The organism is Gemmatimonadaceae bacterium (assembly GCA_019637445.1).
GTDB lineage: Bacteria > Gemmatimonadota > Gemmatimonadetes > Gemmatimonadales > Gemmatimonadaceae > Pseudogemmatithrix.
Genome location: JAHBVS010000001.1, coordinates 1901735 through 1959405, shown reverse-complemented (window position 1 = coordinate 1959405; position 57671 = coordinate 1901735). Strand labels below are relative to the sequence as shown.

Below are 57671 nucleotides of genomic sequence, written 5' to 3'. Positions count from 1 at the left end.
TCGCCACGAGCAGCGCAATTGAAGTCCTGCTCAACCCACCCTCCAGTGAACGACACACCCTAGAATGCGTGAGGCGAGTCTGCAACTATAGAACTATCTTGCCACCGTGCTTCCCCGCGACCCACGATCCTGTTGAGCCCACCCGCACTCAGGCGCCCGGCGCGCGCTTCCGCGAGAACAGGACCCGGATGAGGGAATACATTGGCATGTCGTCCGGCCCTAAGGCACGCTTCCGAGCTGGCCACTGCATGCGCAGTCGCCACCGCTCTCGCCGCAGAGCTCACGCTGCGTCTCACTCGGGCACGCCGGGGGAAGGCGACCTGCCCGCCCACGGTGCGGTGCGTGCAAGGTTGCCGCTCGAACGCGTTGTGCGCTGCTACGCCAACTCTCTTGGCGCAACTCCTATACAGGTGCACTAGTTCGCGGTCGACCACAGCCATCCGGCACGTGGGAAACCCCGCGGGCCAGGAACGCAGCGAGGCGACGTCCGCGTGGCCTAGGTGCGTGTCTTCGAGTCAGCGGGGCGTGCGGCCGAGCGTGGGGAGCGCACGGTCCAGAAACTCCTCGACCGGCTGGCGTCCGCCGGCGGGCGCCACACGAGTCGTGTCCAGAAGGTTTATTGCTCGCGCGTGCTTGAGCGCGACCTCGACGGGAATGCCACGCTCACGGATGAGGTAGGCGGCCCACAAGTGACTGGCACGCCAGGCGATGGTGCAGTGGAGGAGCACCTTTCCGTTCGATGTGTGCAGCGCTTCGGTGAACCGAGCCAGCGTCGCCGGCGAGTACGGGTTCTCCGTCCCGGCACGCACCGGGATGTGCACGTACCTCATCCCCAACTGCTCCACGAGCGCCGCTTCATCGAACGGCACCTGATTCCGCATCTCGTCAGGCATGCGCAGATTGACCACCGTCATCACGCCTTGATCGCGCAGTTCCCTCAACGCCCGTTCCGTGGGCTGTCCCGCGATAAAGACATCGTCGCCGACGCGAGAGAATGCAGCGAGAAACAAGCCGACGGTTTGTAGAGCGACCGGTGATTCCAGACTGTCAATCCGGCCAGGCCTTGTGAACTGCTGTGCTAGCGCTGGCTCCGCGGTGCCAACGCAGGTGCAGAGCAACACTGCTGCTCGGAGGAATCGCGGTATCATTGGTTGGTCTTCAGCAAGAGTGGCCATGAATTCGCATCGACGAAGATGGTCGACAACACTTTGCCGGTCAGAGTGCCTCGTCGATATGAGAATCTTGCTGCTCCACGTGGTCGCGATGTACAGCCCAACTGCGCTGACAGCTGGGCGACAGCCAGCACCGGCATCTTCCAGTGCGTGCGCTGGGGAGCGTGCTTCACGGAGATTCGCCGGTGCCGTCGTGCGAGTTGAACGATGTACTCTCGGCACCCGCGGAGCGTACATGCGACCCGTGTGCCGCTGAGCAGCCGCAACGGCGAACGGTCTGGAACGCTGCTTGTACAAGCGGAGACGATCACACTTGCAGCTTCGCGTAGTTGATGTACGTTGCCGGAGCTCGGCGGCTGACATCAATCCTTGCAGGGTCGAGGACGCGGTCCTAGCTGCCGTCTCGCCCTAGGGCGAGTTTGCGCCGGAAGCCGGTGGCCCAACGGAATACTCACCTCGCACCGCGCGCGCTAGCCGACCGTGAGTGCCTGGTTTTTCCACGAGAGAGCAATGAGCGTATGCGTCCAGTTTGACGACTCGGATCTCACCATCTGCCGGCTACCGCCGGATCACGACGTTCCGCCATGGGCCGCGAGCGGCGCATTCTTCAGCGTGACGCGATCACCGGATGAGTTGTCAGTCGTATGTTCGACGGAGTCAGTGCCAGTTGGTGTCAGAAGCGATGCGGGCTGGGTTGCGCTCCGGGTTCGCGGCACCCTGCCTCTCGACGAAGTGGGTATGATGGCCGCCCTTGCGGTTCCGCTTGCCAGAGCGCGCATACCTCTCTTCCCCATCGCGACCTACGACACGGATTACTTGCTGATACGGCGTACTGCCATGGCCTCGGCACGTGATGCCCTGCGACTGTCAGGCTTTTCAACTGAAGAGGTACCGCGGCCAGAGCGCGAGAGCGTTCGAGACCACCGGACGTCTGGAACATGACGCGCCCCAGCTTCGTTCGACCCGAGCCAATCCTGAGCGCGTCGTCGTGAGTCTGCGCGAACACCTAAGGCTCCGGTTTGATGTGCGCCGCGCAGCACGGCTCACCGGTCCGCGACGTCGCGGCATGCGTTGATGTCCGATGAGAGTCGGCAGCACCGAGTCGAGGATGCCGCGGTCAACACAGGATTCGACACCGTTCTCATGATGCCTGAACACCCTCACGCCAGCGCAGGGCCACGCGAGGCGCCCGCTCATTATTTGGCGGGCATGCGTGTCGAGATCCAGCCACTGCTCCAGACGCCGCGTCGACAGCGCGATAGGCTGTCAACCTCTCGCGACTCGGCACAGCCACACCTTCAGGCGACGCAGCAGCCTGATCGCCGTCACCTCGCTACGGTGACGCCCGCTCATCCCTCGTGCCCGCTTCTTACGAGTGGCGGTGGGCGCAGCGGTGTGCCCACAATTGACAGCGCAGATTAGTTCAAGATTTGGGCGCCGCTGGGAGCGAACCTTCAGAATGCGCATCGCCTCGCTCTCAACCGCCCTGTTGCTATCCGCCGCATCAGCCCAGTCGCAAACCGAGATGTTTCGCGGTGGACCGGGCCATCTCGGTGTCTACGAGTCGCCCGCCCCCTCACTCACATCGGTGGCATGGAAGTATCGCACGGGGGGACGAGTGATCTCCTCGCCGGCCGTCGACGGCAGTATGGTGTTTGTTGGAAGCACTGACGGCAGCCTGTATGCCCTTGGCCAGGCGGACGGCGTCCTTCGGTGGAAGTTTGACACAGGCGGGCCGATCCACTCGTCGCCTGCCGTGCACCGCGGGCTGGTGTTCTTCGGAAGTCTCGACGGATTCATCTACGCCGTGGACGCTCGGACGGGAAAGGAGGCCTGGAAGTTCGCGACGCGAGGTGAGCGCCGCTTTACAGCACCTGGCATCCACGGAGCGATTCCGCGCACCGAACGCATGCCAGACCCGTTTGACGTGTTCACCTCCTCCCCTGCAGTCGCGAGCGGAGTTGTGTACATCGGGAGCGGCGATCAAAACGTGTACGCGCTGGATGCCGCGACTGGAGCGGTCAAGTGGACCTTTTCTACTGGAGATGTGGTCCACGCCTCTCCCGCCGTCGCCGGGGGACTGGTCATCGTTGGCAGTTGGGACAGAAACCTCTACGGCATTGACGCTGCCACGGGGCGCGAGCGATGGCGCTACACGACTGGCAACGACACGACAATTTACAACCAGATCGGCATCGCCAGCTCGGCAGCGGTGGCCAACGGACTGGTATTCGTCGGTGGCCGCGACGGGCGATTCCACACGGTGGATGCCAGCACCGGAGCTCCACGCTGGACGCATGACAATCATGGAGGCTGGACAATCGCATCACCCGCCGTGCACCAGGGTGTTGTCTACTTCCCGACGTCTGACGGAACGCGTTTCAAGGCGCTCGACGCCGCCACCGGCGCGGTCCGCTTCGACGTCCAGAGTCTGGCCGTCTCGTTCTCTTCGCCCGCAATCGCTGGTGGTGTGGCGTACTACGGCTCATCGGACGGATGGCTCAACGCGGTCGGGATCGCAGATGGTCGGCTGCGAGGACGCTTCCAGACGGATGGTTCGAGGGCAAATGCTGCTCAGTACACGGATTCGACCGGTCGCATGCAGGCCGCGCGCATGTATCCCGATCGTACGCTAGACGGAATGATGGTCGGGATGCGGACGATGATGACACTTGGCTCCGTATTGTCCTCGCCCGTGGTGGCCGGCGGCGTAGTCTTCTTCGGAAGCACGGACGGCAACGTGTACGCCCTGCGATAGCCCCCCTCCCTCGAACAAATCAGCGCGGACGGTCGCTCGGCGGCGTAGAGCGGGACCATCGGCGGGGCATGCAGGAGGACGCGCAACGCGCACAGGCCATGCACCGCGCGCGGGCTGTTTCGAGCCGATGGGCGCTCACCGATTCACTGTTCAGAATACCATCCTGAGGTTTCCCGACGCGATGGCCACATCTGGGGGCAGCATGTCGTACGTCACGTGCGTGACGTAGTGGTCCGTGTATGTTGGCGGCGTGGACGCTACGCTGGAGCGACACGGGCTGGCACCGCGTGCGCGATAGAATGTCAGAGGAGTGAGCGTGTGACCGGACAGTCCGCCTGGCTCACCCCCGGAGGACCCCACTTCAGCAGTGATACCCCATCACGCAAGGGGCGAATTGGCTTGCAAGGTTCCGCACCCAATCCCTCCAGAAAGGTTCGAGGACCGGCCGGCCGGCCGGCACCCAAAACTTGTGACGCAGGCTCATCAGATTCACTGAATCTGCTGCCTCCGCCATCGTGTAGCCGAGTCGCAGTAGTGAGTCCAGCTGATGGCGCGTCATCTCAAAGGCCTCACGCACATTGCGCGTGAACCGGTGATCCGACATCACGGGACCGTGTCCAGGCACGAGAGCCGCTACCCGATACGTCTCGAGTTCCTTCAGGATACGAAGCCACGAATCTGGAAATACCTCTGTGGTATAGGGCACGGGATAGACGAGCAGATCCCCCGCGAAGAGGACGCGTGCGCTCGGAACGTAAATGACGAGATCGGCTGGGCTATTGCCTGGACCCATGTCGCGAATCTCGACTCGTCGACGCCCAAGGTCTACGACGAGGGAGCCGTCGAAAAGGTGCGTTGGAGGTGCGACCTGCACCGCCTGCATCTCGGCCAGTTCTTGCCGCCGCTCCGAGACCGCCCGCATGAGGTCGGCGCGCTCCTCGGACGAGAGGACGCGGCCGGTGCTGTCGCGGCCTCGGCTCAGCAGGCCCTCGTCGCGCGCGATGCTCTGCCGCGCATGCGAGCCCGGTTTCAGGATGCGCCGCGGCAGTCGCGCCTGGTTGAGCTCGAAGAATGTGGCGGTCCGCTCCGCGCCTAGGATTGCGAGTCCAGGAAAGGAGTCCCGATAGACGCCGTTGCCGTGGGTATGGTCCCCGTGCCAGTGGGTGTTTACGAGATAGCGGATGGGCACATCGGTGACCTGGCGGATGAGCGCGATGTCCGCAGCAGCGCGCGAGGGGAAATAGTCCGAGTCGACCACGAGGACTGCGTCCTCGCCAACGATGACCCCTGTGTTGCCGTGCGGCCAGTCCGGCGTGGCCCGTTCGTGAATGATCGCATAGACCCCTTCGGCGAGCCGCTCCATTGTCGCCCCGATGTCCCGTGCGACAATCGTCCCGGGGGAGGGCGGCAGCATTTGACCGGTCGCAGTCCGGACACGGCCTGCGAGCACGAGCAGGGCTGCTGTGACGATGACGGCGAGGCGCATGGACATGAGGTTGGCGAAAGGAGCGGCCCAGAGTGGCGATTCGAACACCTCACTCTCGTCGCAACACGGACTGCGCGCTTGGACCATCTTGCGGGGCCTCGCTTCGAGCACGACCTCGGAGAGTGCGCACCTACGTCGCGTCCCGGCCACACGGCGATGGAGGTCCGCGCGCCCCGCGGGGACCATTGCGTACGCATCGGCGCGTCCGGCGTGCCTCCAGGTTCACTCTAGGTGCAGGACTCCCCTCGATCCCCTGTTGCGGCGTTCACTTCCCGCCTATGAGCCGGGGGCCGAAGAGCCTGTCTCACCGCGCCCTCTTCCGCGACAGCCGGCTGCTTCCTCGCCGGCCTTGCGTCGCGACCAGGCTCGGCGGGTACGGGGGTCGCCGATTTGGCCACGACGCCGGCTACGGCTTTCGCGGCGGTACCTCCACCTCGGTGATCCGCTGGACGCGGCCGTCTGGCAGCGGCAGCTCACCGTAGACCATATACGGCGACTCCAACAGTAAGTACCAGGTCGCGTAGAGCGTTCCGTTCGTGCGTCGCCACTCCTCGACCTGCGTTGACCGCACCAACCGACCCTCCACCATGACTGCCGTGTCGCCACGCACCGTGAAGACCCGGTCCTCCGTCATTCCGGCGTTCAGTGGATTCCAGACGGGCGCGACCATCACACTGCCATGGCGCAGCCCTGCGGCAATCGGCACGAGGTCTGAGGCGCCAGCGAAGAATCCAAGGCGGGGGATCGGGTCTCGGACACGTATCGTCGTGGTATCGACTGCGGTGCGCCGCGTGCCGGTGACGAATCGGCCATCGATCGCGACGCGCACGAAGGCACCGTTGCTTGCAGTGGTCGAGTAGCCCAGTGGCGCGAGAGTGCGTGCATTGTAGGTCTGCCGAAGCACGCTCAGCACTCGGCCGGGGAATCCCGGCACGGGTTCGCTGGTTGTCACCCACCGCATGATTGGCTGTCCGGCGCTGTCGCCGATCGTGAGTTCGTTCAGCCACTGTGAGGTAAGCGTATCGCCGCGGTAGACACGGACGCGCGCGGCGTGCGGCTTCATCAAGCGACCGTCGATGGCCGAATGGCCGACCTCCGCGAAAATCGTGTCAATCGACTGAGCCGCAACCTCGGCGGTGAATGCGGTCGCGATGAGGACGGCGAGAGCGGGCAGTTTCATTGGACGACTCTATGCGTCCTAGGTGTGGTTCTGTGCGCATCGGCCTGGGATTCGCGCCCTGCTTGCATCGACTTCGCGAACGGCACACAGGGCGCCTTGGCTTCGCGGCGATGTGCCCGTGGCGCGAGTGCGCTTCCCAGCGACGCCTGCACCCGGAGCGCCATGACGCGCGTCGCGAGTCCACCGCGCGCTGCACCGAAGGCCAGCGCCAGCGCGTCCGCGTTACGCTCGGGTTTGGAGACACTGGACGCGGCAGATGCAGCGCTCGCAACGCCCGTCTGATGCGGGATTGGATCGTGAGGACGCACCCGACTACCCCCTGTTGACATGGAATCACGCTGCACCTTCACGGTGGGATTCTCTAGGAGATTCTTGCGTGCACACAGTGCGCGTTGCCAGCGCAGCGACTGCGCCAACCTTGTTTGTCCTGCACGATTCCGGGCCTTTGCCCCGGCCTCCTGTCGCTCCGCGTGACCGGAGTCTCCGTCGCACCACATCGGTCGCATCGCCGGCTGGCGCGCGTGACGGGTGTCGGTCAGGCCGCAGGAGGCTCGCACGAACGTCACCGCACCGCTCCGCCAGCGGAAACGGAAGGTGGACCCGGCGGGGGCCGCGTGCCGCACGGCGTGGCTCGTTCCGGTAGCGGCCCACACCGCGTTCCGCGCATCACTCGCACCACGCACGGCAGCGCATTGCGGTCGGGTAGCGGGTGGCGCGTGAGACGCCCCGTACTTGGATCCAATGGGACTACCTCACGGGCGGCGTCGAGAGGAATCGGGACGACGCCGTCGCCCGCTACGTCGAGGCGGCGTCGCTCGCAATGTGAGATCGGCATCTCGAAGGTACTGCGCGGGCCAGCGCGCGGGTCCTACGTCACGACGCGGCCGCCATGCAGCTCGCTCATCCAAATCGACCACCGGGACCGGTACGGACCTCGTGCGGTATGGGGCTGACACCCGCTGGCGTCGCGGCGGGCAGCTCAGCGCGTGTTGTCGCGCCCGGCGTGGCGTTCACGTGCATCAGGACTCTGGGATGTCCGGTAAAGCGGCCGTTGTCCCACACGCCTGAGGCGTCCCGGGCAACGCAGTGGGCATACAGTGCCTCGTCGTGCGTGACCCAGTCGCCGGCAGGCGAGCGCCTGGCCACCAGACCCGGGCCTCCGAGCGCCACCCACCAGGTGCCATCGGCATCCATGTGGAGCGCGCGCCGGTTCGCGGCCGGGACTGGAATGGGCTCGCTGTCGATGGCACCCGTGGCAGGGTCGAGCACGTAGACTCGCGCTGATGGCATCCCGGTGACGACGACAGACCGATGGGGTGCGACGATCAGATCGTGCGGCAGCTCAGCCGCGACAGGAGTTGCGGACTCTGTGACCAGCGCATCGCGGGCGCGAGTCGCCGAAGGGGCCGGTGGCCGCGCCAGGTACGCACCGCTGGAGTGTGGACCGTCCGGCTCTTAGAGCGCTCTGAGGGTGGCTAGGGTGGCTAGGGTGGCTAGGGTGGCTAGACTGGCTAGGCTTGCAGCTCAAGAATGGGCGGCGGTCAGGAATATCCGGGGCAAGAATGCCGCCCGACGGCAAGCTGCCTTGCATCGCCTTGCGGAATCGAGCCCACGCGAGGACTGTGGCGCGCGCGGCCGGATGGCAATTTGGCAGCACGGGTGAGGCGGCTCGCAACAAAGCAACGCGTTCCCCCGTAGTTAGTGTCGGAACAACGTACCGCTACGCTTGGAGCCGTCCGTGAGACACCCGCGACAGTATCGAATTCTGCCGAAGGCCGGGGTCGAGCTGTTGACCGCGTCCTACCGCGCGCAGCGCTTCGTGCCGCACACGCATGACTACGCCGTACTCGCCACGACGGAGTCAGGCGAGGCGATTGGCAGTGGTCCATCTGGCATTGATCACTTTCTTGCTGGGTGTGTGCTACTGATTCCCCCCAACGTGGTGCACGCCGCGCAGGTACTTGGCAGTTCCCCTTGGGAGTACCGCGCACTCTACCTTTCACGTCAGCAGTACGAGACCATCGCCGCGCCAGCGCTGCGGCCAGGCGTCGCGGCCACCTCGGTGGTGCATCGCGACCCGCTGCTCGCCAAGCGGGTTCGCGAGATGCACCACGATCTCGAGGCCGCAGGCGACTGCGACGGCGCGCTGTCGGCTCTTGCGGGCCTGATGACCGAGCTTGCTCCAGTGGTCGAGCGCGCGCATGCACCACGTCGGATTGCCCGGCACGCCACGACCGACGCCGTCGCCCGCGCCAAGGCGATGATTGACGCCGAGCCTGAACGGCGTTGGTCGTTGCCAGAGCTCGCCACCGCCTGCGCGGTGAGTCCATTCCATCTCTGCCGTGCCTTCACCGGACAGCTCGGGGCGTCGCCGTATGCCTATGCGCTGCAGCGCCGTGTGGACAGCGCGCGGGCGATGCTGAGGACGAATCGTACGATCAGCTCAGTGGCGCATGACCTTTGCTTCGCCGACCATAGCCACTTCACGCGGGCGTTTGTGCAGGTGTTCGGAATGTCGCCAAATGAGTATCGCGCCGCCGTTCGACGGAACGCCGGCTAGGACGGCCAGGCACCACCCAGGCGCGGGGCGAAGCGCCGCGCGCCGGCCCATGCCTATCCGCCGACGTCGCCGTAGCCCCCGCGCCGGAAGCCTCTGCGAGATGAATCGCCGCCACTGCTTCGGGAACAACGATCGAACCGGAAATCAGCCTCGCGACGAGCGCATCGTATGCGGCATCCGCGTGGGACTCACGTCACGCGCGAGCCTGTTGCTCCAACCCCGGACGTGTTGTTGCAGACCAGATGTATCAGCCCGCGCTCGGCAGCGTGTCGAGGCGCATCCTCGCCATCGTGCTCGCCGGGTCGCGCTCATGTAGCCACGGATTCCAACGCGACTTCTCGTTCACCAACGGATCGGCGACGTCGAGCCTCTCGCCAAACCTGAATCCGGTCCGCAGCTGATCCGACATTGCAGGAGCGATTGCCGTACCAAGGAGCACAAGAATCGGGACCACGGACCACGTCGGACGCCGACGCGTCATGCGGACGCGTCATGGCCTTCAGAAAGTTCTAGACCGCGGCCAGGATGCCGCCGTTCAGGTGACGCGGTGCGTCGACGACCTGCGCGCGATTGCCGCTGATGCGATTGAGCCACGAGTCATCGACGGAAGCCTGGGGAGCCGCTGCGTCTCCATCGTCGACGATACAGTCGCCGAGTCTATGCTCCGCCGCCATCGACGATCGGTCCGAGCGACGCATCCCACGTCCAGTCGTAGTGAGCGCGAATGCACCACGTGCCAGGAGGACGCGTCGATTTGACGGCACTCGCCGCCGGAGTCGAAGAATGAGTCGATGTACCGCACTCGGCGATCGCACGCTTGAAGAGTCTTGCGCTCCATGACCCGGCGGGTCTAGCGCAACACTCTCCTAGCGGGAGCCGACCGCCCGACTCACTATCAGGCCATGCCACCCCCGCCCACCTCTTCGTGCGCACTCGTACTTCCTGCCATCGGCCAGGAACTGTCGCTCGTCGACATGCCGCTACGGGCACCTGGCAGAGACGAGGTGCTCATTGCCGTCCGTGCTGCTGGCATCTGCCACTCCGACGAGCACTATCGCACCGGCCACTCCCCGGTCGCTCATTGGCCGCTCATTCTCGGTCATGAGATCGCCGGTGTCATCGTCGCCGTGGGCAACGGTGTTCCCGAAGAGCGCCTTGGGCAACGCGTCTGTGTGCACTATGTGCTGAGCTGCGGCGATTGCGCCTCCTGCCGGCGCGGACGCGAACAGTTCTGCGATGCATACGGGATGATCGGGCTCACGCACGACGGCGGCTTCGCGGAGCATATCGTGGTACCGGCGGTGAATGCGATTCGGCTCCCTGAGGCGGTGAGCTTTGCGCAGGGGGCAATCCTAATGTGCGCCGGAGCCACGGCATTCCATGCCATCAGCCGCTCGCGCTTCAGCTCCGGAGAGACGGTCGCAGTCGTCGGAGTCGGTGGCGTCGGGATGCTCGCCCTCCAGATCGCATTCGCGCTCGGGGCACGCTCCGTAATTGCACTCGACACCGACGAGACCAAGTTGCACCTCGCGGCGCAGCTCGGCGCGTGGCCGGTAGATGCGCGCAACGCAAATGCGGCGGCAGAGGTCCGCAGCGCCACAGCTGGCGAGGGCGTGGATGTTGCGCTCGACTGCACAGGGTTGCCGTCAACCACGCGGCTTGCCATCGACGTTCTCGGCGTTCACGGGCGCGCCGTGGCGATTGGGCTCGCTGGCGAGCCGGTGCAGGTGCATACCTACACTGATTTCCTAGCGCGCGAGACCGAGTTGCTCGGGTCCAATGATCATCTCGTTGCCGAGCTCCCGCTGCTACTGGACTTGGCCGCTCGAGGGCTGCTTCCCCTTGACGTGCTCGCGCTGCGCACGGTTCCGCTGGAAGCTCGCGCCGTCAACAGTGTGCTAGCGGAGCTGCGCGCCTATCACGCCCCGGTGCGGACCGTAATCACGCCGTAGGTCGCACGCTTCACCTCCCGGGTTCGGACCACGCTCCGCATTCCACTCAACGTTTTGCTTCACGTGCCGTCATGACCCCACTCCTGCTCTCACTCGCCGTCGCAATCTCTCCCGCGTTCACCGCATCGGCCACCATGGCCCCCACCGGCCCCAGCGACGACCTACGCGTCGCTGCGGACAGTTTCGTCGCCCTCACGCAAGGGAACGGTCGCACCCGGGCGTGGCCTGACCTAAGCGATAGCGCGCGCATCGCCAACCGTCTTCGCTCCAACCGTGTGGGGTCGATGCTCGCCAGCATTCCTCGCGCGGCACTCGCCGACGACGACGAGCGGTTGCTCTTGGACAACCTAACCGAGGTCATCGCCGGCCGAGCGGGAACCCACGTCTGCAGGACGCATCTGTGGTATGCACCGAGTCAGTTCAACGGGTGGCACATCAGTGCCTCGAACTGGGCGCGCAACGTGCGTGTTGGTGACGCGGCCAGCCGAGACCGTGCACTTGCCGCGCTACGAGAGCTCCCGGCCTTCATCGCAGACGAACGCACGCTTGTTGCTCGCGGACTTGACTCAGGTTACGTCTCGTCCCAGCAGGTGATTGCCACGGCCATACGCCAGTTCCGAGACCTGACCACCGACGATGTCGCGGCATCACCGCTTGCCGCGCCGATCACCCGCGACACGTCCGCTGCCTTCCGCGACGAGTTCCTCCGCATCCTTCGCGAGCAGATCTTTCCCGCAGCGCGCGACTACTCGCGTTGGCTTGAGACGAGCTACTTGCCCCAGGCGCGCCGCGACGGCTCGCTCTCGCAGCAGCCTGAAGGCATCGCGTGCTATCGCGCCCTGCTCCGCCAGAGCACCTCGGTCGACAGCGATCCTGAGTCATTGATGGCCGACGCGCGGACGGAGATTGACCGCGTTCGCCGGGCGCTGGAGCCAAGCGTGCGCGCACTCACCGGAGCCGCAGTGTCGGACGGCATCCGTCTGCTCAAGTCCGACCCGCGATTCGTCTTTCCCTCGCGCGACTCCACGCTGGCGGCGTACCGAGCGATGACCGCGCAGGCGGCAAGACTGGCGCCTCGCGTTGTGGCGGGTTTCGAGCCGGAGTCGATCGCGGTGATTCCCTACCCGGAGTTCCAGGAGCGGGCAGGAGTGCCGCCGAGCTACCAGCGGGCTCCTGACGACCATAGCCGCCCCGCGTGGTTTCTCGTGAATCTTGGACGTCCGGAGCGCATGGCCGTCGGCAACGCAGTCGCACACGAGGCCTATCCGGGCCACCACCTGCAACGAATCGCCGCTTCCCGGGCGACGTCGATTCACCCTGTGATGCGCACGATCGGCATCTCAGCCTTCAGCGAGGGATGGGGCATCTACGCCGAGGGACTTGGCGCCGAGATGGCGCTCTATGCCACGCCGCTGGACAGCATTGGACAGCTCGTACACCTGCTGGATGTCGCCGTGGCCTACTACCTCGACGCGGGCGCGCACCTGCGTGGTTGGACGCGCACGCAGCTCGTCGACTCGATGTTCGTCCTCGGTGGCCGTACGCGGGTGCAAGCCGGCGACTATGCCGATCGACATGCGGCGTTGCCGGGCCAGCTTGCGACGTACTTTGTTGGATATCGCGTGATCCTGGCCGCGCGCGCGGGTGCCGCACGACGACTCGGGAAACGCTTCGACCTGGCTCGCTTCAATCGCGAGGTGATCCGTGATGGAACGATCACGCTTGCGTCCCTGCAAGAGAAGCTCGACCGCTGGGTTGAGAGGGAGCTGTCGACGGCGCCGCGACCATAGCGCGCCACCGTGTCTCGGAGGGAAGCAGGGATGATGAACAGACCTCGGGGCCGCGCCGGCTTCCGGCGCCGGCACTGGCAGCCCGCTTCTCTCCGTCGGCCCGCTCCCCTGTCGAGACTCCGGTACGTGCGTCCCCGCGGGTGTGTCTCATGCAGCGATGCAACCATCGCGGATGACGAAGGTTCCTGCGCGGTGTTCGGCCGCGGTGTCCAGCGCACAGGCGGTGATGCGTGCCTGTGCAGCATCGTCCTGACAGCGGGAGGACCGTGACGCTGCGCACCGGGAGAAGTCGCGCCGCCAGAATCCGTGGTGGTATTGAGGCAGTGCGTCGCACGACGGGACCGGTCGTCCATCATCTCGTTGCGCCGTCGGGGCGCAACGATCCGCGCGCTCTCGCCATTGCCGTATCCCGCACAGCTGACCGCCGCCGCGTGGCCATAGCGCGCTCAACCTCTTCGACTTCGCGCGGCGCGCCTGCGCTGATGCGCTCCACACCCGCATCCGTGATGAGATAGTCATCCTCAATGCGCACGCCGATATTCGCGTAGCGGCGCACCGCCGGCGCGATCCGTGCCCGGAACGCGGCATTCTCGCGAGTCGCAGGGATGATCTCGACGGTGCCAGCGCGCACGTAGATGCCGGGTTCGATAGTGAACGCGCTACCGGGCGTCATCATGCCCGTCTGCGCGGAGACGTCCGGGTCGTGGACATCGAGGCCGATCCCGTGGCTCAAGCTGTGCATGTAGTAGAGCGCGACCTGTGGACAGCGCTGTGGTCGCTCCTCGCTGCCGCACCCGTAGGTGGCATTCGGAGCCTCGATCAATCCGAGACGCGCGAGCCCACGCTGGATCACGGCAGTGGCCGAGTCGGAGGGTTGCTTCCAGGGAGCACCCGCCCGCACCTGCCCTTCGGCGTGCACGAGGGCCTCAAGCACGATCTCATACACCGCCCGCTGATCCTCCGTGAAGCGTCCGTTCACTGGAACGGTCCGCGTGATGTCCGCCGTGTAGGCGCCGTACGATGCCGCCATGTCCATCAGCAGGAGCTCGCCGTCCTGCATGAAGCGGTCGTTGCGATTGTAGTGCAACGTCGTGGAGTTCGGCCCTGACCCGACGATGCTTGGGTAGGCCGGCCCATCCGCGCCCTGGCGCCGGAATGTGAATTCAGCCAGCGCCTCGACCTCATACTCGTTGCGCCCCGGTCCGATGGACCCCAGAACATCGCGGTGCGCAGCAGCGCTAATAGCGGCCGCCGTGCGCAGCAACTCCTGCTCAGCCGCGGACTTCACCGACCGCAGCCGGAGGACGCTCGCGGTCGCGTCCCTGACAGAGAGCGAGGGGTGCCGCGCACGAAGCTGCGCAAGAAGCTGATCGTCAGGCGTCTGTGGACCGGTTGCGTCGCCGAAGTCGCCCACCGCGTAGAGCGTCCCCCGACCGATTGACGAGAGAATCGAGTCGAGCGTGGTGTCCAGCGTCCGCGCATCGCGCCCCTCGAGTCCCGTGCGAGCGCTGGCGCCCTCGACCCCGAGGCGCGCGCCCGTCCACACTTCCATGGCTGGATCCCGTGGTGGTACGAACAGCAGTCCGCGCACCTCTCCTCCGCGCCGTATCATCACGAGTGCCGCATCCGGTTCATCGAATCCGGTGAGGTAGCGAAAGTCCTGCGACTGCCAGAACGCGAGATGGTTGTCACGTGGCTCGCGTGCGCCAAGGGCAAGCAACACGCCATCGGTGGGGAGCGAGGTCACCAAGGCAGTTCGTCGCGCGGCGTAATCGGACTGCGCGATCTGGGCGTGGGCTGACCTTGCCACAAGGGCGCAGCAAAGCGCGCAGAGGATACGGAGGGATCCACGGGCCTGCATTCACACCTCGAAGTTGGACGAGGTCCTGAGCGTCTCGCATGCTACGCTGCATGTCTTGCATGATCTTGCCGGCCCATACCGCGTGCGCAAAGCGAAGCCATCCGGTACTTGCCTGGGCCGGGCCATCGCGCGCTCGACAAGTCCAGCGACGATGGCGCGATGGCACGCGCCTGCGCAGCGAGGGGCGTCGCCAGTAATGCGAGACAGGACAGTCTAAATGGCAGTCGCCGATGCACTCCTCATGCTACATCGACCCTGACTCCTCGGCTGAAACCCGGCTGCGGCACAAACCCTACACCCGTCATTACTGGGTTGGAGCTTCGTTCCGATCCACAGACGCCCGCGCTCCAGGGACACGCTTGGGTCTGATGCGGCACGTGAGTCCGCTTGACACCGACCTAGGGATCCAGCGGATACTGCTATGCGACGGAGAGACGTTCTGGACCGGTGGTGGTGTCGCGCGCGCCGGTACCCCAGACCCACGTCGAGGCGCAAACACCACCAGTTCGACCCCTTGTCTCACCCTTTCGGGATTTGACCACCGTCGCCCGCTCCCCAGGCTCCGCGAACAAGCGCGCAATTCCCTCCAAGCGACTAGGACGTGTGCACCCCAGTATTGACGATCATGAGAATCCTTGCCCGGCTGGTCCTCATCCTATTCGCGAGTGCCTGTGGGGAGCCGCCGCCGGCCACTCTGCACGTTGTCGTCGGCGATGTCGTAGTGACCGAAGTGGCACCCGACGTCTACGCCGCCATCCGTCAAGAGCCGCTCGGTCTGGCGGTCAATGCCAACTCCCTGTTCATTGTTGGAGATGAAGGTGTGGTTGTCGTGGATGCGCAGTTCACGCGTCGTGCCACGCTGGAGAACCTCGCCGCTCTCCGCCAGGTGACCGGCAAGCCTGTGCGGTACGTGGTTCACACGCACTGGCACGACGATCATGTGGCGGGCGCGCAGGTGTACAGGGACAGCTTTCCCGGGGTGCGATTTCTTGCCCACGCAAACACGAAACGGGATATGGTGGCACTGGGACGCGAGAATCGGGAGCAGCAGGTGCGATACGCCCCGGCAGCAGCGGATCGATTCGAGCGCCTATTGGCCATGGGACTCGGCGGTGACAGTACTGCCGTCACTCGCGCGGAAGAGTTGGCACTGAGCAGCTCGGTGCGGATCATCCGAGAATATGTCGCCGAGACCGCGGATTTCGTGGAAATTCTTCCCGAGACGCTCGACTCTGGTCGGACGGTGCTTCCACTTGCAGGGCGATCGATCGAGCTGCGGTGGTTCGGCCGCGGGAACACCTCGGGTGACCTTGTCGTGTGGCTTCCCCGCGAGCGGATCCTCGCGACCGGCGACCTCGTCGTCTGGCCTGTACCGTTCGCCTTCAACTCGCATCCGACCGAGTGGACCGCAGTACTGGATTCCATCGGCGCGCTCGAGCCAGCAATCGTGGTACCTGGACATGGACCCCTTATGTCGGATCTAAAGTATGTGAGGATGGTGCAGTCCATGCTTCACATTGCGCGGGAAGAGGTGCGCTCCGCGCTGCGTTCCGGGATGAGTCCAGACTCAGTCGCCGCCGAACTGCAGCTCTCCGACCTGCGCAATGAAGTGGCCGGTGACGACAAATGGATGAGAACGATGTTCGGGATGTTCTTCCGGCGTCCGGTGGTCGGGCTGTTGATTGAAGAGCTCAGCTCGCGCGACGTCTCACCGTAGCACGATCAAGTCGCGTTCTCACGCGCAATGGTGCTGCGGTGTCGGCTGAGCTCGCGCGGGGGGCGGTTGCGGCACTTACTGAACTAGTGCCTGCGACACAACGAGAGATGCAGCAGGGTCCGTGCGGCGGCTGAGGCTGAGGCCGTTTGCCTAGGTGTGATGAGCTAGCACGATGTTGACAGCTAGCGGGCGAGGCGGGGCGCTGCGCTAGGATCCGACCGCCGAGCGCGCCGTGGCGGCACTCGGTGTTGTAGAGGGAGAGGTCGTGCGGGAGCGCGCGGGTGCGCCGCGATGGGCAGGGCATGAAATCGGCTCCCCTTGTCGGTGTGGATGCGCTCGACGACGCCGTCGAGCGCCGCGTACCGGGCGACCGCCCGCGCCAGGAAGTCGGCCGCGGTGGCCGCGGTGTCGTCCTCGAGCACCTCGGCGTACGCGAGCCGCGCCTGGTCGTCGATGCCGGGGTGCACTTGCTTCCCCACCCGCCGCGCGCGGCGCGTGAAGTCACCGCAGATGCAGTGGCCCACACGGCCGATGCGGCCGCTACTTCACGTCGAGGTACACCAGCTCGCCAGGCCGCGCCCGCTCGGAGCGCACGATCCGTCGCGGCGGCCCGACCCGCGCAGCCGCCGCCACTTGCAGATGGTCTACCGCGACACGCCGAAGGCGCGGGCGACTTGGCGACAAGTGTGCGAGCCCACCGTGTGCGGCGCGCCTCCCGTCCCGCACACGGGGTGGGTCGTGCAGTCTTGTGGCTGCTCCCAAGGCCTCTGGCCTTACCGGTTGAGAGTCTCGATAACCCCAGCTTGGCGAGGCTAGGCCCTGTGAACATCCTCCGAAGCTACTTCACCTCGGGTGCCCTAGCGGGCTGCGAAACCTACAATTCGCACGAACAGCCACTCACCGAATGGGGACTCGAGTACCATGCGCTCGGGACCGAACTCCAGGATCCGCTTGCTCGCCCGCTCGCTGCAAGGCGCGATGTCGCCCCAGCAGTCGCTGTGCACGAGGAGACGTAGCCCGCCGATTCCGGTGATCTGCACGTCCTGGCTGAGATCGCGCCCGAAGAGTGGTGTGTCGCTCCATCGCAGCTCCTTCTGCCTCCAGTACCCGGAGCCATTCGCCGCGACAGCAATCGTATCGACGCCGTAGCGGACCAGCAGCGGCGCGATGGCATCTGGAGGTCCGAATGCAAAGGTCGCGGGCACGGCGCTATCGCCAATCGCGCGCAGCTCGTAGTGCATGAGTATCGCCGTTTCGGTCGGTGCATCGCAGGCGCTGGCAAGCAGCACGGCCAACCCGAGGGCCACGCCACGCAGGACGCGCCGCCGCAATCCGGCATTGCGCACTCGTTCAGGCACGGTCGAAGAAGGCATCTTGCAAGCTGTACCCGTCAGCCCAAAGACCTGTCACAAGCGCCGACCCGTTTCGACCGCTAGGGGGTGGCTCCAGCTGCCCGGCACACGACCCCCCACTCCTTCGCCGTCACCGGCTGCACGCTCAGCCGCGACCCGCGCTGGAGCAAGACCATCTTCTCCAGCCCCTTGAGCTTCTTCAACTCGGCGAGCGTCAGGATCTGCTTGAACGACTCAACCGCCTTGAGGTCCACCATGAACCAAGTCGGCGCGTCCTTCTTCGACTTCGGGTCATAGTGCGTGTCCTTGGGATCAAAGGCCGTGTGGTCGGGATAGCCTTCCTTCACCACCTCGCAGATGCCCGTGATTCCCGTGGGATCCGCACTCGAGTGATAGAAGAACACCCGGTCGCCCTTCTTCATCAGGTCGCGCATTGTGTTCCGCGCCTGGTAGTTGCGCACGCCGTCCCAGAAGGTGGTTTTCTTCGGACTCTTGAGCAGCTCGTCCCACGAGAAGGCCTCGGGCTCCGACTTCACCAGCCAGTAGTTCACGGTCTGTTCAGTTGAGGTTTCTTGCCGCGCCGAAAGGTGAGGCTGGGATTGAGGCGCGAGCCCCTGACTCAGGCAATCCCGCGGCGCAGCGCCACCTTCACGGCGTCCACGAAGGTCCCGAGCTCGTCCATCGACGTGTAGATGTTGGGCGTGATGCGCAGCCCGTTGAACTCCTCGTGCACGATGGGCGTGTTCACGATGCGGTACTTGCTCATCAGCCAGCTGCCGAGCTTCGGTGTCTCTAGCCCCTCGATGTGCAGCAGCGCAATCGCGCCGCCCTTGTCCATGCCGAGCTCCGTGGGCACGGACACACGGTCGCTCGTTTGCTTGAGCGCCTCGGCCCAGTGATTGCGCAGGTAGCGCAGGCGCGCCGCCTTGCGCTCCACACCAATGCCGCGATGGAACGTGAGCGCCACGGACACGGCATTGAAGTTGGCCTGCGGGTGCGTGCCGATCTGCTCGTACTTGCGGATGTCCTCGTCCTGCTTGGCATCGGCGGCCATCATCGGCCAGAGGCTCTTGATGCGGTCCTTGCGCACGGAGAGGAAGCCGACGCCGATCGGCGCGTGCAGCCACTTGTGCAGCGAGGTGCCGTAGTAGTCGCACTCGAGCTCGTCACGTGTGAACGGGAAGTGCGCGAAGGCGTGCGCGCCGTCCACGATGACCTGGATGCCCTTGGGCTTGGCGATGCGCACGATGTCGCGGATCGGCAGCACCTGGCCCGTGAGGTTGGTTATGTGCGGGAGCTCGATGGCCTTGGTGCGCGGCGTGATCTGTTCCTCGATGCGGCGCACCAGCACACGCGGATCCGTCAGCGGCACCGGGAAGCTCACCGACTTGAGCACGATCCCATCGCGGCGCACGCGCTGGTCCCAGGTGGTGAGCATGCGCCCGTAGTTCTGGTTGGTGACGATCACCTCGTCACCACGGCGCAGGTCGAGCCCGAGGATGCAGATCTCCAGCGCCTCCGACGCGTTGCGCGTCACGGCCATCTCCTCGGTGTCGCAGCCGTATTCCTTGGCCAGTTCTCGGCGCGTGCTCTCCATCCGCGGCTCGAGGATGCGCCAGTTGTGCTCGACCGGTAGCTCGTTCACGAAGCGCAGGTCACGGAACAGCTGTTCCAGTACGTGCGAGGGCGTGGGCGAGATGCCGCCGTTGTTCAGGTTGATCATCGTGCGGTCGATGTCGAACGCACGCTGGATCTGCGACCAGTAGGTCTCGTCGTTGGCGATCTCGACGGCGCTGCGGTCGCCCGCAATGGCCTCGGCGGCGAACATCTGCGCGAAGGCGCGCTCGCTGATGGCGGGCAGGGCGAGACCGGCACCGGTGGTGGCGGCCGCGAGACCGGACAGGAACTGACGACGATTGGAGGCAGGCACGGCGGGCTCCGGTTCCAGGAGGAGAAGCCCTAAGGTACCACCACCAGCCCGGACTCGCCGCCGTAGTCGTCGCGCACACGCGCGAGGTTTCGCGGCGCGCGCCAGGGACCGAGGTTCACGCGCACGGCCACGCGGTACTTGCCGGGCCGCAGCGGGACGCGCGCAACCCAGAAGCTACCCTCGCGCTGCATCTGCACGGGTCGCCAGTCGCTGAAGTCGCCGGCTACGTCCACCAGCATCGTGTCGCTGGCGAACACGCGCACCACGAGCTCACCGCCGCCGCCGACTTGGCGGATCACCTCTGCACTTGCGATGGCCGAGCGTTGCATCACGGGCAGCGGCTTGGAGCCGAGCGAGAGACGCATCGAGACTGTCAGCAGGTCCGCCTGCGGCAGTCCGCGCAGCGGATCCGCGAGCTGACGTCCGCCCGAGGCAAGGATGGCCACGCGTTCAGTGAACTGCAGCGTTCCACTCGCGCTCAGCGCCTGGAAGCGCGCATTGGTCCCGCCGATGCCATCGCGCTGCGTGAAGGAAAGCGTGAAGTCGTGGGGGCCGTTGCGGGCCTGTAGGAGCACCTGGGCATCGAGCAGCTCGTAGCGCTCGTCGTCGGGATTCCGGAACACACCCGAGGCCAACAACAGCGGCCAGTCGGATGACGTCCTGCGCGTGACCGTCCCGCTCAAATAGAGATGCTCCCAGCGATACCAGGCGCCGAGGTCGGCAAGCCACGAGCGACTACTCACATCGTCGCGATTGGTGCCGGCCAGCGCAAAGCCGCCGAACGCCCCGCCGGTGAGACCGACGAAGTGCTGCCGAGCGAAGGCGTTCACGTTGCCGCCGCGGCCGGCCGAGCGCAGCGAAAACGAAGCGCCTGCGACACCGACCTCGGTGCGCAGGCGCTCGCTCACGTTCCAAGGAATGTCCAACGCGGCAACTCCCTGGGCCGCGGCGAGGGAATCCGCCGCGTAGGTGAGATTGGCGCTGGTCAGCAGGGTGAATGCCTCGCTCGGTCGTCGCCAGAGGGCCGCGAGCAGCACCGCGTTCTCGGCGTCGAATCCTCGCTGCTTGACGGAGGCAAAGCCGGCTTCGACGCGGAGGTCGGAAACGGCTTGGGCGCCCCCGGTGACGGGGGCGCCGAGAAGGACCAACCCGAGCGCCGCGCGGCGCGCTCGGATCACGCCGGCACTATGGCCTCCGGCCGCTGGGAGCGAGAGCGGCGGCGGCGGCAGGGGACGGGAGCAGCGACATCACGCCCCGAGCCCGAACCTCCAGCGCCGCATCGGGCGCCAGGCCTGCGGCGACGTCGGTCTGCACCGACGCCCCCAGCGAGGCAATCTGCGTGGGCGTTGCGCCCCGCAGCATCAGTTGGGTGATCTGCTCGAGCGCGTGCTTCGCGGGGACCCCGCGCGCGACCAACTCGGTGAGCACGTCGAGTGGCATCGCCACCGACTGCCCCACCGGGTACGCGGCGCGGATCTGCTTCAGCATCGGTCCCGGCACGCCCACGGCCAGCGCATCCGCGCCGGACACGAGCTCCGCCTCCGATGTCGAGGGTGCAAGGAGGTCCCGCGCCTGCTCGAGACGCCTGGCCTGCGAAGCCACCGCGACCCGGATCAGCTCCCCGGCCGCCTGCTTCGTGACCCCTTCCTGTGCCTTCGCGATGAGGGGCCGTACCGGCAGCCCCTTCGCCGCCGCCGACGCAATCTCGCGTTCGACGGCCGCGCGTGCCCTCGCGTCGGCGATGCCCGGCACCACCGTCCCCTGCGCAAGCGCGGGAGCGGCGGACGCGCTGGCGAGCACCAGCGCGGCGAGTAGGACTCGATACCGGATCATCGGGCGAAGACCATCACGACAGACCCCTCGTGGCCGTAGTCCGCGTCGCCCGCCTTGGGCGCGCGGGGATCGGCCACGAGCAATGTACCGTCAACCATGAAGGAGTACACGTGCCGCCCTGGCGGCAGGGGTACCGTGGTGGTCCACATCCCGTTCGGGAGCCGCACGAGCTCGTGCGTCCCGTCCTTCCAACCATTGAAATCACCCACCAGCGAGACGGACCGCGCCTCGCCGTGCTCGAACACGAACTCCGTGGGCACGCGCAACTCGGCGGCATCGTAGGCCACGTTCTGTACAATTGGGAACTCGCCCGTCGGCGCGCCGGAGGCCGCCACAGGCTCGGCGGGCGCGTTCGGCGTCACCGCGCCGCGCGTCACGAAACCGACCACCAGCGCGCCGGTTGCCAGCGCGCCAGCCCCAAGGCCCGAGAAGGAGGGAAAGCGCCAGGCATCAAGCATCCGGCGCCACGCTGAGGGGCGCGGTGCTTCCCAGGCCGCCGACAGCAACCGCGCGACGGCGCGCGGGTCGGCCTCGGCGCCGGGGGCGTTCTGCAACGATGCGCGCACTCGATCGATCACCAGGTCCTTCTGCTCCATTTCATCCATCCTTCATGACCTCCGTCAGGCGTGCCCGCAGTACGTCGCAGGCCCGTTTCACTCGCATACGCAGCGCACTCAGGCGGACGCCTGTGATGGCCGCGATATCCTCGTATGGCATGTCCTCCACGTGTCGCAGGAGGAACGCTTCGCGTTGTTCGGCCGGCATGGCGTCGAGGACGCGATAGATCTCCTCGACCCACTCCGAGCTTTCATCCTCCGTCGCGCCGAAGCGCTCCGGCACATCGCCGTACTGGATCACGCTCGAGTGCCGCTTGCGCTTCTCCAGCAGCGTGCGGCAGCGGTTGGCCAGGATCCGGAACAACCAGGGCTCGAAGCGCGCATCGGCGCGGAACCGATCCAGATTCTGGTAGACCCGCACGAACGTGTCCTGCACCGCCTCCTCGGCATCCTCGCGATTGCCGAGCATGTGCAGGGCGAAGCGCAAGGAGCGTTGGTACGTGACGTCCACCAGCTGGGCGAATGCCTGCCGGTCCCCCGCCTTGGCGCGGAGGGGGAGCGTTGGATCGATCGATGAATTGGGCGGGGTGTCGGACATCAGTGAGGTCTTGGGAGGATATCCCTTTCGCTCACCTGCCCGCCACGTCGCACCACCTCGAAGGAGATCGTCTATAGCGTGGTCCGTCATAGTGCGCAGTACCCGTAGGGACCCCGCGATGTCACATTTCAGGCCATGTCCCAGCTCGTGGACCAGCAGGTTGGCAGCCAACCGGCCCTCGACGCGGAAGCCCTTGTCGGCCAAGCCGTTGCGCGGGCGCGCGCTGCCCAGCCCTCGTGGGCGGCCACGCCCGTCGCCGAGCGGATGCGGGTCATTGCCCGGTTTCGCGAGGCGCTGGTGCGACGGCGGCACGAGGTCGCACAGGTCGTCAGCGACGAGATCGGTCGCTCCGCGGTCGGGGCGCTCATTATGGATGTGCTGGTCACGCTGGAGTTCGTGGCCTGGACCCAGGCAAAGACCCCGCGATTCCTGCGTGCCCGTTGGCGTCGGCTTCCGGGTGCGTTGTTCGCCCGCAAGCGCGTGCGCGAGGAGAAGCTTCCACTGGGTGTGGTCGGCATCATCACGCCGTGGAACTATCCGTTCTTCATGCCGGCGTCCTGCGCACTGCCGGCCCTCGCCACCGGCAACGCGGTGGTGCTCAAGCCCAGCGAGCTGACGCCGCGCGGTGGTGCAATCCTCGGCGAGCTGTTTCGAGAGGCGGGCCTACCCGACGGCGTGCTGCAGGTCGTACAAGGCGATGGGCGAGTGGGCGCAGCGCTGGCGCGCGCCGACATCGACAAGATGTTCTTCACCGGCAGCGTGACCTCGGGTCGCAAGGTCGCCGAGGCCTGCGCGGCGCGGCTGGTGCCCTGCTCGCTGGAGCTTGGCGGCAGCGACCCGGCGATCGTGCTCGCGGACGCCGACCTGCAGCACGCAGCGGATGGCATCTGCTGGTCGCGCTTCGCAAACGCGGGGCAGACCTGCGTGGCGGCCAAGCGCGTGTTCGTGGAAGCGTCCGTGTACGACGAGTTCCTGCGGCGGCTCAAGACCTCCGTGGAGTCCGTGCGTGTGGGCGCTCCGACGCGTGACGTCGGCATCGAGATTGGACCGCTGATCCACGACGCTGCGGCCGACCAGATTGGCGGGCAGCTTGGTGATGCGCTGGCGAAGGGCGCACAGGTCTACGCGCAGGCGGCAGCACCGCCGCGCGCGGACGGCGCCTTCTTCCCGCCAACCGTGATCACCGGAGTGGACGACTCGATGCGCGTGATGCGCGAGGAGACCTTTGGGCCCCTGCTCCCCGTGATCAAGGTGCGCGACGCCGACGAGGCAATCGCCCGCGCGAACGATTCGCTCTTTGGATTGTCGGCCAGCGTGTGGACGCGCGACCGCGCGCGCGCCGCGGCACTGGCGCGCCGGCTTCAGTGCGGCACGGTGATGGTCAACGACGCGTCGTCGGTGGTGGGCGCGCCGGACGTCGCCTACGGCGGCGTGAAACAAAGCGGTATCGGCCGTGCACACGGGATGGCCGGCCTCGAGGCCTGCGTGCGAAGCACCGCCGTGGCCGACGACCTGTTCACCGGCTGGCGTCAGCCCTGGTGGTACCACTACGGCGCCAAGCGGCTCGCCCAGCTCGACGACTACGTGGAGTTCGCGCACGGCAACTCTTTGTGGCGACGCCTGCGCGCGATTCCGGGCGTGCTGCGGATGGTGTTTTCCTCGAAGGAGGATGCGTAGGACATGGCCGAGCTGATTCGCGGGATCGATCGTCTCATCGAAGCGCTGCGCGGCGGCTTCACCCTCGTGCTGCTTGTCGGCGTGGCGCTGGCGACAGTGGCCTGGCTCGAGCGCTCGCGCCGCGTCAACGCATTCTCGGCGCTGGCGAAGTTCGCGCGTCGCGTCTGCGATCCGCTGATCGCACCCATCGAGAAGCGCACGGCACGCTTTGGCGGCACGCACGAGAACGCGCCGTGGATCGCGCTGCTCGTGCTGCTGCTCTTTGGCGCGCTCTTCGTCGGCGTGCTCGGATTCGTGCGCGACCTGCTCGTCACCACCTACTACGCGGGCTCCCGCGGGCCGGGTGGCCTGCTGCGGCTCGCGCTTTCGTCCGCCATTGCGATCGTGCAGATCGCCGTCATCGCACGCGTGGTGATGAGTTGGTTCGGCGGCACGTACTCGCGGCTCGGACGCCTCGCGTTCACGCTCTCCGAGTGGCTCCTCGCGCCGCTGCGGCGGGTGATCCCTCCGATCCGCATGATCGACATCACGCCACTGGTGGCGTACTTCGGGTTGTCGTTGCTGCGCGGCGTCGTGCTCGGGTCACTCTAGGCGCGAGCGCAGCGCTGGGATCAGCGCCGCAGCGCGGCCGTCTTTGGATCCCACCAGTTCTCGAAGACCTCGATGGGGCGGCTGCTCAGGTACTCGACCTGCGTCCCCGCACGAACCAGGATGAAGCGACCGTCCGCCATCACGTCGTACGGCGTGTACCAGCTGCGCAAGAGATTGCTGGTCGCCTGCGGGAGCACGAACAGGGACTCCGCTGCAGCCGTGCGGAACTCGGGGCCGGGCTGGACCCGCGCCGCCATCATTACGTTGTCACGCGCACGGACGAAGTAGAGCTCGCGTCCATCCCGGGACCACGCAGGCGTGATCGCGCCGTCCACCGAGACCTGCACCTTGTTCTCGCGCGTCTCCGGGAACGGCCGCACGAAGATTTCCTGGCGCCCGGTCTCGTCCGACTCGTAGGCAATCCAACGGCCGTCCGGCGAGATCATGAAGGCATTCTCGTCATACGGCGTCACGATAAGCGGCACCCGCGTGGTATCCCCATCGAGCCGTACGCCGTAGATGTCGCGACCGCCGGAGACGGCGCCAAGCGCCCCGCGTCGCAGCACCAGCCACTTGCCGTCGGGTGAGATGGCGCCTTCGTTGAGTCGCTCCGCGATCAGGAGCGAGTCGCCGCCGGTTCCGTCCGCGCGCCGCATATGAATGCCGTCATCCATCACATAGGTCACGTAGCGTCCGTCGGGCGACCAGCGCGGGCGTCGTTCCGCCTGCGTGCTGAACGTGATCCGCTGCGCCGGTCCGCGCGGCAGGGACTTCACCCAGACATCGTCGCCGGAGCCGGTGTTCAGGCCAATGGCCAAGCGGCGGCCGTCCGGCGAGAGGGACCAGCCGTGATCGCCGGCGAACTGCGTCACGCGGAAGGTGAAGCTCGTGTCCGGCCGCTCCTCCCTGCCACGGCGGTCAAAGAACGCAAGCTCCAACTCACTCATCTGGGAGTTGCTCCCGCGGCGCGTGACGAGGGTCCCGTTCCTGGACACGGCGAGGTACACCGTGGAACCGACGATCGCGATGCTATCCATCACCGCCACCTCGGGCCCGTTCACTGTGCGTGACCGCAGGTCGAGCGGCTGCACCGTGGCGACGGCGCTCCGATTGACGCTCAGCAGCGCGCCCCCCTCCAGATAGACGGCGATGCGCCGATCCTCGGCCAGCACCTGCGGGTTCTCGCCGTCGGCATCGAGGATCCAAACGTCAGAGCGGTCGCAGGGCGCCAGGCAGCCCATCATCAGGATGCCGCGTCGCCCAGGAAGGCTCGACACGCCCCAGAACTGCAGCGAGTCCGAACGCATCAGTGTGGCGGGCGTGCCGCCGGACTGGCCAACGCGCATCAGGCTCTGGCCGCTGCCGCCGATGTACACGAGCGTCGTATCGTCTTGCCACGAGACGCTGTACGGCACATTGGCTACGCCAGTGGCCACGATCGAACTCGTGCGGCCATCGACGGCCATTCGCCGAATAAAGTCCCCGGTCACATACGCGAGCTGCTTGCCGTCCGGCGAGATCGCAGCTGCGTTGGCGGCGTCCGTGTCGGTGATCGCGACGGGCGCCACGGCATCGCGCCGCTTCATCCACAGCTTCCGCTCGGCGCGCCCGTTCTCCGACGGCCCGAGGTAGATGATGCGCGACGCGTCTGGGGACAGGACGACAAACCCGTTCGGCGTCGGCTGAGCGTTGTTGGGCAGGGCCACCGCGTATGCACTTGGCTGCGGCGTCGCACCCGGACGCATCGCCCCCCAGATACCGAACGCCACCGCCAAGACCAGCGCCGCACCAAGCACCATCACGAGACGGTTGTCCGCACTCCTGGACGCCGTGGCAGTCCCGGCCGTGGTGCGCGTCGTGAAGTGCTCATCGGCCAGCGCATCCGCGAACGCCTTGGCCGTCGCAAAGCGATCGGCCGGCAGCTTCTCCAACGCCTTGGCGAGTGCCGCGGACACGTGGGCCGGCACCGTGCGTCGTAGTGCCGTCACCGGTTGCGCCGTCTCGGCGATGATCTTCATCACGATCTGCTGCGCCGAGCCGCCGAGGTGCGGCGGCTGGCCAGCGAGCATCTCGTAGCAGACGCTGGCCAGCGAGTAGATGTCGCTGCGCCCGGTGATCTCCTTCTCGGCCGTGGCCTGCTCGGGGCTCATGTAGTGCGGCGTGCCGAGCGATAGCCCCGTCTCCGTCATCCGGCCGCCGGCGGCGGCGCTCACCGCGAGTGCGATGCCGAAGTCCGCCACCATCGGGCGGCCGTCGTGCAGCAGGATGTTCTCCGGCTTGATGTCGCGATGGATCACACCTTGCCGATGCGCGTAGTCGAGGGCGTCGGCCACGTCGCGCGTGATGCGCAGCGCCTCGTCCACATCCAGCTGCGTCTCGCGATTCAGCCGGTCGCGCAGCGTTTCGCCCTGGATGAAGGGCATCACGTAGAACAGAAAGCCCGCGGCCTCGCCTGAATCGAAGAGCGGCAGGATGTGCGGATGCTGCAGCGCCGCCGTTGTCTTGATCTCGGTCACGAAGCGCTCGGCGCCGAGCACGGCGGCGAGTTCCGGCTTGAGCACCTTGATGGCGACCTTGCGCTCGTGCTTCAGGTCCTGCGCGAGGTACACGGTGGCCATCCCGCCCTGCCCAAGCTGCTTCTCGAGGCGGTAGCGGTCCGCCACGGCGGCAGCGAGACGGTCCATCGCGGACTCGGCCATCAGCGACCCGAGCGCGCGAGTGCCGGCGCCGTCGGCGCGGCACGCCGATGCTTCGACCGCTGCTCGTAGGCGAAGCCGAACGCGAGGAGTTGCTGTTCGCTGTACGGCCGACCCAGGAACTCGAGCCCTGCCGGCATGCCGTTCGGTGCGAAGCCAGCCGGCACCGTGAGTGCCGGATACGCAAGCGTCGGGCTCAACCCGCGATTGTCGCCAAGACCGTAGCCGTCGGTCGGCCGCGGATTCGTCATCACGTCCTCGGCGATGACCGTGGCCGGCGCGTCGAAGGTCAGGTAGATGATCGCGTCGAGCCGTTGGTCGGCCATCGCCTGCAGCACTCCGGTGCGCACGGCCTCGCGGCGCTTCATCACCGCCAGATAGCCAATGTCGTTCGTGCTCTGCCCAGCGGAACCGTAAAGGCTGCGGGCACGCCAGGGCACGACCTCACCGCTGGTGAGGATGTCCGCCAGCGTCTTCACCGGCGCGTTCGGATGCTCGGCGAGATACGCGTTCGTGGCCGCCTCGGTCTCGTAGTCGTTGCCACCACCACCGCGTTGACGCAGCACGGGGATGTCGAGCGAGTCCACGATCTCGGCGCCGAGGGCGCGGAGGTCGGCGACGGCTGCAGTGAAGAGGGAGTCGAACGCCGCGAATCCCTCCGGGTCCCGCGCACGCTGCGCGGAATCGCGCGGTGTGCGGAGGATGCCCAGTCGCACGCCGCGGAGTGCATCGGCCTTGAGCGCGGTGGAGTAGTTGGCTGGCACCCGTCCGTACGACTCTGCGGTGACCGGATCCTTGGCGTCGTAGCCGGCAATGACTTCAAGCACGCGTGCCGCATCGGCGACCGTGCGCGTCATCGGGCCCATCGTGTCCTGCGTGGGGCTCGCGGGCATCATCCCGAAGCGGCTGATCAGGGGCAGCGTGGGACGCAGGCCCACGAGGTTGCTCACCGCTGCGGGGCCGCGGATGGATCCGCCCGTGTCCTCGCCGATGCCGACGAGGCCGAAGTTGGCGGCGACCGCGCTGGCCGTGCCGCCCGAGGAGCCGCTGGGGTTCCGTGTGCGGTCGTAGGCGTTGCGGATGATGCCAGCCGACGAGCTCACGTAACGCTGTGCAAACTCGCCCATCGTCGCCTTGGCGATCACGATTGCGCCGGCGGCCTGCAGTCGCAGCACCGTGGTCGCATCACGCTCGGGCGTGAAGTCGGCGAAGAGCTTCGAGCCGTAGGTCGTCGGCATCGAGGAGGTCTCGATTTGGTCCTTCACGACGACGGGCACGCAGTGCAGCGGCCCCATCGGCTCGCGGGCGCGGCGTGAGGCGTCGAGCGAGTCGGCGATGGCCAGGGCCCGCGGATGCACGTTCTGGATGGCGTTGAGCGCAGGGCCTTCCTTGTCGTACGCCGCAATGCGATCGAGATACGCCTGCACGACCTCGCGGCAGCTCGTGCGATTGGCACGAAGCGCAGCGTGAAGCGAGGGGATGGTGGCTTCCATCACGTCGAATCGCTGCGCCTCGAGTGGGAGCGCGAGGAAACTCGCCAGAAGCAGCGGCGCGAGCGTGGCGGCAGTGACTAGTCGGGAGCGAGGCATCGGCGCGGGAGCGGGGGGCGGGCGTCGTGAACCGAGCCAAAATGCGCGCACGGACGTCGATGCGCGAGCGGCGCTATCGTTCAGCCTTCCCGTCCCTGCCCAGCGTGCCCCTCTCCATCTCCCCGATCGCCGACGGCGTCCGCGTCACCGTCCACGTCCAGCCGCGTGCCCGGCGGCCGGGCGTTCGCGGCCTACACGGAGACGCGCTCAAGGTGCACGTCGCAGCGCCGCCCGTGGACGGCGCGGCGAACGCCGCCGTGATCGAGACCCTCGCCGAACACTTCGGAATCGCGCCGCGCGCCGTGACCATCATTGCTGGTCACGGCGCGCGTCGAAAGCTCGTGGAACTGCTCGGCGTGACCGCCGAAGCGGTCAGCGCTGCGGCCGGAACGTGAAGCCGAAGAGCAGCGAGGTCTCGGACATCGTGTTCTTCACCGACGTGCCGGGGATCGCCATCGGGCGGTACATCGCGCCCTCGATGTTGTTCTCGAAGGCCTGGTAGGCGCCGATGTTCAGCTCGACGCCCGGGCGAATCGCGAAGCCGACGCCGCCCGTCACGTGCTGCTGCACGATGGCCGGCGCCGGGATGTTGAACATCGACTGCTCGTCCGGGATCGGGTTGCCCGTGTAGTGGTAGCCGCCGCGCAGCGTCACGCGGTCGCTCAGCTTGTACTCGAGACCGGCCGCGACGACGGCGATGTCCTCCCAGCCGAAGCCCTGCACCGAGAAGTCGGCGTTGTAGCCCTTGTCCTTGAAGCCTTCGGTGCTCGAGTACGTGATGTACTTGGCGTCGAGGCCAAGCTGCAGCTTCTCGTTCGGCGTCCAGGCGATGCCGGCGCCGTAGATGGCAGGCACGTCCATCCGGAAGCTGAAGCTGCGCGGCTCGCCGAAGTTCGGCAGGTTGGGATTCGCACGTTGCGACTCGAACTCGAAGTCGCTGAAGGTCTGCGGCGAGGTGTAGGCGAGACCGACGCTGAACGTGGGCGTCACGTCGTACTGCAGGCCGACTTGCACGCCGAAGCCGAACACGGCGTCCGAGGCGGCCGCCGACGGATAGTAGGCGCGGTCATCGGCGGTGCCGGGCGTGGCGTCCGGACCCGGATCCACGTCGGGCGCGGCAATCGGCATCGGCGTCACGGCCAGCGACGACCAGTTGATGTTCGCGGCGACGCCGAGGCGCAGGCGATCATTGACGGACCAGGCCACGGCCGGTGCGATCTTCATCAGCTGGAAGTTCGAATAGACCTGACCGAAGCCGTTCGGGGCCGGCATCAGGATGGGATTGGTCGGGTCCGCGGCGTAGTTCACGCCGAAGCCGCCGATGCCGAGTCCACTGAGTCCGATCACCACGCGATCATTGAGCTTGGTGGTGAAGCCGAAGGCCGGGATCGGCGTCCAGTCGCTGGTGCTGGTGGTCGAGCCGCTCATTGCGCCGAACGACGAGGCAACCGTGCGCTCCGGCTTGAGCAGCTCGAAGCCGAGTTCGATGTTCGTGCCGTCGAAGGCGGCGAGACCGGCGGGGTTCACATAGGCGGCGCCGAGGATCGAGCTGTTGGCGGCGATGCCAACGCCGCCCAGCGCGGAATTCACGGCACCGACGCCGTGGAGCAGATGCCCGTCCGTCGCGCGTGCGAGTTGCGGCACGACGGCAAGCGTGAGGGCCGCAAGGGCCAGACTGCGGAGCGATCGCATTCGTGCGTCCTTCGGTGCGCGTCGCACCGAGTGTGGGTGGGACGTCGCGTGCGGCGTCACGGGGCGTTCCGGACGCGACGGAGAGCGCGTTCCAGATGGGGCGCCAGTGCGGCGTCCTCGGGAAACGCACGGTGGAAGGCGCCGGCCACGTCGGCACCGGCGCTGCGTACGCCGGCCTGGCGCAGCCAGAAGGCGCGGTAGCGCTCCGCCCTGGCGGGCAGCCGCGCGTCGAGAAGCGATGCACCGCATCGAACGGCGGCGACGCCGCTGCGGCGCGCTACCGAAGCCGCAGGACCATCGATGCGCTCCGCTTGGACAGCGCGCGTCACGGCGGGATAGCAGACCTCGCGGACGAAGGCCAGCAGCGGCGCCTCGGCGTCGGGATCATCGGCAAAGAGACCGACCGCCACGATGTTGTCGCGACGGTCGGCGGTTCCGGCGAAGAGACGGCCCTCAGGACCGATGCCTGCGGCGATGATGAGCTGGCCTGCATCGAGCCGCTCCGCCGAGAGCCAGGCTGCGAGCGCCGGGAGGAATTCGTTGTCCAGCGACTGCTGCAACGTCGGGAGCAGACGTGGGTCCGCGGCCGGCAACGCGACGCGCTCGAGCGCGTTGGCGAGCGCCGGGAGCGCGCGCTGTCGAAGCGGCGCGGACATCGCGCGTCGCAGTGCAGCGACCACAAGCGTCGCGCGTGGCTCGGGCGCGCTGGCGTCCGCGGCGGCGATGCGCAACGCCGCGGCCATTGCGGCGCGATCCCCCGACGGGTGGTAGAGCGGAACGAAGTGCAGAACCTCGCTCTCCCGAGTGTCGGCGAGTGTGCGGGCGAGGCCGGGGTCGGCCGCTACGCCCGGCCGCGGGGACGCTGTCAACGGGAACGCAGCGGGACCGGACACACGGAGCGTGGCGAGCAGGTCGAACCACGCGTTCGCGGCATCGGGCGCCGCGACCTGCCACGCTGCGGCTGATCCGGCGCTGCGATCGGCGGGCGCCTGCCGAGTGGGCTGCGCCCCCTGCGCGGCCACCGCGAGGGGGCCGAGCAGCAGCAACAGTCGGAACAGCGTCGCTGGCCGAATAGATATATGACGATATCCGCTCATCGTGATATCGTATCATAGGAGCAACCTGGGCTTCCGGCAAGAAGGCGCGGCCCCACACGCTGTACGGATTCTCGGACACGAACACGACCCGAACCGCTATCTTTCGGCGCCCACCCGTCGTTCCTCTAGGGAGATTCTCAGCAGTGGCCACGATCCTCCAGCGCCTCCCCGTCGGGGAGCGCGTCGGCATCGCCTTCTCGGGCGGCCTCGATACCAGCGCCGCGCTCCACTGGATGCGCGCCAAGGGCGCCGTGCCCTACGCCTATACCGCCAACCTCGGCCAGCCGGACGAGACCGACTACGAGGAGATCCCGCGCAAGGCCAAGCAGTACGGCGCGGAACTGGCGCGGCTGGTGGAGTGCCGCCACGAGTTGGTGGCCGAGGGCATCGCCGCCATCCAGAGCGGTGCGTTCCACGTGAGCACCGGCGGACAGACCTACTTCAACACCACGCCGCTGGGCCGCGCCGTCACCGGCACCATGCTGGTCGCCGCGATGAAGGAAGACGACGTCAACATCTGGGGCGACGGCAGCACCTACAAGGGCAACGACATCGAGCGTTTCTATAGATACGGGCTGCTCACCAACCCGGCGCTCAAGGTCTACAAGCCCTGGCTGGATCAGGCGTTCATCGACGAGCTTGGCGGCCGCAAGGAGATGTCCGAGTATCTCGTGGCGCAGGGCTTCGCCTACAAGATGAGCAGTGAGAAGGCCTACTCCACCGATTCCAACATCCTCGGCGCCACGCACGAGGCCAAGGACCTGGAGTTCCTCGACAAGGGCATGCACATCGTGCAGCCCATCATGGGCGTGGCGTTCTGGAAGGACGACGTCGCGGTGAAGCGCGAGACGGTGAGCCTGCGCTTCGAGGATGGCACGCCGGTGGCGATCAACGGCAAGTCGTTCGGATCGCTGCTCGACCTGTTCTACGAGGCGAATGCGATCGGCGGGCGGCACGGGCTCGGGATGAGCGACCAGATCGAGAATCGCATCATCGAGGCGAAGAGCCGTGGGATCTACGAGGCGCCGGGAATGGCGCTGCTGTTCATCGCCTACGAGCGCCTCGTGACCGGCATCCACAACGAGGACACGATCGAGCAGTACCGCCTGCACGGCCGCAAGCTCGGCCGCCTGCTCTACCAGGGGCGCTGGCTGGACCCGCAGGCGCTGATGCTGCGTGAGAGCGCGCAGCGTTGGGTGGCGCGCGCGGTGACGGGCGAGGTCACGCTCGAGCTGCGGCGCGGCAACGACTACTCGATCATGGACACCTCGAGCCCGAACCTCACCTACAAGCCCGAGCGCCTCACGATGGAGCGCGGCGAGGAGTTCTTCACGCCAGCCGACCGCATCGGGCAGCTCACCATGCGCAACCTCGACATCGTGGACACGCGCGAGAAGCTTGAGGTCTACACCAAGGGCGGCCTGCTGCGCGGCGGCACGGGGCACAGTGTACCGCACCTCAAGGGCGCGGCGGAGGAGTCGAAGTAGCGCGAGGGTGTCGGCGCGCGGCCGCGCGCGGTAGGTTGCCCGTTCAACCGAACCAAAGGACCACCGTTTGAACTGGGATCTGCTCGTACCGATCCTGTATCTCGCGGGCGTCGCTTGGATCGGCCTCCGGGTCGGCCGCGGCACGCAGGATGCGGAGTCGCTCTTTCTTGCCGGACGCGGGTTGGGCTTCGGCGTCGTCGGCACCTCGCTGTTCGCGTCGAACGTCTCCAGCACCACGCTGATCGGTCTCGCCGGCGCTGCCTACGCGTCTGGCATCGCCGTGGCGAGCTACGAGTGGATGGCGGCCTTGGCGCTGCTCTTCGCCGCGGTGTTCCTCGTGCCGCTCTACCTCAAGTCGCGGGTCCTCACGATCCCCGACTACATCGAGCGACGCTTCGACCGCCGTGCGCGCATCTACGTCGCCGGCGTGATGATCTTCCTCTCGCTGGTCGTGGACACCGCTGGCTCACTCTACGCCGGCGCGCTGGTGCTCACGGTGTTCGTGCCCGAGCTGCCGTTGTGGCCCACGCTCATCGGCCTTGGATTGTTCGCCGGGCTCTACACGGCGGCCGGCGGCCTCAAGGCCGTGATGCTCACCGATGCCTTGCAGGCGATCATCCTGATCATCGGCTCCGTGGTGCTCACGCTGCTGACCTTCGCGGAGTTCGACTACAGTTGGGCGAACGTGTTGGCCGCCGTGCCGGACGACCACCTGCACATGATCCGCCCCGCCGGTGATCCCGACCTGCCCTGGCCAGGCCTCGTGCTCGGCTTGCCAATTCTCGGGCTCTACTACTGGACCACGAACCAGTACATCTCGCAGCGCTTCCTCGCGGCGAAAAACGTGGACCACGCGCGCTGGGGCGCCGTGTTCGCCGCCGGCCTCAAGCTGCTGCCGCTGTTCATCATGGTGCTCCCAGGCGCGATGGCGCTGGGCCTGATGCCCGACCTCGCGCGCCCTGACGAGGTCTTCCCGACGCTCGTGCGCGATCTGCTCCCCGTTGGTGTGCGGGGCCTGATCATCGCTGCCGTGATGGCCGCCATCATGTCCACCATCGACAGCACACTGAACGCGGCATCGGCGATTGCGGTCTACGACCTGGCGGGACTCGACAAGAAGGAAGTCGATGAACGCCGGCTGTTGCGTATCGCGCGGGGCACGACGCTGGGCTTCATGGTGCTGTCGATTGCCTGGGCGCCCTTGATCCAGCGATTCCCCGGCATCTTCGCCTACCTGCAGGAAGTCTTCTCGTACGTGGTGCCGCCGATTGCGGCGGTCTACCTCGGTGGCGTGTTCGCCAAGTCGCTAACGCGCGCCAGTGCCGTGTGGGCGCTGGGCCTCGGGCACCTCGCCGGGCTCGCGCTGTTCGTGGCGTCGCAGGGAGGAACCTGGCCGCTGCACTTCACGATCAACGCCTTCCTCCTGTTCCTGGTCAGCCTCGCGGTGTTGTTCGGCGCGTCCGCGCTGACGCGAGGCACGAATGAGCCAGCGCCGGCCGACGTACGCTGGAGCGCGAGCCTGTCGGCCGTGACACCGGGAACCGCGTGGTATGCGGACTACCGTCTGTGGGCGGCGCTGGTGGTGGCGGCGACGGCGGCGAGCGTGTGGGTGTTCGCGTAGGCCCGGCTACGCCGCCCCCTGCCCCGCCGCCAACGCCACGCCGAAGCGCTCGAGCATCTCGTTGGTCCACCAGGAGAGGTCGTGGTGCTCGGTCGCCTTCCACAGGCGCTTCATCCGCTCACGCGCCTCCGCGCTCGGCATGTCCAGCGCCTCGTCGATGGCACGGTCCATCGAGCGCGCCGAGTACGGATGCATCAGGATGGCCGCCTCGAGTTCGACCGCCGCGCCCGTGAACTCCGAGAGCACCAGGCGCGCGTCCTCGCCCTTGTTGGCCGCGATGAACTCCTTGGCCACGAGGTTCAGCCCGTCGCGCAGCGGCGTGACCCAGCAGATATCCGCCGCGTGGTACCAGGCCATCAGCTCATCGAAGCCCAGCGGCTGCGCGAAGAGCACGATCGGGATCCAGTTCAACGTGGAGTACTTGCCGTTGATGGCGCCGACACGCTGCTCGATCGTCGCCTGGATCTCATCGTAGATGCGCATGCCCGGTGCCGGCGGTACGCAGACCACGAAAAGCTTCACCTTGCCCACGAGCTCCGGTCGGCGCTGGAGCAAGCGCGCGTAGGCATCCAGCAGCTCGACCGTGCCCTTGGTGTAGTCCACGCGACTGACGGCAAAGAGAATGGTCTCCACGCCTGACTGCGCGCGAATCTCCGCCGCGCGTGCCTGCGCCACCGGACCGTTGACCGTCTCCTCGATCTTCGGCACGTCCACGCCCAACGGCACGACGTCGACCTTGATCGTGCGACCGTTCCACTGCAGCTCGCCGACCGCCGAGCTCTCCTGCAGCGCCCAACCCTCGGGCCGCAGCCGCTCGTGCACCGGCTGGCGCCCCGCCGTCACGGCACCGCCGAACGCGCGCGCCACCGACGCGAAGTTCTCGGCGTAGCGCGGGATGTGGAAACCGACACGGTCGCAGGCCAGCAGGCTCTCCGTGATCTCCGTGCGCCAGGGCAGCACGCCAAACACGTCGGAGCTCGGGAACGGGGTGTGATGGAAGAACGCGATGGTCAGGTCCGGCCGCTGCTCGCGGATGAGCTTGGGCACCAGCCAGAGGTTGTAGTCGTGCACCCAGACCGTGGCGCCTTCGCTGGCCACCTCGCAGGTGGCGTTGGCGAAGAGCTGGTTCACCTCGCGGAACGTCGTCCAGTCAGCGGCGTCGTAGTCGAACTTGTCCACGAAGGAGTGGAGGATCGGCCAGAGCGCCGCCTTGGAGGTCACTTTGTAGAACGAGGTGACCTGTTCCTTGGTGAGCCCGAGCTGCGCCACGTTGTAGCGCTCGCCGGCGAACTCCACGGCCTCGTTGGCGATGACCTTGCCGGCCTTCGCCTTGGGTACCTCCGTCCACGCCACCCAGGTGCCGCTGTCGAAGTACTGGAAGAACCCGCGCAGCGTCGGCACGATCCCGTTGGGGCTGCGGTGGCTGCGCAGCACTTCCTTGCCATCCACGATGGCGCGTTCGAAGGGCTGGCGATGGTAGACGACGACGAGTTCAGACATGGACCACCTCGGTCCCGAAGTGTTCGAGCGCCTCGAGGATGCCATCGCTGCCGTGCGCAGTGGCGCGCAGCAGTCGCGGATGGGCGGGCAAGCGCTCGAGCAGGCCCGGCTCGCTGTTGCCGACAGCCACGGCCGGCAGGCCGGTGCTAAGCATCGCGAGATCATTCAGCGTATCGCCGGCGACGAGGACCTCCTCCTCGCCGACCTTCCATTCCTGCAGCAGGCGCCGCAGCGTGCTGCCCTTGTTCACGCCCTGGGGCAACACATCGAAGTACAGGTTGTCGGAGACCAGGCCATCGCAACCCAACTGCGCGGCACGCGCCTGCGCCGCCGGCAGCACCGCCGGGTCGTCGAAGTAGTACGAGACCCGATACGGCCCGAAGCGCTCCTGCAATCGCAGGCCGGCCGTGTCTTCAAACGCCGCGCGCACAACATCGCTGCGGTTGCCCCAGGCATCGCGGATGCCGTGGAGCAACGGACCCTCCATCGGCAAGCCGTCTCCGTGGGCGACAAAGGCGCCGACATCGCAGATCATCGCGTCCGGCCGCGGCAGCCGTCCGGCCTCGACCAGGCGCGCCACGCTGTCGGTGGAACGCCCGGTCACATAGAGCAGCGTCCGGTCAGGGTGGTCGCGGAAGTGCGCGATGAGTCGCGCGCGGGCCGCGTCGGATCCGCCGAGGAAGGTGCCATCGAGGTCAGTGGCCAGTATGCGCATCAGAAAAGCATCAACACTTGATGGTGAGGCTGCGACCGGCGTTCGGGTCCACATAGGTGATGGTGGACTTCTTGAACAACAGGTCGGCGAAGAGCTCGCAGCGGTGGTCGCCGTTCTTCCAGGCGATCGACACGCTCTTCTCGTTGGAGTACTGCAGGTGGAAGGTCCCCTGGAACGCGGGATACGTGGAGCGAAACTCCATGAGTCGCGTGAGGCGCTTCACGAGCGGCGTCGCGGCCGCCTTGTCCACCTCGTCCTTCGTCAGATAGTGCCGGTTGATCTCCCGCGGGTCGCCCGTCTCCTCGGCGCGCTCCACATCGTTCTGCAGCGCCAGCCAGCCGGCGTAGTAGACCTGTGGGATGCCCGGCGCGAAGAGCTGCAGGGCACGCGCCGTCACGTAGGCATCGTCGTTCTGCTTCAGGGCGTCGAAGAAGGTGCAAGTGAGCTGATAGATGGCGCCCACGCTGTGCACGTTGGCCGCCGAACGCCGGAGGATGGGATCAGCCGAGCGCTGCGACACGTTGTCGATGAGGTCCTGGATCTTCTGTTGCGGCAGGATGCCCTCGACATCGGGAATGCAGATGCCGTCGTGCGTGTCGAGCACGGACACCTGGTTGCGCGGGCACATCCGCAGCCACTGCTTGAGGTAGCGGCTGTCGCCATCGAGCAGCGCGTGCAGGATGAGCGGCGGCAGCGCGAAGCCATACGGCCGCATCCCGTGCAGCGAGATGGCGAACTGATAGCTCGGATGGTCGTGCACCTCGGGCAGGGTGTCCGCCCCAAGACGCTCGGCGACGCGATGGATCCAGTTCAGGATCTCGTAGACCTCGGGCTCCACAAGGAAACAGCTGGTGCCGAGTCGTTTCGTGGTGTAACCGAAGGCATCGAGCCGGAAGAGCTTCACGCCTTTCGAATGGAGGAACGTGACATAGTCCTCCATCAGCGCATACGTGCGCGGCGAGTTGTAGTTCAGGTCGATCTGCTTCTCGGTGAAGGTCGTCCACACGCGGTCGGTGGTCCCGTCGCCGAGCCTCACCTCGCGGAAAGGCTCCTTCTCCTTGCGGATGTGGATCTTGGCGAGGTCGTCGGGCGTGATGTCGCCCATCTGGTCCACGTGCACGAAGAGATCGGCGTGCTCTGACTTCATCCCTTTCTCCAGGAAGTCCTTGAACTCGGCCGACTCGTCGGAGATGTGGTTGATCGTGAGGTCGGCGCAGAGATCGATGCGCCGGGAGATGCGTTCGATGTCGTCCCAGGTGCCGTAGGCGGGGTCCACTTCCTTGTGCGTGAGGGGCGAGAAGCCACTGTCCGCGTTGGATGGATAGAACGGCAGGATGTGCACGCCACCGACGGCCTTCGCGAGATGGGTCTCGAGGATGTCGGCGAGTCCGGCAAGGTTGCCGCCCATCCGGTGGGGATAGGCGATCAACTGCACCTGGTTGCGAAGCGGCATTCAGTCTCCGGGACGACCCGCGGCCGCCGTCGCGACGGCGACGGACGTGAGGGAGGTGGTCGATCGTGCATCACGCCGCAGCGGGCGCGAGTTGGGGTCGCAAGGCGACCAGCGGACGAGCTTGGCGCGGGCTCGAGGGGACCTCACACGGGGGCCATCACCGCGCCGACGAACGCAGTACCTCAATTCGGTACAGCGTTGCAATATAACGACTTGCGGCCTGTTTTTGAAGTGCGGCGTGCACTGCGTCGGCCGATGCCGCTCGCAGCAGCTTCAGGCCTGCAGCTGCCCCGTCGCCTGCCGAATGGCGTCGACCAGCGCGCGATATCCCACGGGCTTTTGCAGCGCCATCGCCGCGCCGGATAGCACCGCCGGATCCGGCACGTAGCCCGAGAGCACAATCACCGGCGCCCTCGGCGCCGTCGCGCGGAACATTGGCAACGCCTGAGCACCCGGGATCCCTGGCATCGAGAGATCCAGCAGGATGACCTTGAGGCCGGCATCGCGGATGCGTTCGGCCAGCGCGAGGCCTTCCTCGGCACTGGCAGCGGTCTCGACGTGATAGCCGGCTCGCTGGACCAACCGGGCGAGCGCAGCACGAACCATCGGCTCGTCATCGACAATGAGCGCGATGCCCTGCAGCGTGGTGGCCGCCGGCGACGGGCGCGAGCGGCGCTCCCGTGATGGTGCTTCGACCGTCGGCCAGTCGATGCGGAACGTGGTGCCGCGGTCCTCCTCGGACTCCACCTGCCACGACGCGCCCGACTCGACGACCGTCGCGACGACGGTCGCCACGCCCAGTCCCGTGCCCTTTCCGGGATCCTTCGTCGTAAAGAACGGCTCGCCAAGCCGGCGCAGCACGTCAGGCGACATCCCGCGACCACAGTCCTGCACCTCCAGCCGCACGCGATTGGAGCCTGCATCCGCAATGCGAACGCGGAGCGTCGGGTCGGGGCGGTCCAGCATGGCGTCGCGCGCGTTGAGGCAAAGGTTGAGCACCAACTGCTGCAGCTCCGCAGGCGTGCAGCGCACGACCGCGCGGTCGACGTCGATCACCTGCTCGATGCGCAGCGAGCGATCGAAGGTCTGCCGGCAGATGTGCAGGGCTTCGCGCACCGCGGCGACGAGATCTGCGGCGCTATCCGCATCGCCGGGCTCGGCGCGCACGATGTTCAGCATCCGACGCACAAGGTCGGCGGCGTTGGCCGCGGCACGCTCGGCTTCCCGCAGGTATGTCGCCGTCTCCTCACCGACGTCGGCGGCCGCCATCTCGATGTTTGGGATGATGACCGCCAGCATGTTGTTGAAGTTGTGCGCGATGCCGGCCGCCATCTCGCCCATCGCGTCGCGGCGCTGGCTGCGGCGCAGGGCGTCGGCGAGGCGATGGGACTCTGTGACGTCCAGAATGACGCCGGTGTAGAGCAGGCCTTCGCTGGAGATCGCCGGCTGGCCCTGCACCTTGAGCCATCGCAGGCCGCGTCCTGGCAGGCTGATCGGCAGCTCGTGTTCGAAGGCGGTACCCGTCGCCACCGCGGCATTGATCCGCGCATCGAGTTCGGCGCGCACTTCGGCCCCGAGTTGCGCGAACATCTGCTGCGGTGCGCGACGCAGCTCATCGGCCGAGAGCCCAAACAGCTCCCGTGTGCGGCCGCCGACGAACGGATAGCTGTCACTGCCGTCCGGATGCCGGAGGAACTGATAGACGACACCCGGTACGGCGTCGAGGACCTGCAGCAGCTGCGCGCGGCTGGACTCCAGGGCCACGGCGGTGGAGCGCTGCTCGGTGATGTCGGCGAAGGTGGCGACCACACCGCGCAGCCGTTCATCACCGGGTTCGCGCAGCGGATTCGCGCCAACCAGCAGCCAGGCCAGCGCGCCACTCGGCCGATGCACGCCGAGGAGACGCCCTCCCACCGGCTGGCCAGTGCGCAGCACCATCTCGGACGGAATCGCGTCGGGCTCGAGCGGCGTTCCATCTTGGTTGAGCAGGCGCCAACGCGGATCGGTGGCGGCACGACCGGTCATCTGGTCGAGCGTCAGTCCCAGGGCGCGCTGTGCCGCCTCATTGGCCGACTGAATGGCGCCGTCGACGGCGTGCACGACCACGCCCTCGGACATCGCGCCGAACACGGCTTGGTACGTGGTCTCGTGTTCGCGGAAACTGCGATACACGTCCGAGACGTCGGTGAAGCTGATCACGACCTGCACCACCTCTCCGCGCGCGTCGCGCAGGGGAGTCGCCGAGGCCAGCAACCAGACGCGTTCTCCGGGGTCCGGGCGCTTCAGGCCGAGCAGGACGTTGCGGACTGCCTCGCCGCTCGCGAGGGCACGCGGGCCTGGATGCGCATCGTCAGGTACTGGCGTGCCGTCGGAGAACACGATATCCCAACGCGCATCGTCCGTCGTGCGCGCCTGGATCTCCTCAACGGACAGACCCAGCAGGACCGTCGCCCGGGGATTCACGTAGAGAATCCGTCGGTCGGCAGCCTGGATGACGACGCCTACGTCGAGCGCGTCGAGCTGTTGGGTAGAGTTGGGCAGCATCCAGTGGTCGGCGGCAGACGGGGAATCTGCGCTGAAAACACGCTGCACGGAATGCACTCAGGTCCGCACCGGCGCCGGCGCCCCTATGCCGCCCGTGCCACCCAGTCCTCTGCGTTGACGCCCTTCACCAGCAGCCAGAGCGTGAATGCGAGCTCACCGGGCACGGCCATCACAACCACCAGTCCGTCGAGGAACGCCGCGCTTGACGGGACGAGCAGTACGCCGAGGCTCTGGGCGAGATAGCCGATCCCGGCCAGCAGCAAGAGCACACCCAGCCAGCGCGGCAGAAAGCCCGACCCGTAGACCAGCGACCCGAGCAGCACGACGTGCAGTCCGAAGAACAGCCCCCAGACGAGTACGATGCCGGCGTTGGCCTGCTGGAAGAGGTGGATCAGTGCATCCTGCTGTGCCGGACTGAAGGACTCGACCGCGGCGCCGCCGGCTGCGAGCGTGATCACGAGCAGGGCGGGCAGGACGTTTGCGCCTTGGACCACGGCCTCGCCGAATCGCGCGAGCGACGCCGCGAGGGCGATGCCGCGGTTCACCGGCCGGAAGACGACATAGAGGAGTCCCGAGAGCAGGACCTCGATCAGGAAGATCGCCGCCTCGATCCCGACGCCGCGTCGATAGCCCTCGCCCATCGCGCGCACGTTCGCAGCAGTGGCGGCCGGATCATCGGGAACCAGCACTGCGCCCTTGCCGAAGAGGAAGACCATCGGGCCGAGCACGAAGAGCACGACATAGAGCGCGCCGATGCTGCGCGCGTAGCGCTGGATGTTCGGTTGGGTCACTGTGTAGTCCGAGTCAGGGCGCAATCACGACGACGCCAAAGCCTTTGCCGCGGCCGACACTCTCGATGGCCTCGGCAGCTCGATCCAGCGGCACCGGCTCCTGCGCCGCAGGATGCAGCTTGCCGGCCGCCATATGCTCGGCGAGCAGGGCGAGGTCCTTTTGGTTCGGATTGGCAAGCAGCCCGACGATCCGGTGCTTTACGAAGGGATTGGTGAGCATTCCACCAACCGTGCGTCCGAATCCCATCGTGAGGCGTCCGCCGGTGCCGCCCACGATCACGAGGCTTCCGGTGGGCGTGAGCACACTGCGCAGCGAGGACACGCTGCGATTGCCGGCGATGTCGATGACGACGTCGAATGGCGTGCCACGCGAGGTGATGTCCTCGCGCGTGTAGTCGATGACCTCGTCCGCGCCGAGGGCACGGAGGCGGTCGAGGTTCCTGCTGCTGGCGACGCCGGTCACGTGCGCACCGTGGGCCTTTGCCACCTGCACGGCAAAGCTGCCAACCGCTCCCGAAGCCCCGACAATGAGCACGCGCTGACCGGTGGTCACACCGGCGGCGTCGCGGACCGCCTGCAGGGCCGTGAGACCAGACACGGGCACAATCGACGCCTGCGCGTGCGTCACGGTCTCGGGCTTGCGCGCCAACTCGGTCGCGGGCACGGCGACAAACTCCGCGAAGGCCCCTGGGCCCTGCCCGAACACGGCGTCGCCACGCTTGAGGTCGGTTACGCCCTCGCTCACAGCCTCTACCACACCGGAGAACTCGAGCCCGGCAATCGGCTCCTTGGGCGTGCGAAAGCCGTAGGCCGGGCGTGCGATATACGGCAAGCCGTGCGTGATCAGCCAGATTCCCTTGCCCACACCGGCAGCCTTCACGCGCACCAGAACCTCACCCTCGCTGAGTGCGGGGCGGTCGACCGTACGCACGGCCAGCACATCCGCTGCTGGTCCGAACGCCGACTGCACGAGTGCGCGCACTCTCTCTCCGTGAAGGGCGGCGGGTGTGGGACGGGAACAGGGCGCAATGTGGTCCCCGGCGCGGGCCTGCGGAACCCCTGCCCTTGCCATCCGTTCATCCGGATATTAGGATGAATACACAACCGATCCCCGTGGCGATTTCGAGGCAACTTGCGGCCACGTAAAACATTCAGCTAAAGCGCCGGCCCGGTGCGCCTCGACGCTCCGGGCCTTCGTGCTTTGGGTACTCCCGTGAACGCTCCCGCTGCAGCGACGCCGTTCCAAGTCTCGTTCGAGTTCTTCCCGCCCAAGACCGCGGAGATGGAGGCCACGCTGTGGCGCTCGATCACGCGGCTGGCGCCCCTGGCGCCGCGCTTCGTGTCGGTGACCTACGGCGCCGGCGGCTCCACCCGCGAGCGCACGCACCAGACGGTGCATCGGATCCTCGAGGAAACGTCACTGACGCCGGCGGCGCATCTCACCTGCGTGTCGGCCACACGAGAGGAAATCGACGCGGTGGCCGAGGACTACTGGAACGCCGGCGTCCGGCACGTGGTGGCCCTGCGCGGCGACGTGCCCGGCAGCGAGGCGCCGTATTTCCCGACCCCGGGTGGCTACGCCTACGCGGCCGAGCTGGTCGAAGGTCTGCGCAAGCGACACGACTTCGAGCTTTCGGTGGCCGCGTATCCCGAGGTGCACCCCGAGGCGAAGTCGCCGCAGGACGACCTCGACAACCTCAAACGCAAGCTGGACGCCGGCGCCACGCGCGCCATCACGCAGTTCTTCTTCGACAACTGGAGCTTCCTCCGATTCGTCGATCGCGCGCGCAAGGCCGGCATCACGGCGCCGATCGTACCCGGCATCATGCCGGTGACGAACTTCGTGCAGACGGCGAAGTTCGCGAAGACGGCGGGCGCAGCCATTCCCCCATCGTTTGCGCGGCACTTCGACGGACTGGAGGATGACCCCGACACACGGAAGCTCGTGGCCGCCTCGCTGGTGGCCGAGCAGGTGACACAGCTCTCTCAGGCGGGCGTGACGGAGTTCCACTTCTATACGTTGAACCGGGCGGATCTGGCGTACGCGATCTGCCACCTGCTGGGGCTCCGGGCCCAGCCTGGCCCGCAGGCCAACGAAGGACGGAGGACGGAGGACGGAAGCAAGGGCGGTGCCGCGTGACCTCCTCCGTCCTTCGTCCTTCGTCCTTCACCCGCGCGCAGCGCATAGCTGCGCTCCACGCCGAGGCCGCAAAGCGCCTCCTCGTCATCGACGGCGCCATGGGCACGATGGTGCAGACCTACGGCCTCACTGAGGCCGACTACCGTGGCGCGCGATTCGCCGACTGGGCGACCGACCTCAAGGGCAACAACGACCTGCTCATCCTCACGCGCCCCGACGTCATCGGCGACATCCACCGCGCGTACCTCGCGGCGGGCGCGGACATCATCGAGACCTCGACGTTCAACTCGACGCGCGTCTCCATGGCCGACTATGGCATGCAGGAGATCGTGCGCGAGCTGAACGTCGAGGGCGCGCGCCTGGCCCGTGCGGTCTGCGACGAGTTCGAGACCAAGGACGGGCGCCCGCGCTGGGTGGCTGGCGTGCTCGGCCCGCTCAATCGCACGGCCTCGCTGTCACCCGACGTCAATGATCCCGGCAAGCGCAACATCACCTTCGCGGAGTTGGTCGAGGCCTACTCCGAAGCCACCGAGGGACTGCTCGATGGCGGCTCCGACGTCATCCTCATCGAGACGATCTTCGACACACTGAACGCGAAGGGCGCGATCTTCGCGGTCGAGCAGGTCTTCGAGCGCCGCGGCGAGCGCGTGCCGGTGATGATCTCCGGCACCATCACCGACGCCTCGGGCCGCACGCTCACCGGCCAGACCACCGAGGCTTTCTGGAACTCGGTGATGCACGCACGCCCCTTCAGCGTCGGCCTCAACTGCGCACTCGGCGCCAAGGACCTGCGCGGCTACGTGCAGGAGCTCTCGCGCATCGCCGACTGCTACGTGACGGTGCATCCGAATGCCGGCCTGCCGAACGAGATGGGCGGCTACGACGAGACGCCGGACTACACGTCGAGCATCCTGAAGGAGTTCGCCGAGGCGGGCCTGGTGAACGTGGTCGGTGGCTGCTGCGGCACCACGCCGGCGCACATCAAGGCGATTGCCGACGCCGTGCGCCCGCTACCGCCGCGCAAGATCCCCGAGGTCCCGAAGCGTCTTCGCCTGAGTGGCCTGGAGCCACTGACCATCGGCCCGGACTCGAACTTCGTGAACGTGGGCGAGCGCACGAACGTCACGGGTTCCAAGAAGTTCGCCGAGCTGATCATCGGCGGGCACTACGACCAGGCGCTCGAGGTCGCGCGGCAGCAGGTCGAGGCCGGCGCGGTGATCATCGACATCAACATGGACGAGGGCATGCTCGACGCCGAGGCGGCGATGACGCGCTTCCTCAACCTCGTGGCGTCGGAACCGGCCATCTCCAAGGTTCCGGTGATGATCGACTCGTCCAAGTGGAACGTGATCGAGGCGGGCCTGCGCTGCGTGCAGGGCAAGGGCATCGTGAACTCCATCTCGCTCAAGGAGGGCGAGGCCGAGTTCGTGCGGCAGGCCAGGCTCGTGCGCCACTACGGCGCGGCGGTGATCGTCATGGCCTTCGACGAGCAGGGCCAGGCGGACACGGTGGAGCGCAAGGTCGCCATCTGCGAACGAGCCTACCGCATCCTCACGGAGCGGGTGGGCTTCCCGCCGCAGGACATCATCTTCGACCCGAACATCTTTGCCATCGGCACGGGGATCGAGGAGCACAACGGCTATGCGGTGGCCTTCATCGAGGCTGCGCAGCAGATCAAGCAGCGCCTGCCGCACGCGCGCATCTCGGGCGGCGTGAGCAACGTCTCGTTCTCGTTCCGCGGCAACAACCCGGTGCGCGAGGCCATCCACTCGGTCTTTCTGTATCACGCGGTGAAGGCCGGGATGGACATGGGCATCGTGAACGCCGGTGCCTTGGTGCTCTACGAGGACATCCCCGCGGGATTGCGCGAGCGGGTCGAGGATCTCGTGCTCAACCGCCGGGCTGACGCCACGGAGCGCCTGTTGTCCGTCGCCGACGATGCCAAGGGCCAGGCCACGAAGAAGAAAGCCGACCTCAGCTGGCGCGAGGGCCCGGTGCACGAGCGCCTGCGCCACGCGCTGGTGCACGGCATCGCCGACTTCGTCGTTGACGACACCGAGGAAGCGCGTCACCTCTACGAGCGGCCCATCGAGGTCATCGAAGGTCCGTTGATGGATGGCATGAATGTCGTCGGGGACCTCTTCGGCGCCGGCAAGATGTTCCTGCCGCAGGTGGTGAAGTCGGCGCGCGTGATGAAGCGCGCGGTGGCTCACCTCATCCCCTACATCGAAGCCGAGAAGGCGGCGAATCCCGAGTCGCGCAGCAAGGGCCGCATCGTGATGGCCACCGTGAAGGGCGACGTGCACGACATCGGCAAGAACATCGTGGGCGTCGTGATGCAGTGCAACAACTTCGAGGTCATCGACCTCGGCGTGATGGTTCCCTGCGCGAAGATCCTCGAGGCGGCGCGGGCACACGATGCCGATCTCATCGGGCTCTCCGGGCTGATCACACCCTCGCTGGAGGAGATGGCCTTCGTGGCCAGCGAGATGCAGCGCGAGGGCTGGTCCGTGCCGCTGCTCATCGGCGGCGCGACGACGAGCAAGGTGCACACGGCGGTGAAGATCGAGCCGAACTACGCCAGCCCGGTGGTGCACGTGCTCGACGCCTCGCGCGCGGTGGGCGTGGCCACGTCGCTCACCAGCGATGCGGGCCGCGAGAACTTCGCGCGCGAGACGCGCGAGGAGTACGAGCAGATCCGCCGCGACCGCGCCGCGCGCCAGCGCGACGTGAAACGGCAGACCATCGAGCAGGCGCGCAGCAACAAGCTGCGCCTCGAGTGGGACGGCGACGCGCCGACGCCGAGCTTCGAGGGCGTGCGCGTCCTCGATGACTTCCCGCTGCAGGAGTTGGTGCCGCGCATCGACTGGACGCCGTTCTTCCAGACCTGGGAGCTCGCGGGCTCGTATCCGAGCATCCTCGACGATGCGGTGGTCGGCGAGGCCGCGCGCAACCTTTTCCGCGACGCACGCGAGATGCTGGAGCGCATCGTGGACGAACGCTGGCTCAAGGCCCGCGCCGTGGTCGGCTTCTTCGAGGCCCACTCCGACGACGCCGAGCAGATCATCGTCAAGCGGCCGGCCGAGGGCTGGGTGCTTGAGGACGCCACGGCGCGCGTGCAGACCATCCGCCAGCAGATGGTGAAGGCCGACGGGCGGCCGAACCTCGCCCTGGCAGACTTCGTCGCGCCCGACGCTCGCGGCGTGCGCGACTGGATCGGCAGCTTCGTCGTCACGACTGGCATCGGCTTGGATGAGAAGGTGGCCGAGTTCGAGGCGGCCAACGACGACTACTCGAGCATCATGGTGAAGGCGCTGGCCGACCGACTCGCCGAAGCCTTTGCCGAGCGGCTGCACGAGAAAGTGCGCCGCGAGCTCTGGGGCTACGCGCCGAACGAACATCTCGACAATCAGGCCATCATCCGCGAGCAGTACCAAGGCATCCGGCCGGCGCCCGGCTACCCGGCCTGCCCGGACCACACCGAGAAGCGGACGATCTTCGACCTGCTGGACGCGGAGCGGCGCGCCGGGGTGCACCTGACCGAGAGCTACGCGATGCACCCGGCCTCGGCCGTGGCGGGCTGGTACTTCTGGCACCCCCAGGCCCAGTACTTCGGGGTGGGCAAGATCGAGCAGGACCAGGTCCAAGCCTACGCCGAACGGAAGGGGGTGGCCCTGAGTGAGGCAGAACGCTGGCTGTCGCCGATACTGAACTACGATCGCGCCGTGCGCGCCTAAGCGTTCGCCGCGCGACGAGCGTAAGTTCCCTGTCCCCAAGCCCCCTGTCCGTGACCCCAGAAAGTCACCGCCGCGTCCTGCTCGTGGACGACGACACAGCCGTGCTGCAGTCGTCGTCCATGTTGCTGAGCCGTGCCGGTTTCACGGTGGATTCCGTGGCCTCGGCGGAGGAGGCGATCGCCCTACTGGGCTCGCGCACGTACAGCGCCATCCTGTCCGACATCAACATGGACGGGATGAGCGGGCTGGACCTGCTGAAGGCCATTCGCGAGCGGGATCTGGACACGCCGGTCATCCTGATCACTGGCGGCCCGTCGCTGCAGACGGCCATTGATGCCATGGCGTGGGGCGCGCACCGCTACCTGCTGAAGCCCGTGGGCCCGCGCGAGCTGATCGAAGCGATCACCCGCGCCGTGCTGCTGGCCGATCTCGCCCGGCTCAAGCGCGAGGCATTCGCGCTCCGTGGAAGCCGCACCCTGCCCGTGGACGACGAGCAGGCGCTGCACGAGGGGTTCTCGCGAGCCCTCGCCAAACTGACCATGGTCTTTCACCCCATCGTCTCGCTGAAGGAACAGCGGGCGGTGGGCTTCGAGGCCTTGGTGCGCTCGACCGAGCCGACGCTGGAGCACCCCGAGGCGCTGCTCGGCACCGCCAGCCTGCTCGGACGGCACGAGGAACTCACACGCAGCATCTACGAGCGCATCGCCGCACGCGCCACCGACCTGCCGGACGAGGCACTGCTCTTCGTGAACGTGCATCCGCCGGACCTGCTCAACCCCTCGCTGCACGGCATCGGTTCGCCACTGGCGCCGTACGCCGACCGCGTGATCCTCGAGATCACCGAGCGGGCAAGCATTGAGAAGATGGGTGACATCACCGACATCGTCCGTGACTTGCGACTACTCAAGTACCGGCTGGCGGTCGACGATCTCGGCACGGGCTACGCCGGATTGTCGTCGTTCACGCAGCTGAGCCCGGAGTTCGTGAAGCTTGATCGTTCGCTGGTGGACGGCATCGACCGCAATCCGACCAAACAGCGCGTGGTGAAGGCGATGACCACGCTTTGCGCGGACCTTGGGATGCGCGTGATCTCGGAGGGCATCGAGACCAAGGCTGAGTGTGAGACGCTCACCGGGCTCGGCGCCGACCTGCTGCAGGGCTACCTGTTCGGGCGTCCATCGCCGGGATTCTGGGACCCGACGTTCTGACCTTGCGCCGGCGCGTCGCGCCAGCGTCGCCAGCGTCGCCACCGTCGCGTGCCGGTCGTCGCAGAGCGACGCAGACCCATTCGGGCACCGGGATGCGGTATCTTTCGATGACGGCGCGGCCCGGTCCGCGCGCCCTTCTCCCCGTAGACCGAACGTCATGACCCAGGACACGCTCGTCGGCCATCCCCCGCTGACCTCGTTGTCGGAGGACGAGCAAGCATTCAAGGACGCCGTCGCCGAGTTCGTGAACGGCGAAGTGCGCCCGCGCGTGATGGCGATGGAGCGCGAAGCGAAGCTCGACCCCGGTCTCATCAAGGCCTATTTCGAGATGGGCCTGATGGCCATCCAGACGCCCGAGCGTTACGGCGGTGCCGGCGGCTCGGTGATGATGGTGACGCTGGCTGTTGAGGAGATCTCCAAGGCGGACGGCGCGTCGGCGATCATGGTGGACGTGCAGAACACGCTGGTCGCGCATCCGCTGCTCGCCGGCGGCACGCCCGAGCAGCTCAGCAAGTGGATGCCGCGCCTGGCGACGGAGACCATCGGGGCCTACGCGCTCTCCGAGGCGTCGAGTGGCTCCGACGCCTTCGCCTTGCAGACGCGTGCCGTGCGCAAGGGCGATGGCTGGGTGCTGAACGGCCGCAAGCTGTGGATCACGAATGGCGCGGAGGCCGGACTGTTCGTGGTCTTCGCGACGGTGGATCCGGACAAGGGCTACAAGGGCATCACGGCGTTCGTGGTGGAGCGCGAGATGGCCGGGTTCTCCGTAGGCAAGAAGGAGGACAAGCTGGGCATCCGCGCGTCGAGCACGACGGAGCTGATCCTCGAGGATGTCTTCGTGCCCGACTTCAACGTGCTCGGCCCGGTGGGCCAGGGGTACAAGCTGGCGATCTCGTCGCTCAACGAGGGGCGTGTCGGCATCGGCGCGCAGATGATCGGCGTGGCGCAGGGCGCGATGGACGCGGCGATTGCCTACCTCAAGGAGCGGCAGCAGTTCGGCAAGCCGCTGGTGGAGTTCCAGGGCATCCAGTTCCAGCTGGCGCAGGCGGCGACGGAGCTGGAGGCCGCGCGGCTGATGGTCTACAACGCGGCGCGCATGCGCGATTCGGGACAAGACATCGCCCAGGCTGGCGCGATGGCCAAGCTGTTGAGCTCGCAGGTGGCCGAGCGCGTGACCTCGCTTTGCGTGGAGCTGTTCGGAGGCTACGGCTATACGAAGGACTATCCCGTCGAGAAGTTCTATCGCGATGCGAAGATCGGGACGATCTACGAGGGGACGTCGAACATGCAGCTCTCGACGATCGCGAAGGGGATGTTGAGATGAAGGAGGAAGGATGAAAGGTGAACGGCGATGCGGAGCCAGAGTCCGCATCGCCGTTCACCTTTCATCCTTCATCCTTTCTCCTCCCTCGCCGTCCAGGGTACTGATCCCGACGTACACCAGGATGGTCGTCACCAGCGTCAGTCCGGTGACCGTGACGCCCGCAGGCAGCGTGAGCCAACGAATGAATGCCGCGGTTTCCAAGCCAAGCGTGAGCAGCAATCCCGTGACGATGCTGGCGACCGCGGCGTTGCGTGTGCCGCCTTCCCACGTGAGGCCAATCGCGAGAGCCGGCACCAGCGTGCAGGCGAAGAGGCCGTAGCCGAAGATCCCCAGGAAGGCGACGAGAGTGCCACTCAGTTGTGCCGTGAGCGCACCCGCCACGCTCAGGACAATCGTCCACGCGCGTGCGCGGCGTAGCAACGTTGCCGCGTCAGTCTGGCGCCCGAGTGCCTTTGGCAGGTCGTGCGTGATGGCGGCCGCGCCGATGCTCAGGAACGAGTTCACGGTGCTCATGATGGCGGCGGCTACGCCGGCGAACACCAGCGCGGCTACCACGGCCGGCACGTAGCGCAGGAGGAAGCTCGGCGTGGCGTCGTCAGGGCGAGCCAAGGGCTCGATCGACCCGCCGACCACCAGGGCCTTCATCGCCACGCCCACGCCGACGAAGAGCAGCTGCGCGAGCAGCATCGCCACGGTCATCAGTGCGGGATACCAACGCAGGCGACGTGGGTCCTTCAGCATGTAGTACTTGTGCGCGATGTGCGGCTGACCGAGTGAACCCACCGCGAATACGAAGAAGAAGCTCAGCGCGACCATCGCCCCCCGGCTGCCCCAGGGCCCAAGAAACTGCGGGTCGATGGCTGCAATCGCGCGCGTCATCGCCGAGAGCCCGTTGCCGGAGTCCAGCGCAAACACGAATACGGTGCTGCTCGCCACGGCCATCAGGCTGCCTTGGAAGACATCGACCCAGATGCCGGCGAGGATTCCACCACTGGCTGAGTACGCGAGTGTGACCAGCGCCCCGATCCAGATTCCAGTCGTGAGACCGACACCGAACAGCACGTCCACCACCAGGCCAAGCGCGAGCACATTCGTCGCGAGGTAGCCGACGATGCCGACGACGATCGCGATGGCGCTCAGGCCCTGCGCCGCGCGCGATTTGTACCGGTGGCCGATCGCGTCGGGGATGGTGACGAGGCCCTGCGCGGCCCCGAGCTCACGCATTCGTTTGCCGAGCACCAGCGCGCCGTAGGTGTTCGTCAGCGCCGCCGGCAGGATGATGAACACGGCGGTGAAGCCGACGGCGTACACGAGTCCCGGCCCACCGATGAAGGCGAAGCCCGAGAGCGTGGAGGCCATCGCCGCGAGCGCGAACGGCAGCAGGCCGATGCTCCGACCGGCCACGAAGAAGTCCTCGGCCGTGCGCGTGCGGCGTGCGGCCAGCCAGCCGATGCCCGCGCAGGCAAGGAAGTACGCGAGGCCGACGGCGACGATGACGGATTGGCGAGACACGATGACGTCAGTCCCGACTCGCGGTGTCCGCGCGATCAACCTCACGCGGGAAGGCCCAGGCGTAGGCCAGCGGCAGGAGGATCAACGGCACGGCGCCCGCAAGCAGCAGGAGCACTGCAGTGGATCGCGGAAGGCCGAGCAACATCGGCCCGGCAGCCTCGGGGGCCGCCGCCGCAAGCGCGAGCGCGAAGCCCGCGAAGGTGAAGGAGCAGGCCAGCAGCACGGCGGCCTGCAGGCGCGGCGCGCGCGGTCCGGCGCCGAGCAATCCCAATCCTGCCAGCGTGAGCATGGCACCGAAGGCCAGGCACCAGGGACCCAGAGCGCCGGTGACCTCGCCGAACGCCAATCCGTATGCGGTCGCCACGGAGATGGCCCCGAGCCCCAGCAGGGCGATTGGCAGGCGCTGATGCATCGGCCAAAGATACGCGCCGGCAGCGCGGACACGCGGCGCGAAGCTCTTCCCCTCAGGGCAACGCGTAGCGCTCCAGAAACTGTTCGCCATCCGCGTTCTCACGGAGCACGTACACCCCACGCGACGTCACCTGCACCACGCGACGTCCTGCCGGCAGCGTCACCTCCTGCACACGGCGACCCTCGCCGTCGAATACGTCGTATCGCGCAGGCCGCGTCGGGTCGCCGTCGCGCGAAACCCATAGGCGATTTCCTGGCGCGGCGAACACGCCGTTCGCCTGGAAGGACGCGTGCGACACGGCCCATTCGGTGATCTCCACCTGCCGCGCGACCTGTCGGTCGTCCGGGAGCGCGTCGCGACCCATTCCACCGTTTTCGCCGCGCCCGGAAATGGGGTTCGTCGCAGCAAACTCCCTGACGAATCGACGCTTGTCCGCAGGCGTGACCGGCCGCGGCTCGGCCGCCTGCACGGGGCCGCGACTCCACGTGCCGTCCGGCGCACGCCGCTCCACCCGGTAGGGAGAGTGCCGGACCACGCGGATGCCGCCGTCCGCAGTCACGAGCCACGCATCCTGACCTGCGAAGCCGACGGTGGGGATACGCGGTTCCTGCGACGGGCTTCGGTCCTTGCGGTACCGCGTGCCCTGCACCGTGAACAGCGTGGTCTCGCGATCGCTGCCGGGCTGCCACGCCACGATGCGTACCGAGTCATCCGGCAGCGCGGCTGGCCCCTCGGCCCAGGCCGGCACGGCGTACGCCCAGGACCCATCACGTAGTAGGCCGCGCACGCCCATCCGGCCAGGGCGTTCCACGACGGTCGCCCGCACCACCGCTGCATCTGGCGCAACCACGACAAGGCGTGAGTTGCCCACGTCCAGCACCGCCGTGGAATCGCCGAGTGCGACCAGACCCATCGGGAGCCGCACGTTGCGCGGACCGCCGCCGTCGGTCAGCACGTCGACGCTCGTGCCGCGCGAGAGGTCCACGAGCGCCACACGATTCTCGATGTAGTCCGCCACCAAGACGCGGCCGTCCGGGAGTTCCCGCACGCCGCGCACGGAGCTGAACGGTTCCGCGAACTGCGCCACGGGGCGCGTGAGTGAAATGGCCTGCGCCGCCGCGCTCGCTGGTCCGAGGACCAAGAGCACGACGGCGCAGGAGACAAGCATTCGAGTCGGCGAAGGGAGCACGAGCATTGGACCGCCCCCTCCGCCGCAGGGTTGCTTAGCGGGTCCCGATCAACCCGTTGAACACCAACTTGAACGTCCCGTGCGGCTGCGCGCGGAACAGCGCCTCGGGGCCGATCAGCCGGACCATGCCGCGTCCGACCTTGGCATCGGCGGCCGCCACGCCACCCTCGAGGAAGTTCTCGCCCCAGGCCCAGCCGCTACGCAGCGGCGTCGCCGTGTCGAACCAGGCAATCGGCGTCACGCCCTTGGCCACCGCATCGGGCGCCAGGCGGAACACGGGGCTGTTGTCGAACATCACGATGGCGCGGTCCTCCATCCCCATCGCCCCGGCGGTCTGGTTGTTCACCGCGACCTCGAGCAACGAACCCGGCACGTAGAACTGCTCGCTGCCCAGCCCACGCTCGCCACCGTCCGGCATCTTCTGCACCAGGTGGTCGCTCATCGGCAGGCCGAAGTGTCCGGCGATGTTGGTGGAGCTGCCGATCGTGATGACCGCACCGCCGGCCTCCACAAAGCGCTTGAGCTGCGGCAGCGTGGTTTCCTGTGTCACGTTGCCCAGCGCCTTGCGCCACTCCTCGGGCACGGACTCGGGGTTCGGGCCACCACCGCCGAATCCGCGGCCACCGCCCGGGCCGTCGCCGGAACGCATGGCGGGAATGGCGCCGTCGGGGAAGATGATGACGTCGTACTTGGCGTTCAGGTTGCCGGCGTCGAGCTCCTGCGGGAACACCACCGTGTGCGGGAACTCGTACTGCTCGAGCAGCCAGCGCGTCCAGCCGCTGGGCATGGAGCCGCCGTAACGGTCCCAGAGCGCGATGCGCATCGCCTTCACGGGCGTGGCGCCGCTGGCGTTGCCGGCCGTGAACGAGAGCCCGAGCTCACGCGCGGCGCGCTCGACAATCGGGCGGCTCGCGCCCGTCGCCGGGATGATCCAGCTGCCGTCCGCCTTGCGCGACACCGCCACGTTGGCCTTCAGCAGGCGATTCACGGCGATGAACGCGTCGTTGGTCGCGCCCGATAGTGCCCAAGTGGAGCCGCTCGCGACGGTGCCAGCCATCGGCGACACGCGGTTGGTCGGCGCGATCTTCTCAAAGGGCCCATCAATCGCGTCCATCACGCGGTCGTACTTCACGCCCATCTGCATCGCCAAGGTCCAGCCGGCGTTGTCATAGGGCGGCGTCGGCGGGCCGCCGGGGATCCGGAAGTCATTCGGATGATCCTGCGGCTCGAACATGTCGAGCACGTGCGCGCCGAAGGCCTGGCCGACCTTCACCACGTACGAGCCCGCCGGATAGCGCTTGCCGCCGTGCGAGAACGCCGCCGTGGCGCGATGCACGTCGATGCCGTTCTTCTGCAGCGCGACGATGAAGCGCACCGCCGTCGGGAAGTCACGCTGGTCCGCCGGGATCACGTAGGACCGCGGGTCGCGCTTCGCCGGATCGGCGAGCACAGCCATCATCTCCTGCGCGGCGGCCCCGCTGCGCGACTGCGCCGCGTTGCCGAAGCCGCCGAGGAAGGCCATCGGGTTGTCGCCCTGCTGCTGCGCGCGGCGCGCACGGTTCTCGGCGTCGATCTTGGCCTCCGCCGCCGCGATGCGCTTGGGCCACACGGTCCAGCTGTCGCGATTGCCCTCGGCGATTCGGTCGTTGCCCATCTTCCAGATGTTGTACAGGAAGGTCTCGCGGTTGCGTGCGACGACGTCCCACACGGCCTTGTTGGCCGTCACCGAATACTCGACCGACTGGCGGAACTTCCACTCGCCCGGCTTCACCGGCAGCGGGAGGTCGGCGCTGCCAATCTGCCGCGAGGCGATGAACGGAATCGAGATCGGCGTCGGGTTGCCGATGGTCTCCGTCAGCAGGCCGATCATGTTGTGGAAGTAGACCGTCGTGCGCAGGCCGCCATTCCACCAGGTGGAGTAGCCGGCGCCGAGGCGCATGGTCACGCCGCCCTTGTCTTCCTGCACAAAGCGGTTGTGCATCGCGCCGCCGACGACGTCGAGCCCTGTGCGGATCAGCGGATGGATGTTGAAGTTCATCGGGTCACGGAACGGCGGCGCGAACATCACGGTGCCCGCCGGGCCCGTCTGGTGATGGTTGTACATCACCTGCGGATACCACTCCGTGTAGAGCACGCGGTTCATGTTCTCCGACTCGGGCTGCGACGCGAGGTAGAAGTCGCGGTTGTTGTCGTGCCCGATGTACTTCTGGTAGAGCCGCGGCACGCCGCCGGTGGAGCGCTGGCGCTGGTTCGAGTTCCGCATGTACCAGTCGCTGACGAGCTCCATCCCGTCGGGATTGGCGTGCACGAACAGCACGATGAGGTCGTTGCGGAAACGCGTCGTCTCCGCGTCGTTGCCGGAGATGAGCTGCCAGCTCGACTCGATCAGCTGCTGCGCGCCCAGCACCTCGGTGGCGTGCAGGCCGCCGTCCACCCAGACGATGCCCTTGCCCTCGGTGGCCAGCTGGCGCGCCTGCGCGTCGGTCACGCCCTCGGCCCGCGCCAGGCGCTCGGCGATCTGCCGATAACGCTCGCGGTTCCGGAGGTTCTCCGGCGAGGAGACGATCGCCATGAGCTGGGGCCGGCCCTCGGCGGTAAGGCCGATGGTGTCGAGCACCATCCGGTCCGTCTCGCCGGCGAGCTTCGTCCAGTACTCAGCGAACTTCGAGTAGTTGGGGAGGACGTAGTCGGCCCCGATCTCGTGGCCGAAGAACTGCTGCGGGGATGTGAGCCGCTGCTGTGCCGCGAGCGGCAGCGCGAAGGCGCCGGCGAGCAGGGTCGCTGCGCGAAGGGAACGCCAGGACATCGTGACAAGACTCCGGGTGTTGGTGAGGTACCGCTTGGAGTCTACGCAGGTGGTCCGCTTGGTGCTGGGACGGGCGCTGTGGGCGTGCCGGGAGCATCTTACGGGGGTATCGTCGGCCTCTCTCCCACGCCTTCGCCATGCGAAACAACCATCGCCTTGTTGCACTTGCCGTTTGCCTCGGCCTCGCGGCGTCCCCAGTCGCCGCGCAGTCCGACCTCGCGATCTCGCAGCAGGAATTCGCCGCTCGACGCGCCGCCTTGGCGCGTTCCATCGGCGATGGCGTTGTGCTCGTGTACGGCGCCGTGGAACCGACGCCGGACTACCTGCCCTGGGTGCAGTCGGCGTCGTTCTTCTATCTGACTGGCCTGCGCGAGCCGGGCGCCGCGCTGCTCTTTGTCGTGAAGGGCGGCAAGGCGCAGGAACTCCTGTTCGTGCGGCAGCGCAATCCGGCCCAGGAGGTCTGGAACGGCAAGCGCGTCGGCGTGGACGGCACGCGCGCGGCCTTCGGGCTCGAAGGCCGAGACGTACGGGCGCTGGACCAGGTGCTCGACTCCCTGCTCCGCGACGAACAATCGCTGCACGTAGTCGGTGATTTCGGCGGCGCCGAGCACTCGCTGACGGTGCACACGCAACGCCTGCTCGCCCTACGCGAGCGTTATGCGCCTCGCAGTGTCACCGATGCGTCGGAGGCGGTGCAGGCGCTGCGTGGCGTGAAGTCGGCGGCAGAGTTCGATCGGCTGCGCATCGCCGCGGAGATTTCCGCACGCGGGCACCTCGCGGCGTTTCGCCTCGCGCAACCGGGTGTAGGCGAGTTCGAGCTGCAGGCGGCAGCCGAGCACGCGTGGCGGGCCGAGGGCGCGGACGGCCCGGGCTACCTGAGCATTCTCGGGTCGGGCCCCAACAGCACGACGCTGCACTACAACGAGAACAGCCGCGTCACCAAGGCGGGCGACCTCGTCGTGATGGACATGGCGGCGTCCTTCGATGGCTACTCGGCGGACATCACGCGCACGATTCCCGTGAGCGGCCGGTTCACCGATGCGCAGCGCGACATCTATCAGGTGGTGCTCGCCGCCCAGCTGGCGGCCGAACGTCAGGTGCGGGTCGGCAATGCCGCGCGGGCGATGACGGACTCCTCGACCGC

At 67.1% G+C, this 57671-nt stretch carries 46 protein-coding genes and 1 riboswitch (2 of these 47 running past the window's edge); of the genes, 17 read left to right on the top strand and 29 right to left on the bottom strand.

Annotation, left to right across the window (positions count from 1 at the left end; translation table 11 throughout):
- Positions 1-34, bottom strand: the 5' end (the start) of a protein-coding gene (locus KF709_08755) for a PD40 domain-containing protein (protein MBX3174492.1). Its footprint begins 881 nt before the window's first position; the window shows 34 of its 915 coding nt (coding positions 1-34); it begins with the start codon at positions 32-34; its stop codon lies beyond the left edge, outside the window.
- 481 nt (positions 35-515) lie between these two features.
- Positions 516-1010, bottom strand: coding sequence for a hypothetical protein (locus KF709_08750; protein MBX3174491.1), 495 nt, complete (start codon positions 1008-1010; stop codon positions 516-518).
- Positions 1011-1652: 642 nt separating this feature from the next.
- Here KF709_08750 and KF709_08745 point away from each other — a divergent pair.
- Together KF709_08745 and KF709_08740 are read left to right on the top strand one after the other, a co-directional pair.
- Complete coding sequence (locus KF709_08745; protein ID MBX3174490.1) at positions 1653-2114, top strand: ACT domain-containing protein; 462 nt, start codon at positions 1653-1655, stop codon at positions 2112-2114.
- A gap of 676 nt (positions 2115-2790) precedes the next feature.
- Complete coding sequence (locus KF709_08740; protein ID MBX3174489.1) at positions 2791-3930, top strand: PQQ-binding-like beta-propeller repeat protein; 1140 nt, start codon at positions 2791-2793, stop codon at positions 3928-3930.
- A 361-nt stretch (positions 3931-4291) separates the two neighbouring features.
- Here the strand turns inward: KF709_08740 and KF709_08735 are convergent, their stop codons facing one another.
- The 3 genes from KF709_08735 to KF709_08725 form a co-directional block, all read right to left on the bottom strand.
- A complete protein-coding gene (locus KF709_08735) occupies positions 4292-5422 on the bottom strand; it encodes an MBL fold metallo-hydrolase (protein ID MBX3174488.1) in 1131 nt (376 codons plus the stop codon).
- A gap of 400 nt (positions 5423-5822) precedes the next feature.
- Positions 5823-6596, bottom strand: coding sequence for a hypothetical protein (locus KF709_08730; GenBank protein MBX3174487.1), 774 nt, complete (start codon positions 6594-6596; stop codon positions 5823-5825).
- A gap of 900 nt (positions 6597-7496) precedes the next feature.
- Positions 7497-7886 (bottom strand): hypothetical protein, encoded by a 390-nt coding sequence (locus tag KF709_08725; protein ID MBX3174486.1) that lies wholly within the window; start codon positions 7884-7886, stop codon positions 7497-7499.
- Between the two features lie 448 nt (positions 7887-8334).
- Between KF709_08725 and KF709_08720 the strand changes: the two genes are divergently transcribed.
- Both KF709_08720 and KF709_08715 read left to right on the top strand, forming a co-directional pair.
- Positions 8335-9156: an AraC family transcriptional regulator gene (locus KF709_08720; protein ID MBX3174485.1), complete on the top strand. Its 822-nt coding sequence runs from the start codon at positions 8335-8337 to the stop codon at positions 9154-9156.
- A gap of 242 nt (positions 9157-9398) precedes the next feature.
- The gene (locus KF709_08715; protein MBX3174484.1) at positions 9399-9557 is read left to right on the top strand and encodes a hypothetical protein; all 159 of its coding nucleotides are present in this window, start codon (positions 9399-9401) and stop codon (positions 9555-9557) included.
- 108 nt (positions 9558-9665) lie between these two features.
- Here the strand turns inward: KF709_08715 and KF709_08710 are convergent, their stop codons facing one another.
- Positions 9666-9854, bottom strand: a complete 189-nt coding sequence (locus KF709_08710; GenBank protein MBX3174483.1) for a hypothetical protein — start codon at positions 9852-9854, stop codon at positions 9666-9668.
- A 204-nt stretch (positions 9855-10058) separates the two neighbouring features.
- Between KF709_08710 and KF709_08705 the strand changes: the two genes are divergently transcribed.
- Both KF709_08705 and KF709_08700 read left to right on the top strand, forming a co-directional pair.
- On the top strand, positions 10059-11108 hold the full coding sequence (locus KF709_08705) for a zinc-binding dehydrogenase (GenBank protein MBX3174482.1): 1050 nt from the start codon (positions 10059-10061) through the stop codon (positions 11106-11108).
- A 71-nt stretch (positions 11109-11179) separates the two neighbouring features.
- Entirely contained in the window at positions 11180-12898 is a 1719-nt protein-coding gene (locus KF709_08700; GenBank protein MBX3174481.1) for a DUF885 domain-containing protein, read from the top strand.
- Positions 12899-13250: 352 nt separating this feature from the next.
- Here KF709_08700 and KF709_08695 read toward each other — a convergent pair whose 3' ends face one another.
- Positions 13251-14645 carry an aminopeptidase P N-terminal domain-containing protein gene (locus KF709_08695; GenBank protein ID MBX3174480.1) on the bottom strand — a complete coding sequence of 465 codons (1395 nt, stop codon included), beginning with the start codon at positions 14643-14645 and terminating at the stop codon, positions 13251-13253.
- Between the two features lie 739 nt (positions 14646-15384).
- Between KF709_08695 and KF709_08690 the strand changes: the two genes are divergently transcribed.
- Positions 15385-16476 carry an MBL fold metallo-hydrolase gene (locus tag KF709_08690; protein ID MBX3174479.1) on the top strand — a complete coding sequence of 364 codons (1092 nt, stop codon included), beginning with the start codon at positions 15385-15387 and terminating at the stop codon, positions 16474-16476.
- Between the two features lie 182 nt (positions 16477-16658).
- On the opposite strand, the gene KF709_08685 is transcribed toward KF709_08690, so the two are convergent.
- From KF709_08685 to KF709_08650, 8 genes are all read right to left on the bottom strand, one after another.
- Entirely contained in the window at positions 16659-17000 is a 342-nt protein-coding gene (locus KF709_08685) for a DDE-type integrase/transposase/recombinase (protein ID MBX3174478.1), read from the bottom strand.
- Between the two features lie 333 nt (positions 17001-17333).
- Positions 17334-17849, bottom strand: coding sequence for a hypothetical protein (locus tag KF709_08680; protein MBX3174477.1), 516 nt, complete (start codon positions 17847-17849; stop codon positions 17334-17336).
- 59 nt (positions 17850-17908) lie between these two features.
- A complete protein-coding gene (locus KF709_08675; GenBank protein MBX3174476.1) occupies positions 17909-18379 on the bottom strand; it encodes an EVE domain-containing protein in 471 nt (156 codons plus the stop codon).
- A gap of 68 nt (positions 18380-18447) precedes the next feature.
- Complete coding sequence (locus KF709_08670; protein ID MBX3174475.1) at positions 18448-19758, bottom strand: aminotransferase class V-fold PLP-dependent enzyme; 1311 nt, start codon at positions 19756-19758, stop codon at positions 18448-18450.
- 29 nt (positions 19759-19787) lie between these two features.
- Positions 19788-20936 carry a glycogen-binding domain-containing protein gene (locus KF709_08665; protein MBX3174474.1) on the bottom strand — a complete coding sequence of 383 codons (1149 nt, stop codon included), beginning with the start codon at positions 20934-20936 and terminating at the stop codon, positions 19788-19790.
- Between the two features lie 7 nt (positions 20937-20943).
- Positions 20944-21591, bottom strand: a complete 648-nt coding sequence (locus KF709_08660) for a hypothetical protein (GenBank protein MBX3174473.1) — start codon at positions 21589-21591, stop codon at positions 20944-20946.
- A complete protein-coding gene (locus tag KF709_08655; GenBank protein MBX3174472.1) occupies positions 21588-22196 on the bottom strand; it encodes an isoamylase early set domain-containing protein in 609 nt (202 codons plus the stop codon). The genes KF709_08660 and KF709_08655 overlap by 4 nt, the downstream gene beginning before the upstream one ends.
- The gene (locus KF709_08650; GenBank protein MBX3174471.1) at positions 22189-22746 is read right to left on the bottom strand and encodes an RNA polymerase sigma factor; all 558 of its coding nucleotides are present in this window, start codon (positions 22744-22746) and stop codon (positions 22189-22191) included. The genes KF709_08655 and KF709_08650 overlap by 8 nt, the downstream gene beginning before the upstream one ends.
- 135 nt (positions 22747-22881) lie before the next feature.
- Here KF709_08650 and KF709_08645 point away from each other — a divergent pair, with 135 nt between their 5' ends.
- Together KF709_08645 and KF709_08640 are read left to right on the top strand one after the other, a co-directional pair.
- Entirely contained in the window at positions 22882-24423 is a 1542-nt protein-coding gene (locus tag KF709_08645; GenBank protein ID MBX3174470.1) for an aldehyde dehydrogenase family protein, read from the top strand.
- Positions 24424-24426: 3 nt separating this feature from the next.
- Entirely contained in the window at positions 24427-25014 is a 588-nt protein-coding gene (locus KF709_08640; GenBank protein ID MBX3174469.1) for a YggT family protein, read from the top strand.
- A gap of 20 nt (positions 25015-25034) precedes the next feature.
- On the opposite strand, the gene KF709_08635 is transcribed toward KF709_08640, so the two are convergent.
- Together KF709_08635 and KF709_08630 are read right to left on the bottom strand one after the other, a co-directional pair.
- Entirely contained in the window at positions 25035-27698 is a 2664-nt protein-coding gene (locus KF709_08635; protein ID MBX3174468.1) for a serine/threonine-protein kinase, read from the bottom strand.
- Between the two features lie 14 nt (positions 27699-27712).
- Positions 27713-29299 (bottom strand): amidase, encoded by a 1587-nt coding sequence (locus KF709_08630; protein MBX3174467.1) that lies wholly within the window; start codon positions 29297-29299, stop codon positions 27713-27715.
- Positions 29300-29340: 41 nt separating this feature from the next.
- Between KF709_08630 and KF709_08625 the strand changes: the two genes are divergently transcribed.
- Complete coding sequence (locus KF709_08625; GenBank protein ID MBX3174466.1) at positions 29341-29694, top strand: DUF167 domain-containing protein; 354 nt, start codon at positions 29341-29343, stop codon at positions 29692-29694.
- Here the strand turns inward: KF709_08625 and KF709_08620 are convergent.
- Positions 29672-30991 carry an outer membrane protein transport protein gene (locus KF709_08620; GenBank protein ID MBX3174465.1) on the bottom strand — a complete coding sequence of 440 codons (1320 nt, stop codon included), beginning with the start codon at positions 30989-30991 and terminating at the stop codon, positions 29672-29674. The genes KF709_08625 and KF709_08620 overlap by 23 nt on opposite strands.
- Positions 30992-31047: 56 nt before the next feature.
- Positions 31048-32088, bottom strand: coding sequence for a hypothetical protein (locus KF709_08615; protein MBX3174464.1), 1041 nt, complete (start codon positions 32086-32088; stop codon positions 31048-31050).
- A gap of 143 nt (positions 32089-32231) precedes the next feature.
- Here KF709_08615 and argG point away from each other — a divergent pair, with 143 nt between their 5' ends.
- Positions 32232-33575 carry an argininosuccinate synthase gene (gene argG, locus KF709_08610; GenBank protein ID MBX3174463.1) on the top strand — a complete coding sequence of 448 codons (1344 nt, stop codon included), beginning with the start codon at positions 32232-32234 and terminating at the stop codon, positions 33573-33575.
- A gap of 67 nt (positions 33576-33642) precedes the next feature.
- Entirely contained in the window at positions 33643-35196 is a 1554-nt protein-coding gene (locus KF709_08605; protein ID MBX3174462.1) for a sodium/solute symporter, read from the top strand.
- A 6-nt stretch (positions 35197-35202) separates the two neighbouring features.
- Here the strand turns inward: KF709_08605 and ggpS are convergent, their stop codons facing one another.
- The 6 genes from ggpS to KF709_08575 form a co-directional block, all read right to left on the bottom strand.
- Positions 35203-36696, bottom strand: coding sequence for a glucosylglycerol-phosphate synthase (gene ggpS, locus KF709_08600; GenBank protein MBX3174461.1), 1494 nt, complete (start codon positions 36694-36696; stop codon positions 35203-35205).
- A complete protein-coding gene (locus tag KF709_08595) occupies positions 36689-37411 on the bottom strand; it encodes an HAD hydrolase family protein (GenBank protein ID MBX3174460.1) in 723 nt (240 codons plus the stop codon). Before KF709_08595 ends, ggpS begins: the two co-directional genes overlap by 8 nt.
- A 10-nt stretch (positions 37412-37421) precedes the next feature.
- Positions 37422-38864: a sucrose phosphorylase gene (gtfA, locus tag KF709_08590; protein ID MBX3174459.1), complete on the bottom strand. Its 1443-nt coding sequence runs from the start codon at positions 38862-38864 to the stop codon at positions 37422-37424.
- Positions 38865-39137: 273 nt separating this feature from the next.
- Positions 39138-41408 carry a PAS domain-containing protein gene (locus tag KF709_08585; GenBank protein ID MBX3174458.1) on the bottom strand — a complete coding sequence of 757 codons (2271 nt, stop codon included), beginning with the start codon at positions 41406-41408 and terminating at the stop codon, positions 39138-39140.
- Between the two features lie 83 nt (positions 41409-41491).
- Complete coding sequence (locus tag KF709_08580) at positions 41492-42199, bottom strand: DUF4386 domain-containing protein (protein MBX3174457.1); 708 nt, start codon at positions 42197-42199, stop codon at positions 41492-41494.
- A 13-nt stretch (positions 42200-42212) separates the two neighbouring features.
- On the bottom strand, positions 42213-43181 hold the full coding sequence (locus KF709_08575) for an NAD(P)-dependent alcohol dehydrogenase (GenBank protein MBX3174456.1): 969 nt from the start codon (positions 43179-43181) through the stop codon (positions 42213-42215).
- Positions 43182-43302: 121 nt separating this feature from the next.
- A riboswitch (SAM riboswitch) is annotated at positions 43303-43378 on the top strand.
- Positions 43379-43412: 34 nt separating this feature from the next.
- Here KF709_08575 and metF point away from each other — a divergent pair.
- From metF to KF709_08555, 4 genes are all read left to right on the top strand, one after another.
- Positions 43413-44339 (top strand): methylenetetrahydrofolate reductase [NAD(P)H], encoded by a 927-nt coding sequence (metF, locus tag KF709_08570; protein ID MBX3174455.1) that lies wholly within the window; start codon positions 43413-43415, stop codon positions 44337-44339.
- Positions 44336-48076 (top strand): methionine synthase, encoded by a 3741-nt coding sequence (gene metH, locus KF709_08565; protein ID MBX3174454.1) that lies wholly within the window; start codon positions 44336-44338, stop codon positions 48074-48076. Before metF ends, metH begins: the two co-directional genes overlap by 4 nt.
- A gap of 50 nt (positions 48077-48126) precedes the next feature.
- Positions 48127-49284: an EAL domain-containing protein gene (locus KF709_08560; GenBank protein ID MBX3174453.1), complete on the top strand. Its 1158-nt coding sequence runs from the start codon at positions 48127-48129 to the stop codon at positions 49282-49284.
- A gap of 157 nt (positions 49285-49441) precedes the next feature.
- Positions 49442-50608: an acyl-CoA dehydrogenase family protein gene (locus KF709_08555; protein MBX3174452.1), complete on the top strand. Its 1167-nt coding sequence runs from the start codon at positions 49442-49444 to the stop codon at positions 50606-50608.
- A 54-nt stretch (positions 50609-50662) separates the two neighbouring features.
- On the opposite strand, the gene KF709_08550 is transcribed toward KF709_08555, so the two are convergent.
- The 4 genes from KF709_08550 to KF709_08535 are packed head-to-tail and all read right to left on the bottom strand — an operon-like array spanning position 50663 to position 56527.
- Positions 50663-52120, bottom strand: coding sequence for a hypothetical protein (locus KF709_08550; GenBank protein ID MBX3174451.1), 1458 nt, complete (start codon positions 52118-52120; stop codon positions 50663-50665).
- Positions 52121-52127: 7 nt separating this feature from the next.
- The gene (locus KF709_08545) at positions 52128-52532 is read right to left on the bottom strand and encodes a hypothetical protein (GenBank protein ID MBX3174450.1); all 405 of its coding nucleotides are present in this window, start codon (positions 52530-52532) and stop codon (positions 52128-52130) included.
- A gap of 52 nt (positions 52533-52584) precedes the next feature.
- Entirely contained in the window at positions 52585-53727 is a 1143-nt protein-coding gene (locus tag KF709_08540) for a hypothetical protein (protein MBX3174449.1), read from the bottom strand.
- A 28-nt stretch (positions 53728-53755) separates the two neighbouring features.
- A complete protein-coding gene (locus KF709_08535) occupies positions 53756-56527 on the bottom strand; it encodes a peptidase (GenBank protein MBX3174448.1) in 2772 nt (923 codons plus the stop codon).
- A gap of 137 nt (positions 56528-56664) precedes the next feature.
- Between KF709_08535 and KF709_08530 the strand changes: the two genes are divergently transcribed.
- A protein-coding gene (locus KF709_08530; protein MBX3174447.1) for an aminopeptidase P N-terminal domain-containing protein crosses the window boundary here: on the top strand, positions 56665-57671 show its 5' portion. Its footprint extends 487 nt past the window's final position; the window shows 1007 of its 1494 coding nt (coding positions 1-1007); its start codon is at positions 56665-56667; its stop codon lies beyond the right edge, outside the window.

Coding starts and splice junctions, on each gene's coding strand:
- KF709_08655 (MBX3174472.1), bottom strand. CDS start 22,196: ATGGATGAAATGGAGCAGAAGGACCTGGTGATCGATCGAGTGCGCGCA.
- KF709_08630 (MBX3174467.1), bottom strand. CDS start 29,299: ATGCCTCGCTCCCGACTAGTCACTGCCGCCACGCTCGCGCCGCTGCTT.
- KF709_08595 (MBX3174460.1), bottom strand. CDS start 37,411: ATGCGCATACTGGCCACTGACCTCGATGGCACCTTCCTCGGCGGATCC.
- KF709_08625 (MBX3174466.1), top strand. CDS start 29,341: ATGCGCGCACGGACGTCGATGCGCGAGCGGCGCTATCGTTCAGCCTTC.
- KF709_08645 (MBX3174470.1), top strand. CDS start 22,882: ATGTCCCAGCTCGTGGACCAGCAGGTTGGCAGCCAACCGGCCCTCGAC.
- gtfA (MBX3174459.1), bottom strand. CDS start 38,864: ATGCCGCTTCGCAACCAGGTGCAGTTGATCGCCTATCCCCACCGGATG.
- KF709_08690 (MBX3174479.1), top strand. CDS start 15,385: ATGAGAATCCTTGCCCGGCTGGTCCTCATCCTATTCGCGAGTGCCTGT.
- KF709_08615 (MBX3174464.1), bottom strand. CDS start 32,088: ATGAGCGGATATCGTCATATATCTATTCGGCCAGCGACGCTGTTCCGA.
- KF709_08535 (MBX3174448.1), bottom strand. CDS start 56,527: ATGTCCTGGCGTTCCCTTCGCGCAGCGACCCTGCTCGCCGGCGCCTTC.
- ggpS (MBX3174461.1), bottom strand. CDS start 36,696: ATGTCTGAACTCGTCGTCGTCTACCATCGCCAGCCCTTCGAACGCGCC.
- KF709_08735 (MBX3174488.1), bottom strand. CDS start 5,422: ATGTCCATGCGCCTCGCCGTCATCGTCACAGCAGCCCTGCTCGTGCTC.
- KF709_08585 (MBX3174458.1), bottom strand. CDS start 41,408: ATGCTGCCCAACTCTACCCAACAGCTCGACGCGCTCGACGTAGGCGTC.
- KF709_08640 (MBX3174469.1), top strand. CDS start 24,427: ATGGCCGAGCTGATTCGCGGGATCGATCGTCTCATCGAAGCGCTGCGC.
- KF709_08635 (MBX3174468.1), bottom strand. CDS start 27,698: ATGGACCGTCTCGCTGCCGCCGTGGCGGACCGCTACCGCCTCGAGAAG.
- KF709_08650 (MBX3174471.1), bottom strand. CDS start 22,746: ATGTCCGACACCCCGCCCAATTCATCGATCGATCCAACGCTCCCCCTC.
- KF709_08545 (MBX3174450.1), bottom strand. CDS start 52,532: ATGCATCAGCGCCTGCCAATCGCCCTGCTGGGGCTCGGGGCCATCTCC.
- KF709_08725 (MBX3174486.1), bottom strand. CDS start 7,886: ATGCCATCAGCGCGAGTCTACGTGCTCGACCCTGCCACGGGTGCCATC.
- KF709_08680 (MBX3174477.1), bottom strand. CDS start 17,849: ATGCCTTCTTCGACCGTGCCTGAACGAGTGCGCAATGCCGGATTGCGG.
- KF709_08700 (MBX3174481.1), top strand. CDS start 11,180: ATGACCCCACTCCTGCTCTCACTCGCCGTCGCAATCTCTCCCGCGTTC.
- KF709_08540 (MBX3174449.1), bottom strand. CDS start 53,727: ATGCTCGTGCTCCCTTCGCCGACTCGAATGCTTGTCTCCTGCGCCGTC.
- KF709_08620 (MBX3174465.1), bottom strand. CDS start 30,991: ATGCGATCGCTCCGCAGTCTGGCCCTTGCGGCCCTCACGCTTGCCGTC.
- KF709_08555 (MBX3174452.1), top strand. CDS start 49,442: ATGACCCAGGACACGCTCGTCGGCCATCCCCCGCTGACCTCGTTGTCG.
- KF709_08730 (MBX3174487.1), bottom strand. CDS start 6,596: ATGAAACTGCCCGCTCTCGCCGTCCTCATCGCGACCGCATTCACCGCC.
- KF709_08705 (MBX3174482.1), top strand. CDS start 10,059: ATGCCACCCCCGCCCACCTCTTCGTGCGCACTCGTACTTCCTGCCATC.
- KF709_08710 (MBX3174483.1), bottom strand. CDS start 9,854: ATGCGTCGCTCGGACCGATCGTCGATGGCGGCGGAGCATAGACTCGGC.
- KF709_08715 (MBX3174484.1), top strand. CDS start 9,399: ATGTATCAGCCCGCGCTCGGCAGCGTGTCGAGGCGCATCCTCGCCATC.
- KF709_08660 (MBX3174473.1), bottom strand. CDS start 21,591: ATGATCCGGTATCGAGTCCTACTCGCCGCGCTGGTGCTCGCCAGCGCG.